Raw genomic sequence first — 56,255 nt, 5'->3', positions numbered from 1 at the left:
CAGCGAGCAGGTCTGTACCCTCGGCAACCTGGAGCGGGATCCCCGCGGCTGGTCCACCACCCTCGTCTATCTCTGTCTGGCGGATCCCGATGGGGGGGCGGTGCGCGGTCGCTGGCATCCTCTGGACGATCTGCCCGGCCTGCAACTCGCCTTCGATCACGGCAAGCTGGTCGCCATGGGGCTGGAGCGGCTGCGCATCAAGAGCCGTTACAGCACCCTGCCGCTGCATCTGCTGGGGGCAGAATTCACCCTCTCCGAGGTGCAACGGGCGTTCGAGATCGTCCTGCAGACCCCCATGAACACGGCCGCCTTTCGCAAGCGGCTCCACCGTGCCGACATCCTGGTGGACACAGGGCGCAAGCGCACCGGCAAGCAACGTCCCGCCATCCTCTATCGGCTGGAGACCCCCTGCTGCGTCATGTTCGATCAGGTGATGCACGGTGCGGAAGCATAAGCCGATGTCTGCGAAAGCCGGATTGTTGCCCCATAGCGGGTCTGGTGCACTGGCACCTCACACAGGAAGTGAAAACATGGGAGAGACGGGAATGCACAAGGTGCTGGTGAGTGCCTGTCTGCTGGGGCAGCCAGTGCGTTACGACGGCCAGAGCAAGGGGATTGTCAGCGACTGGCTGCAGGCGCTGGGAGCCGAGGGGCGGGTACTGGCCTTCTGCCCCGAGGTGGCGGGTGGCCTGCCGACGCCACGCCCCCCTGCCGAGCGCCAGGGGGAGCGGGTGGTCACCGAAAGCGGGCTGGATGTGACGGAGGAGTTCGATCGGGGCGCTGCCCTTGCGCTGGCCCTCTGTCAGCAGCAGGACATTCGCTTCGCCCTTCTGAAGGAGGGGAGCCCCTCCTGCGGCAGCGGCCGCATCTACAATGGCCGCTTCGAAGGGGTTTCACTGGCGGGAGAGGGCAAGACCACGGCTTTGCTGCGCCGCCATGGCATCGCGGTGTTCAGCGAGGATCAGCTGCCCGAGCTGGCCTCGGCGCTCGCCTTGGCTGCCTGCGGATCGGTCTGAGCCGCCGCATCGGCCGCCTGCCACTGCGCCAGCACCTCGTCTTTTTCCTTCCAGCGTGCATTCAGCCACTCCTGGAAACCGCGTTTGAACTGCTTGTCGTTGAAGTAGTCCCCCACCAGTTGCTCGTCCACCGGCAGCTCCTCGATCCGCACCCGGATGCGCTTCATCTTCCCCATCAGGAAATCCTTGAAGGGGGTGTCGGGGTTGTCCGGGTAGCTGATGGTGACGTTGATCAGGCTGTCGAACTGATCCCCCATGGCTGCCAGGGTGAAGGCGAGTCCTGCCGCCTTGGGGGGCATGAGATGGCGATAGCGGGAGCGGGCGGCCTCGCGCTTCTGATCGGTGAAGCGGGTCCCCTCCACGAAGTTGATGACGGTGGTGGGTATGTGGCGAAACTTCTCGCAGGCGTTGCGGGTGGTCTCGATATCCTTGCCCCGCAGATGCGGATTTCTTAACAGAAACTCTCTCGAATAGCGGCGCATAAATGGCATGTCCAGCCCCCAGCAGGCGAGCCCCAGCAGCGGGATGTAAATGAGCTCGTGCTTCATGAAGAACTTGGGCACCGGCAGCCGATTGCGAAACAGGTGGCCGAGCACCACGATATCGGTCCAGCTCATGTGGTTGCTGATGATGAGATACCAGCCATCCTTGCGCAGCCGGGTATTGTCCTCAATCTGCCAGTCGATGCGGGTAGTGAGGCGGATCACCAGGGCGTTGCAACCGAGCCACAGGCCCATGAAGCGATTGTTGAGCCGGCTGCAGGCGCGACCAAAGGCCGGCACGGGCAGCAGCAGTTTGGCCAGAGAAACCAGCAGGATCAGGCTGGCACACAGGGCGGTAAACAGTATGGTCAGGCCGGCGCTGATGAACAGCACCAGGGGGCCCGGGAGCAGGTTTGGCATGAGTGTCTTACTGCGTCTTGTCCGCCAGCAGCTTATCCAGAGTCTGGTCCTTCTCGTGCCAGATCCCGTTCAACCACTGTTGAAACTCTTGTTGGAACTCGGGGTCATTGAAGTAATCCCCCACCAGATTGCGTTCGATCGGCAGAAAGCGGACCCGAACCTTGATCTCCTTGACCCGACCGCACATGAAGTCCCAGTAGCTGGGGACGCCGCCGGGATAGGCGATGGTCACATCCACCAGCTTGTGCAGTTGATCCCCCATGGCCGCCAGGGTGAAGGCGATGCCCCCTGCTCTCGGGTGCAGCAGATGACGATAGGGTGCCCCTTGCTTGTCGTGCTTGCCGACGGTGAAGCGGGTCCCTTCCACGAAGTTCATCACACTCACCGGCATATGGCGGAACTTGGCACAGGCCTGGCGCGTGGTCTCTATGTCTTTTCCCTTCAGATGCGGCTTCTTTTCCAGCAACTTGCGCGAATATCGCCGCATGAAGGGGAAATCCAGCGCCCACCAGGCCAGGCCGAGAAAAGGTACCCAAATCAGTTCTTTCTTGAGGAAAAACTTCAGGAAGGGGATTTTTTGATTAAAAATCCGCTGCAGTACCAGTATGTCGACCCAGGATTGATGGTTGGCAATCACCATATACCACTCATTCCGGCGCCCTTTGTCCACTCCGACCACATCGAAAGGGGTGTTGATGATGGTTTTCTGGATCAGATTGTTAAAACCTATCCAGTGGGTGGCACAGCCGTCCAGGAGGGTGTTGCAGAGACGTCGCGCCCCCTGGAAGGGCAGCAGCAGCTTGATGAGGCCAAGCAGCAGGACGGGGACAAACCAGAACAGGGTGTTGATGAAATAGAGCAGGGTCGAGAGGCTGCCGCGCAGTCGCTCTATCAGCTTGTTGAGCATGGTGGAATCCGTCTTCGTATCGGTGGATGGCAACCAAGTGGTCAGATCTGTTGCCATAATATCAGCCGGCCCACGACTAGACCATGGTGGCGCCCTTTCCGGGTCGGGAGGTGGCTGCTGCCGTTCCCCCGCTCACTGGCCCCCGCGCAGCCGTGACAACAGCCTGTCCATGGCACGATAGCCCAGGGCTTCGATCAGATGCGCTCTCTCGATGGTGGCGTGTCCCGCCAGATCGGCGATGGTGCGCGATACCCGCAGGATGCGGTGCCAGGCCCGGATGCTGAGCCCCAGCTTCTGGATTGCACCCTCCAGAAACTCGGCATCCTGTGGCGATAATCTGCAAACATCTTCGATTTCACGACTATCCAGCAGATTGTTGAGTTTTCCGCTGCGACTCAGCATGCGCTCTCGCGCCCCCAGCACCCGTTCGCGTATCTGCTGGCTCGATTCCCCCCGCTCCGCCTTGCCGGTCAGGCTCCCCCTGGGCAAGAGCGGGACCTCTACCGTCAGATCGAACCGATCGAGAAAGGGGCCGGAGAGCTTGCCCAGATAGCGCAGGATCTGATCCGGGCTGGAGCGGGTCTGGCCGTCGCCATAATGGCCGCAGGGGCTGGGATTCATGGCTCCCACCAGCTGGAAGCGGGCGGGAAAATCCACTTGGCGGGCGGCACGACTGATGGTGATGTGCCCGGTCTCCAGCGGCTCGCGAAGGGAGTCGAGCACCTTGCGCTCGAACTCCGGCAGTTCATCCAGAAACAGTACCCCGTTGTGGGCGAGGGAAATTTCGCCAGGCCTGGGATGGGTACCCCCGCCCACCAGCGCCACCGCCGAGGCGCTATGATGGGGCGTGCGATACGGCCTGTGGTGCCAGTGGCCGGCGCGGGGGGTGAGGCCGCCGATGGAGTGGATGGCGGCGGTCTGCTGCGCCTCCTGTTCGCTGAGCGGCGGCAGAATGCCGGGCAGACGGCTGGCCAACATGCTCTTGCCGGTGCCGGGGGGGCCGATGAACAGCAGGTTGTGGCTGCCGGCTGCGGCGATCTCCAGCGCCCGCTTCGCCTGGGACTGACCGATCACGTCCTGTAGATCCGGCACGTCGGGCAGGGTCTCCGCGCTCTGGGGTTCCGGCAGCGGTAGTTCGTACTGGCCCGCCAGCCAGGCGGTGACCGCCAGCAGCTGGTGGGCGGTGCGCACCTCGGCATCCTGTATGAGGGAAGCCTCCGGACCGTTCTCCCGTGGGACCAGCAGGGTGCGCCCCGCGTCGCGGCAGGCGAGCACCGAGGGGAGCACCCCAAGCACGGGGCGGATCTCGCCGGTCAGGGCCAATTCCCCTAAAAATTCGTGATCGAGTAGGTATTTTGCAGGTATCTGCTTGGATGCGGCGAGAATGCCGATGGCGATGGCCAGGTCGAAACGGCCCCCCTCCTTGGGCAGATCCGCAGGTGCCAGGTTGACGGTGATGTGCTTGGCCGGAAATTCGAAATTGCCGTTGAGCAGGGCGCTGCGCACCCGATCCCGCGACTCCTTCACCGAGGTTTCCGGCAACCCCACCATGTTGAAGGCGGGCAGGCCGTTGGAAAGGTGCACCTCCACCGTGACTTGTGGCGCCGCTATCCCCAGGCTGGCACGGCTATAAACAACAGCTAATGACATAAATACCGTCCTTGGTTTGATGTATATGCTGGTTAACCGTTTTTTATTGGTTTTTTGTTCCAGTTGTCAGGTTTCAGAGCAGTAAAAATCAGAGTCTTGTCAGGTAAAAAGTGCTTGCCCAATAAAAATCACCGTGCTAGTTCTAATAGCCATTCGCGGCAAGCTCCGCTCCCATTTCACAGGATTTCCGGTTGTAACTATGAACATGGCCTCCCGTTTCGTCAGCATTATTGTGGTCCTAGTGGTGATTATTATCTCACCGCTCGGGGCTCGTTTGGCTGCACGGAACAAGGGATAGACCCACCACCGGACAGAACGAAACAAGCGACCCCCGAGCCTCACGGCCCGGGGGTTTTTTTTCGACCAAAGGACAGGATTTTCCACATGAACGGCGCGCAGTTTTTGGTACAGGCTCTCAAGAAACAGGGTGTGACCCAGGTGTTTGGTTACCCGGGCGGGGCCATCATGCCGGTCTACGACGCCCTGTATGACGGTGGCCTGGCCCATCAGCTCTGCCGCCACGAGCAGGGTGCCGCCATGGCTGCGGTGGGTTATGCCCGCGCTTCCGGTCAAGTGGGGGTCTGCATCGCCACCTCTGGCCCCGGCGCCACCAACCTGGTCACCGGCCTCGCGGAGGCACTGCTCGACTCTGTACCGCTGGTGGCCATCAGCGGCCAGGTGCCCTGCGCCGCCGTCGGTACCGATGCCTTTCAGGAAGTGGACGTGCTCGGCATGTCCCTCTCCTGCACCAAGCACTCCTTCATGGTGACGGACCCGGCGGATCTGGGACGGGTCATTGCCGAAGCCTTCGCCATCGCCACCGAAGGGCGTCCGGGCCCCGTGCTCATCGACCTGCCCAAGGATGTGCAACTGGCCGCCGTTCCCTCTCAAAGCCCGCTGTTTGCCGTGGAGGAACCCGACCCCCTGAATCCGGCCGAACTGACGGTCGCCCGTACCCTGCTGGCCGGAGCTGAGCGTCCGGTACTCTACGTCGGCGGCGGGGTGGGCATGGCCAATGCCGAGCAGCAGCTGCGCGACTTTGCCGCCACCACGGGGATGCCGGCGGTCACCACCCTCAAGGGGATAGGTGCCCTCGACCCCGACAGCCCCGTTTATCTGGGCATGCTCGGCATGCACGGTACCAAGGCCGCCAACCTGGCGGTACAGCAGTGCGATCTGCTGGTGGTGGTAGGCGCCCGTTTCGATGATCGGGTGACCGGCAAGCTGGAGGAATTTGCCCCCGAGGCGAAGGTGATCCACCTGGATGTGGACGCCGCCGAGTTCGGCAAGCGCCGCGCCGCCGATGTGGGGATCACCACGGATCTCAAGCGTGTGCTGCCCGCCCTGGCGATGACGCTGACCCTCGACCCCTGGCGCGAGCACTGCGCCACCATGGCTCGGGAATACGCCTTCCGCTACGACCATCCGGGTCAGGCCATCTACGCCCCGGCCCTGCTCAAAGAGCTTTCAAGCCAGCTGCCTGACACCAGCGTGGTGGCCTGCGACGTGGGTCAGCACCAGATGTGGGTGGCCCAGCACATGCGTTTCACCAGCCCGCGCAACCACCTCTCCAGTGCCGGCCTCGGCACCATGGGCTTCGGCCTGCCCGCCGCCATCGGCGCCAAGATGTCGCGCCCCGATGACGAGGTGGTACTGGTGAGCGGGGACGGCTCCTTCATGATGAACGTGCAGGAGCTCGGCACCATCCGCCGGGCCCGGCTTAAGGTGAAGATGGTGCTGCTGGACAACCAGCGCCTCGGCATGGTGCGCCAATGGCAGGAGCTGTTCTTCGACGGTCGCTACAGCGAGACCAATCTGTCCGACAACCCCGATTTCGTCGCCCTGGCTGCCGCCTTCGGCATTCCCGGCGAGACCATCACATGCAAGGAAGAGATAGGTCCGGCACTGGATCGCCTGCTGGCGAGCGAGAGTGCCTATCTGCTGCATGTGGCTATTTCAGAGGAAGAAAATGTCTGGCCCCTGGTTCCGCCAGGAGTCGCCAACCACAAGATGATGGAGCAACGCCCATGAACCAGCTCAATACCAGCACCCTGGAAATCCATGCCCAACCCAGACCCGAAGTGATGGAACGGGTGCTGCGGGTGGTCCGTCACCGCGGTTTCAATCTCTGCGCCCTCAACATGGAGCAGGATTGCCAACAGCTGCGGATCACGGTTACTGTCGAATCGGTACGTCCCATCCAGCAGTTGTGGAGCCAGCTGGTCAAGCTGGTGGATGTCTCCCGGGTCGATGCACTGGAACAGCAACCCCGGATCAGAGCTTAAGGAGCCAAGCCAATGTCACAGCCTTCCCAATCCGCCGCCCACCCCCAATACATCTGGTTCAACGGCAAGCTGGTCCCCTGGCAGGATGCCCAGGTGCATGTCATGAGCCATGCCCTGCACTACGGCTCCTCGGTGTTCGAGGGGGTGCGGGCCTATGACACTCCCAAGGGGACCTGCATCTTCCGCCTGCAGGAGCACACCCGCCGCCTGTTCGACTCCGCCAAGATCTACTGGATGGACGTCCCCTACAGCGAGACCGAAGTGAATGAAGCCTGCCGCACCGTGGTGCGCGAGAACGGCCTGAAGAGCGGCTACCTGCGCCCGCTGGCCTTTGTCGGCAACGTGGGGCTGGGGCTGCATCCGCCGCTGGATGCCAAGGCCGACCTCATGGTCGCGGCCCTGCCCTGGGGCGCCTACCTCGGAGAAGAGGGGCTGAAAAACGGGGTGGATGTGTGCGTCACCTCCTGGAACCGGCTCGCTCCCAACACCATCCCGACCGGTGCCAAGGCGGGGGGCAACTATCTCTCTTCCCAGCTCATCAGCCGCGAGGCCAAGCGCAACGGCTTCGCCGAGGGGCTGGCGCTGGATGTGAACGGCTATCTGAGCGAAGGGGCGGGGGAGAACCTGTTTCTGGTGAAGAACGGCGTGCTGTTCACCCCGCCCGCCACCGCCGCCATCCTGCCCGGCATCACCCGCGACACCATCATGACGCTGGCGCGCGACTTGGGTTACGAGGTACGCGAGCAGGCGCTGCCCCGTGAAGCGCTGTACGTCGCAGACGAAATCTTCATGACCGGCACGGCGGCCGAGGTGACCCCGGTACGCTCGGTGGATCGGATGAAGGTGGGAGCCGGTTGCCGTGGCCCGGTGACCGAGCAGTTGCAGAACGCCTTCTTCGGCCTGTTCAACGGCAAGACCGAAGACAAGTGGGGCTGGCTGACGCCGGTCAACGACTGATGATAGCGGGGAGGCGTCACGCCTCCCCGAGTCGCTTCCGGTGAAGGCTCCCCGAGGTGCCTTCACCAGGATCGATTCCCGATCCGCGAATCACACATTCATGTTGAAAGACAATGCGCCCCAGGGGCATTCAGGGAGTAGAGACAATGCCGAAGTTGAGATCCGCCACCACCACCCACGGACGTAACATGGCCGGGGCCCGCGCCCTCTGGCGTGCCACCGGCATGACAGATCAGGATTTCGGCAAGCCCATCATCGCCGTGGTCAACTCCTTCACCCAGTTCGTGCCCGGTCACGTGCACCTCAAGGATCTCGGCCAGCTGGTGGCCCGGGAGATCGAGGCCGCCGGCGGCGTCGCCAAGGAGTTCAACACCATCGCCGTGGATGACGGCATCGCCATGGGCCACGGCGGCATGCTCTATTCCCTGCCGTCCCGGGAGCTCATCGCCGATTCCGTGGAGTACATGGTCAACGCCCACTGCGCCGACGCCATGGTCTGCATCTCCAACTGCGACAAGATCACCCCGGGGATGCTGATGGCTGCCCTGCGCATCAACATCCCGGTGATCTTCGTCTCCGGCGGCCCCATGGAAGCGGGCAAGACCAAGCTTTCCGACCAGATCATCAAGCTGGATCTGGTGGACGCCATGATCCAGGGAGCCGACCCCAAGGTCTCCGATGCACAGAGCGATCAGATCGAGCGCAGCGCCTGCCCCACCTGCGGCTCCTGCTCCGGCATGTTCACCGCCAACTCCATGAACTGCCTGACCGAGGCACTGGGTCTCTCCCAGCCGGGCAACGGCTCCCTGCTGGCGACCCACGCCGATCGCGAGCAGCTGTTCAAGCTGGCGGGCCAGCGCATCGTCACTCTGGCCAAGCGCTGGTATGAGCAGGAAGATGCCTCGGCACTGCCGCGCAACATCGCCACCAAGGCGGCGTTCGAGAACGCCATGGCGCTCGACATCGCCATGGGCGGCTCCACCAATACCGTGCTGCACCTGCTGGCGGCAGCCCAGGAGGCGGGTGTCGACTTCACCATGGCCGACATCGACCGCATGTCCCGCAAGGTGCCCCAGCTGTGCAAGGTGGCGCCCTCCACCCAGAAGTACCACATGGAAGACGTGCACCGCGCCGGCGGCGTGGTCGCCATCCTGGGTCAGCTGGAAAAAGCGGGCCTGGTGCACGGGGATACCCGCAACGTGCTGGGCACCTCCCTGGTGGAGCTGCTGGCCGAATATGACGTCAGCCGCAGCAATGACAAGGGGGTTCACGACTTCTACCGTGCAGGTCCTGCCGGGATCCGCACCACCAAGGCGTTCAGTCAGGATTGCCGCTGGCCCGAGCTGGATCTGGACCGCGCCGAGGGGTGCATCCGCTCCTTCGATCACGCATACAGCCAGGAAGGTGGCCTGGCGGTCCTCGCTGGCAACCTCGCCCTCAACGGGGCCATCGTCAAGACCGCCGGGGTGGACGAGGAGAACCTCACCTTCCGCGGCCCGGCCCGGGTATTCGAGAGCCAGGAGAGCGCGGTGAGCGGCATTCTGGACGGCACGGTGAAAGCCGGTGAAGTGGTGGTGATCCGCTACGAAGGCCCGAAAGGGGGCCCCGGCATGCAGGAGATGCTCTACCCCACCACCTATCTCAAGTCGATGGGATTGGGCAAGGCGTGTGCCCTCATCACCGACGGTCGCTTCTCCGGCGGCACCTCGGGTCTCTCCATCGGTCATGTCTCCCCGGAGGCGGCCTCCGGTGGCACTATCGGTCTGGTGGAGGATGGCGACATCATCAACATCGACATCCCGGCCCGCAGCATGGTGCTGGAGGTGGCAGACAGCGTGCTGGCCACTCGCCGCGCCGCCGTCTCTGCCCGTGGCTGGAAGCCGGTCGATCGTCAGCGCGAGGTCTCCTTTGCCCTGCGCGCCTACGCCATGTTCGCCACCAGTGCCGACAAGGGCGCGGTGCGCGATCGCACCCTGCTGGGGGAGTGAGAGAATGAACTGTCATGATATGGGCGCATTGCGCGCCCTTCGCCACGAGACGGGGGTATAAACCATGGTCTCTGCGGCGGATTATCTACGCAAGGTACTGCTCTCCCCCGTCTACGAGGCGGCGAGGGTCACCCCTTTGCAAACCCTGAAGAAACTCTCCGAGCGGCTCGGCAATCACGTCAGCCTGAAGCGGGAGGATTTGCAACCGGTTCACTCCTTCAAGCTGCGCGGCGCCTACCACAAGATCGCCACCCTGACCCAGGAGCAGAAAGAACGCGGCGTCATCGCCGCCTCTGCCGGCAACCACGCCCAGGGGGTTGCCCTGTCGGCCGCCAAGCTCGGCATCAAGGCGATCATCGTGATGCCCAAGACCACGCCGGACATCAAGATCGACGCGGTGCGCCGTCAGGGCGGCAACGTCATGCTGTTTGGCAACAGCTTCGATGAGGCCTACGGCGAGAGCCGCCGACTCGCCGAGTTGGAGGGCTACACCCTGATCCCGCCGTTCGACGACGTCGAGGTGATCGCGGGCCAGGGCACCATCGGCAAGGAGCTGCTGGAGCAGGATACCCACCTCACCCACGTCTTCGTGCCGGTGGGCGGCGGCGGCCTGGCCGCCGGGGTGGCGGTCTACATCAAGCAACTGCTGCCGGATGTGAAGGTGATCGGGGTGGAGGCGGAGGGGTCTGCCTGCCTCAAGGCCGCGCTGGCGGCCGGCGAGCCGGTCAACCTGGAACGGGTCTCCCTGTTTGCGGACGGGGTGGCGGTCAAGCGTATCGGCACCGAGACCTTCCGCCTCTGCAACCAGTATCTGGACGAGGTGGTGACCGTCTCCAACGACCAGATTTGCGCCGCGCTCAAAGACATCTTCGACGACTGCCGCGCCATCGCCGAGCCGTCCGGAGCCTTGTCGCTGGCCGGTCTCAAGGCCTACAGCGAGCGGGAGCAGGTGAAAGGGGGTCGGATGGCGGCCATCTTGTCCGGCGCCAACGTCAACTTCCACAGCCTGCGTTACGTGTCAGAGCGCTGCGAGATCGGCGAGAAGCGCGAGGGCATGCTGGCGGTGACCATACCCGAGCGCAAGGGGGCCTTCCTCGACTTCTGTCGCCAGCTGGGGCCGCGCATGGTGACCGAGTTCAACTACCGCTATGCGGATGCCGAGCAGGCGTCGCTGTTCGTTTCGGTGCGCCTCACCGGCGGTGACGAGGAGCTGGGCCAGATCATCGATCAGCTCGGCGGCAACGGCTATCCGGTGGTCAACATGACCGAGAGCGAGCTGGCCAAGAACCACGTGCGCTACATGATTGGCGGCCGCCCGGCCCGGCCCCTCGGTGAGCGTCTTTACAGCTTCAAGTTCCCGGAGCAGCCGGGGGCCCTGATGCGCTTCCTGGAGACCCTGGGCTGTCGCTGGAACATCAGCCTGTTCCACTACCGCAACCACGGCGCCGACTACGGACGGGTGCTCTGCGCCTTCGAGCTGCCGGACGAGGACGTGGCGGCTTTCCACGACTACCTGCACGAGATTGGCTACGGCTGGAAAGAGGTGAGCGAGGATCCCGCCTACCGCCTGTTCCTAGCGAGCCAGGGCAGTCAGTGAGCGGTGAGCCATCCCCTTGCCAGATGAAAAACGAAGAGCCCGGCTCTTCGTTTTTTTTTATGGGCAACGCGTCGGCCCCCATGATTGGGGGCACGGTGGCTGATAATGTCGCCAATATCACACTCCTGAGTCCCTGGTCGTTTGAGGCTGGTTGCAGATGGGATAATCTGAATGCGGGGCTTGGGTTCAGGGCCCCGTCAGGGAAGAGAGACGCAGCAGCGTCATAACAATTCATTGCAGGGGCTCATCCATGAACAGATCTATGCTCGCCGTCCTGATCGGCGCTTTGATGGCAACAGGGACGGTGCAGGCTGCCGCCCAGGACAACACCTGGTATGTCGGCGGCAAGGCCGGCTGGTCAAATTATTACGGGGTGGATTACAACGCTCAGGTCGAAGAGCTGTTCGATGCGACCAAGGTGAACGAGAACAGCGATGATCTCGGTCTGGGGCTGTTTGCCGGTTATCAGGTGAACAGAAACGTGGCGGTTGAGCTCGGCTATGACTGGCTCGGCAAGTATCAGGTGGACAAGCACTACTCGGGCAACGGGGTTGATTTCGCACTCGATGGCGAGGCCAAGGCCCAGATGGTGCAGGCCACCATGAAGATCATCCTGCCTGCAACCTCGGCACTGGATATCTACGGCCGTCTCGGGGGGGCCTATGCCTGGACCGAGAGCTCACTCAACGTCCGGGCCAGCGATGGCACCAGCAGCCTCTCCGAATCCCATGAGGGCAACAAATATCATGGTGCCGCCTTTGTCGGGGCGCTGGGGGTCGAATACGCCATCGACAAGGATTGGGCCGCCCGCCTCGAATACCAGTACACCACACCCCTTGGCAAGACTTCCCTCGACGAGTCAGGCATCGAGATGGACAACGGCCTGCTGTCGGTCGGCATGCTCTATCGCTTCGGCCAGATCGGCGACGAGCCGGTGGCACCAACGCCTGCGCCCGAACCTGCGCCCGCCCCGGCCCCCGTGCTGGTGGAGAAGCAGTTCAGCCTGGATTCCGATGTGCTGTTCCAGTTCAACAAGGCGACCCTGAAGCCGGCCGCCAGTCAGGCCCTCGACAACCTGTTTGCCCAGATCCTGGCGGCCAATCCGAAAGACGGGGTGGCGACGGTGATCGGTCATACCGACCGCATCGGCTCGGAGGCCTACAACCAGTCCCTCTCCGAACAGCGTGCCCGCACGGTGGCGGATTATCTCATCGCCAAGGGATTGTTTGCCGACAAGGTGCGTGCCGAAGGGCGGGGAGAGTCTTCGCCCGTGACCGGGGGCAGCTGCCCGGATGGCGCCAAGGCGCAGATGATCGCCTGCCTGGCCCCGGATCGCCGGGTCGAGGTGCGCCTGACCGGGGTCTCCCAGATCGCCGAATAAGCCATCTTTGCCTTGCTATTAAACAACGAGGGGGTCTTGGCCCCCTCGTTGTTTATGTGGGTGTGAGCCGTGACGTTTGCAGCCGCCTGGCGCAATGGCTCACCATGATCAGCAGCAAGGCGCCGGGCAGCACTGTTTGCCAGAGGAAAGGCCAGGACTGGGTGGTGAGCAGGATCAACAGTGGATTGGCTCCGGCAGGGGGGTGGATCAGCCCCAGTCCCTGCATGAGTGCAATGGACAGGCCCACACCCAGCGCCAGCTTGAGCTCCATCGGTAGCGGGAGCAATTGCACCACCAACCCCACGGTGGCCGATAACAGGTGGCCTCCAAGCACGTTCAGCGGACGGGCCAGCGGACTGTCCGGCAGTGAGAAGAGCAGCACACAGCTTGCCCCGAACGGTGCCATCAACAGGGTCGACTGCCAGCTCATGTCCAGCCAGCCGAGCAACATTATGGCCAGGCAGGCACCGAGCCCTGCCAGCCAGGCACTTCGCCATCGTCTTGTTTCCATCTCCTGTCTCCTTGTCTGTGCCGGATCACTTGATCCAGCCTGCGACATTAGGTAGACAGATCGGTGTACTTCAAGAGGAAAGTCACCATGAGCGACAAACGGCAACAGCTGATGACGACAGCCTATCGGCTGTTCAATCGTCACGGCTTTCACGCCACCGGCATCGATCGCATCTGGGCCGAGGCGGGCAGTACCAAACGTACCCTCTATCGCCACTTCCCCACCAAGGATGCCTTGATCGAAGCGGTGCTGATGGCGCGGGATGCGGAGTTCTTTGCCCTGCTCGATGCCAGGATGGATGGGGTATCGGGGCGGGAGGCCAGGTTGCTCGCGCTGCTCGATGGCTTTGCGGACTGGTTTGGCCGCAGCGACTTCTACGGCTGCAACTTCATCAACGCGAGCGCCGAGTTCTCCGATCCTCGCCACCCGGTACGCAAGCTGGTGGTGGCCCACAAGCGGGCGTTGCTGAACTGGGTCAGGGAGGCCCTCGAATGCACCGAGGTGCAGGCCACCGGATTATGCCTGCTGTTGGAAGGGGCCGTGGTGATGGCCCACAGCTATCAGCAGCCCCTGGCTCTGGAACAGGCCAGGGTGTTGGCGGAGGCCGTGCTGGCAGAGCCGCGCTAGTTCAGTTCCGTGGGGTCGATATCCAGACTCCAGCGCACCCGCTTGGTCTCGGGCCACCCCTCCAGCTCCGTCACCGCCCAGTCGAGCAGCTGGGCCAGCGGTGCCCGGCTGGGCCCCTGCACCAGCAGCTGCATGCGAAACTTGCCCGCCTTGCGCTCCATGAAGCCGCTGATGGGCCCCAGTACCTGCACCTGGGGATAGCGGGCGCTGCGCAGGGTATCGGCGAGACGGCTGAGGAACAGCTGCACCTCGTCGCGACCGTTGGCCTCGGCCCGGAACAGTCCCTGATGGCTGAACGGTGGCAGCCCCAGCAGGCGGCGCTCTTTCAGCGCCGTGTCGGCGAAGTGGCCATAGCCGTTCTGGGTCAGATCCTGCAGCAGGGCATGCTCGGGATGGTGGCTCTGCAGCACAACCAGCCCCGGTTTGCTGGCGCGACCAGCCCGGCCCGCCACCTGGGTGTAGAGCTGGGCCAGCTTCTCGGCGGCGCGAAAATCGGCGCTGAACAGGGCGCCATCCACGTCCAGCAGGCCCACTAGCGTCACGTCCGGGAAGTGGTGGCCCTTGGCCAGCATCTGGGTGCCGATCAGGATCTTGTACTTGCCCGCCTTGATGTCGCCGAGGTGCGTCTCCAGCTCCCCCTTGCGGCGGGTGTTGTCCCGGTCGATGCGCACCACCGGATATTGCGGGAACACGGTGCCAAGCAGTTGCTCCAGCTGCTCTGTGCCGATCCCGGAGCCGATCAGCTCGTTGCTGCCACACTCGGGACAGTGGTGGGGCAGCGGGCGCACGCTGTCGCAGTGGTGGCAGTGCAGCCGCCGCCCGGCCTGGTGCCAGGTGTACCAGGCGTCACAGCGCTCGCAGGCGGCACTCCAGCCGCACTGGTGGCAGATAAGAGCCGGGGCATAGCCACGACGGTTGAGAAACAGCATCACCTGGTTGCCCGCCGCCAGGTGCTCGGCCATCAGCTGTTCCAGCTGGGGGGAGAGCCCCGCCTGCAGCCGCACGTTCTTGATGTCGAGGATCACCTGGCGAGCGGTCTGGGCGTTGCCGGCGCGGCGAGTGAGAGTGAGGTGGTGATACTTGCCGCTGCGGGCGTTGTGCAGCGTCTCCAGCGACGGGGTGGCAGATCCAAGCAGGATGGGAATGCCGGCGCGATGGGCCCGCATCACCGCCAGATCCCGCGCGTGGTAGCGAAAGCCGTCCTGTTGCTTGAAGGAGCCGTCGTGCTCCTCGTCGATGATGATGATGCCGAGGTCCTTGAACGGCGTGAACACCGCGGATCGGGTGCCGATCAGAATGGCGGCACCACCGTCGCGGCAGGCGAGCCAGGCGTCGAGCCGTTCCCTGTCGTTCATGGCGGAGTTCATTGCCACCACGGGCACGTTGAAGCGGCGGCGAAAGCGGTTGATGGTCTGGGGGGTGAGGCCGATTTCCGGCACCATCACCAGCGCCTGCTTGCCCGCCTTGAGCAGGGGCTCGAGGATGCTGAGGTAAACCTCGGTCTTGCCGGAGCCCGTGATGCCGTCCAGCAGGAAGGCACCGAACTTGTTGCTCTGGCTGGTGACGGCGGCCACCGCCAGCGCCTGCTCGCCGTTGAGGCGCAGCCCCTCACCCGGCTCGAAGCGGGTGGCCCAGTCGCCATCATGGCTCGGCTCCAGCGAGCGCTTCTCCAGCAGTCCCTTCTTCTCCAGCGCGGTGAGGGCTGCGCTCTGGATCTCCTCCTGTTTGAGGGCGGAGGGGGTCTGCGGCCCCTTGCGCAGCAAGGCGAGGGCCTGCTGCTGCTTGGCCGCCCGCTTGAGCTCGTTGAGGTCGATGGCCATGCCCGCATCGGTGGCAAACCAGAACTCCAGCTCCCGATAGGCGGCGGGCTCCCCCTTGCGCACCAGCACAGGCAGGGCGTGGGGCAGTACCTCCCCCAGCGGGTGCTGGTAGTAACCGGCGCTCCAGGCCATCAGCGCCAGAATGTCGGGCCCCAGCACGGGGGCGCTGTCGAGCACCCTCTTCAAGGGCTTTAATTTGTTGCGGGGGACCAGGCTCTCGGTCGGGTGATCCACCACCAGACCGACCAGGGTCTGCGGGCCGAACGGGATCTCGACCCGGCAACCGGGGGCAGGCAAGGGCAGGGGAGAGAGATAGTCGAAATGACGGCGTAACGGCACCGGCACAGCCACACGAACCAGATCCAGCGTTTGGGAAGAATTCACCAGGGGTTGCCTATTTTTTCTGCGAAGCCACTTGCCTGATCTCAGGCGTTTCCTATATTATTCGCAGCCTTTGAAACTGTGTTCAACAATCGTGTGGTGTCCGACAAGAGATCGGATGGCGACACGGCCTGATAATTGAGGTTGTCCATGAAAGCTGGTATCCATCCTGACTACGTAGCCATCACCGCCAAGTGCTCTTGCGGTAACGTCATCAACACCTTCTCTACCATCGGTAAAGATCTGAACCTGGACGTGTGCTCCGAGTGCCACCCGTTCTACACCGGCAAGCAGAAAGAAGTTTCTAGCGGCGGCCGCGTAGACAAGTTCAACAAGCGTTTCGGTGGCTTGACCTCCAAGAAGTAATCTTGCTTCTGAAGAATTCTGAAAAAGGCGCCCATCGGGTGCCTTTTTTATTGGCCGCCATTCTGTAATTCACCGCTTTGCCCTATGGTGTTGGCTCAACCAAGGGAGAAGAGCCGATGCGCACATGTCTGGTGATGGGAGCTGCCGGGTACATAGGATCCTACCTGGTGCCTCATTTGCAGGGTCTGGGGTACAGGGTCATCGCCGGGGCCCGTCGGCCCTGCCGTCTGCCGGAGGGGGTGGCGTTTCGCCTCGCCGACAGCCTCAAGCCTGCCACCCTGCCCCCTGCGCTGGCGGGGGTCGACACCGTCTTCTATCTGGTACACGCCATGGGGGCGGGGGCCGGTTTTCACCGGCTGGAGCAGCAGGGAGTGAAGAACTTCGCCGCTGCCGCCCGTGCCGCCGGGGTGCGCCGCATCGTCTATCTCGGGGCCATCCAGCCCGAGCCCTGCAACAGTCGCCACCTCAACTCCCGGCGCTACTGTGGGGAGCTGTTTCGCAGCGCAGGGGTGCCCACGGTAGAGCTGCGTGCCGGCATCATCATAGGCCCCGGCTCGGCGGCGTTCGAGGTGATGCGGGATCTGGTGTACAACCTGCCCATGATGGTGACGCCCAAGTGGGTGCGTTCCCGCACGCCCCCCATCGCCCTCTCCAACCTCTTGCACTATCTGGGCGGGCTGGTGGAAGCCGACGGGGTGGATGGCCAGATCTTCAATGCGGCCGGCCCCGAGCTGCTCAGCTACCAGCAGCAGCTCCAGAAGTTCGCCGCCCACATCGGCAAACGCTGCCCCATCATTCCGATACCTTTTTTGAGCCCCCGGCTCTCCGCCTGGTGGCTGCAGTTCGCCACCTCGGTTCCCCAACCCATCGCCAAGGCGCTGGTGGGGGGGCTCAAGCACGACATCCCGGCGGATGACGGCCCCTTGCGCGCCCTGCTGCCCCAGCATCTGCTCAGCTTCGATGAGGCGCTGGCGGAGAGCCTGGCGCTGGAGCAGAGGCTCGGTGCCGAGCAGCACGGGGAGGAGACGCCCCTGGGTCTGCGCTGGCGTCATCCCGAGTATGGCTTCTACGACCGTACCGCCAGCGGGGAGGCGGATTGCCTCGCCGCCCCCGAGGTGGTGTGGCAGGTGTTGCAGCAACTGGGGGGTGAGCAGCGCTACTTCTACATGAACGAGCTGTGGGTGGTGCGCGAATGGATGGATCACCTGATCGGCGGCCCGGCCCGGACCCGGGGACGCACCAACCCGGATCGCTTCGTGAAGGGGGACATGCTGGACTCCTGGCAGATCCTCGGGGTGGATGAAGGACGCAGGCTGGATCTGCTGTTCAACATGAAGGCCCCCGGCGTCGGTCGGCTGGAGTTCAACATCCAGCCCCTGGAGTCCGGCCTGACCCGGCTGCGGGTGACGGCCCACTGGCATCCGCAGGGGGCCTGGGGGCTGGCCTACTGGCTTGCCATGCTGCCGTTTCACCTCTTCATCTTCCAGGGGATGACGGAGGCCATCGCCCGGCAGGCAGAGGCAAAAGCCGGCATTCCAGTCATGGATTGAAATCGAATCTATAACTAATTGGGTAGTTTTGGATGGCATGACATGCTACTGACTAGCGTGTCATTGCTATCCAGCGATATTTTATGCTGTGAAAGGGCGGGGGATTTCTTTATGATCCTCAGCCCTCGCCCGCTGGCGAGCCAACGCATCACTCATTCATTTCCGTATCGGGGTCCCCCATGTCCGATCAGCAGCACGATCTCCGCCAACAGGCACTCGACTACCACGCCCAACCCGTTCCGGGCAAAATCGCCATCGCCCTCACCAAGCCCGCCGAGACCGCTCGCGATCTGGCGCTGGCCTACAGCCCGGGCGTTGCCGAACCGGTACGCGAGATCGCCGCCAATCCGGCCGATGCCTACCGTTACACCGGCAAGGGCAACCTGGTGGCCGTCATCTCCAACGGCACCGCCATCCTGGGGCTGGGCAATCTGGGCCCGCTGGCCTCCAAGCCGGTGATGGAGGGCAAGGCCCTGCTGTTCAAGCGCTTTGCCGGCATCGACGCCATCGACATCGAGGTGAAGCACGAGACCAGCGCCCAGTTCATCGATACGGTGGCCGCCATCGCCGACACCTTCGGCGGCATCAACCTGGAAGACATCAAGGCCCCCGAGTGCTTCGAAATTGAAGAGGCGCTGATCGCTCGCTGCGACATCCCGGTGTTCCACGATGACCAGCACGGTACCGCCATCGTCACCGCCGCCGGGCTGCTCAACGCGCTGGAAGTGCAGGGCAAGGAGATTGGGACCAGCCGCATCGTCTGCATGGGCGCCGGCGCCGCCGCCACCGCCTGCATGGATCTGCTGATCAAGTGCGGGGCTGCGCCGCACAACATCTTCATGCTGGACCGCCAGGGTGTGATCCACAGCGGCCGCACCGATCTCAACCAGTACAAGCAGCGTTTCGCCAACGACACCCCCCTGCGCACCCTGATGGAGGTGATCGACGGGGCTGACGTCTTCGTCGGCGTCTCCGGCCCGGACGTACTGCCCGCCGAGGCGGTGGCCCTGATGGCCCCCAACCCGGTGATCTTCGCCTGCTCCAACCCGGACCCCGAGATCAAGCCTGCCCTGGCTCACGGAGTGCGCGGTGACCTCATCATGGGAACCGGCCGCTCGGACTACCCGAACCAGATCAACAACGTGCTCTGCTTCCCCTTCATCTTCCGCGGCGCCCTCGACGCCCGTGCCAGCCGCATCAACGATGCCATGAAGATCGCGGCAGTGGAGGCGATCCGTGCTCTGGCCAAGGAGCCGGTGCCCGCCGAGGTGCTGACCGCCGCTGGCGTGAGTGAACTCGCCTTCGGCAAGGATTACGTCATTCCCAAGCCCATGGATGCCCGCCTGCTGCCGCGGGTTGCCCGTGCCGTGGCACTGGCGGCGGTTGCCTCCGGGGTGGCCCGCATCGAACTGCCGGCGGATTACATGCTGGGTTGAGTCACGGCAAGCACGCAAAAAACAGAAGGGGCCCCTGTCGGGGGCCCCTTTTTCATGGTGGAAGCGGGCAGCTTACTTGGTCTTGGGGGCAACCTTGACGGCCGGCGCCTTGGCGTGGGCAGCCTTGTGATGCTTTTTCACGACCTTGGTCTGGGTGGCGTGGGGAGCGGCGGCCTTGGTCGGGGTGGCGGCCATGGTGAAGCCGGAGGTCAGGGCGAAGACAGCGGCCAGAGTCAGGGGGATCAGCTTGTTCATATTCCAGTTCCTCGTTCGGTTTGATGACATGGAGCGTCTCTCCATGACTTCATCCTAGGGCTGTTCGACCTGCGGTTCAGTGAGCGACTGGTGACGGTTTGTATCCAAATGTACGGGCAGGGTCAGGCAGAAACGGGCACCGCTGCGGCTTGGCAGCAGTTGCACCTCGCCGCCGTGGTGGTGGGCGATGCTGCGCACGATGGCCAACCCCAGCCCGGCGCCGCCGGTGCGTCTGTCCCGGCTCTGATCCAGGCGCACGAAGGGTTCGAAGATTTGCGGGGCCAGGGCGGGATCGATGCCGGGGCCATCGTCGGCCACCTCCAGCTGATAGTCGTCCCCCTGTCGCGCTATGCAGAGGCTTGCCTGGCTGGTGGCATGGCGCAGGGCGTTGCCGATGAGGTTTTCCAGCGCCCGGTCCAGCAATCGGGTGTCGCCGCGCCAGGGCAGAGCCATGGCCGGGCGCACGAAGTCGAGCCGCTTGTCCGGTCGCAGGGCCTGCCAGTCGGCCAGGCGGCTGCCGGCCCAGCTGCCGAGCTCCAGATCGCTGCATTGCAGCGGCAGTTCGGGGCGATCGAGCCTGGCATAGGTGAGCATCTCCTCGATGAGGGCATCGAGGGCGCCGAGGTCCCGCTCCAGTCCCTGCTGCTCCTCGGGTGAGGGAGGCTCGGCCAGCATGGCGAGGCGATAGCGCAGCCGCACCAGGGGGGAGCGCAGCTCATGGGCGATGGCGTCGGTCAACTGCTTGCGACTGGCCAGCATGGCCTGCAACTGCTCCGCCATCTGGTCGAAGGTGCGGCCGACCCGGCCCAGGCTGCTGCCGGGCGGCAAACCGGTGCGACAGGAGAGATCCCCGTCGCCGACCCGGCGGGCGGTCTGTTCGAGCTGTTGCAGGCCGCGCCAGTGTGGGCGAAGCCAGAGCAGGATGGGCAGGCCGAGGGAAAGGCCGATGAGCAGCAGCAGCCCCACGTCCACCCAGTGCAGCTCGTGCAGGTAGGAGAGGTAGGGGACGGGGCCGACGATCAGCACTTTGTCGGTGTTCGGGATGCGCTGCAGGAAGGTGTCATCCTCCTCGACGATGACGATGTTGCCCGCCTCGAGGAAGGCCTGATCCTCGCTGGCCAGGGGCTGGTTGGCGAGGACGCCGATCTGCAGCGGCAGATTGAGCTGGCGGCTCTGCTCGCCGGTGCGGGTGGCCCAGTGTTCCGGCGGCAGCCGGGCCAGCTCGCCAGTGAGCAGGCCGAGGGAGCCTTGCATCATCCGCTCCAGATAACGGTCCCCCGCCCGCTCTGCACTGACCTGATAGACCAGCCCGATGAGCAGAATGGCGAGGGTGAAGCAGCCTATCAGCAACAGATAGAACTGGATAAACAGGCGTCGCATCGGGGCTCTCCTCTTGCCTGGATTGCGTCTGGACATTGCCTTGTTGCCCCTCATCCCAAACCCTTCTCCCGCAAGGGGAGAAGGCTGAGTGCATCAAGGTCATTCGGCGGGGCTTATTCCCAGGCCTGGGGCACCAGCAGGTAACCTTTCTGGCGCACCGTCTTGATCCAGATCGAGTTGTTGCTGTCATTCCCAGGCCTGGGGTACGAGTAGATAACCCTTTTGGCGCACCGTCTTGATGCGGGTCGGGTTGTTGCTGTCATCCCCGAGCCGGCGGCGCAGACGGGAGATGGCCACGTCCATGCTGCGATCCTGGCCGTCGTAGTCGCGCCCCCGCAGGCTGCGAAACAGCGCCTCCCGCCCCAGGATCTGGCCCGCGTGGCAGGCCAGCTCCCACAGGAGGTCGAAATCGGCGGTGGAGAGGGGAATGCTCTCCCCATCGAGGCGCACGTCCCGACCCGGGCCGTCTATCTGGAGGCGGCCGAACTGCAGGCGCTGGGGCGGGGCGGCGGGGACCACGGCCTGCTGGCTCTGCCCCTGCTGGCGAAACTGGACTCGTAGCCGGGCCAGCAGCACCGGGGGGGGGCGTGGTCTTGAGGATGTAGTCGTTGGCCCCCAGCTCCAGGCTCAGGATCTGGTTCATGTCGCTGTCGAGCGAAGTGAGCATGACGATGGGGCCGGCAAAGCGCGGGCGCAGATCCCGGCACAGGGAGAGGCCATCCTGCCCCGGCAGCATGATGTCGAGCAGCACCAGATCCGGCTGCTCGGCCAGGGCCCTGTCGAGTGCCCGGTCACCCCGGGTCTCCAGCAGCACCTCGATGTCGTGGCGACCGAGCCAGCTGCTGATGAGCTGGCCTATCTCGGGATCGTCTTCAACAAACAGAACGCGTGGCATGGTGGCGTGGTTCCCCGGTCATGGCGTGAGTGGGTGTGTCGCCAGCATAACGGCTGCGTCCGCGCTCTGCACCGGGATAACTAATCAATGCGGGGGTTTTTGCCCCTTCTCCCGGGGGGATGGGGGGGCAGGATGAAGCGGTTGGCATCGGGCCGCCCCACTTGTCCCGTGGCGGGTCGGTCCGATGAGGCAGGATCCGCGCCCTTCAGTGGCCAAAGCGGCCCCGGCTGCCATGGGGCAGCCGGGGAACCGCCCGGATCAGCCGCCCTTGCGCTTCAGGTACACCCCGGCTTCCATGTGGTGGGTCCAGGGGAACTGGTCGAACAGGGCGAAGCGGGCGATCTCGTGGGTTTCACCGAGCACGGCCATGTTGGCCTGCAGGGTCTCGGGGTTGCAGGAGATGTAGAGGATGTTGTCGTAATCCTGCACCAGCTTGACGGTGGCGTCGTCCAGACCGGCCCGGGGCGGGTCGACGAAGATGGTGTTGCACTGGTAGGCGCCGAGATCGACCCCCTTGAGGCGGTTGAACTCCCGCTCGCCGCGCATCGCCATGGTGAACTCCTCCGCCGACATGCGCAGGATGATCAGGTTGTCGACACCGTTGGCGGCGATGTTGAACTGGGCGGAGTCCACGCTCGGCTTGGCGATCTCGGTGGCCAGCACCTTGCGAAAGTTCTGCGCCAGAGCGATGGAGAAGTTGCCGTTGCCGCAGTAGAGCTCCAGCAGGTCCCCCTCGCTCCCCTTGGTCACGTCCAGGGCCCAGCCCAGCATCTGTTCGTTGATGGCGGCGTTGGGCTGGGTGAAGCTGTTTTCCACTTGCTTGTAGACCAGCTCGCGCCCCTGCACGGTCAACCGCTCGATGACGAAGTCATCCCCGAGACAGATCTTCTGCTTGTGGGCGCGGCCAATCAGTTGCAGTTCGAACCCCTTGGCCCGCAGGTCGGCCTGCAGCGCCTCGGCGGCCTGCTGCCACTCGTTCTCCAGCTTGCGGTGGTAGAGCAGGCTGACGCAGATCTGGCCGGACTGGGTAGAGAGGTAGTCGATCTGGAACAGCTTCTTGCGCAGCACGGGGTGCGGGCGCAGCCCGGCCAGCAGCACCGGCATCAGCCGGTTGATGAGCAGGCTGGCGGTGGGGAAGCTGTCGACCCGGATGATCTCCTTGGTGGCCGGTGCATACATGCAGTGGAAGAGGTCGTCCCCCTCGTGCCAGATGCGGAACTCGGCGCGCATCCGGTAGTGCTCGGCGGGAGAGGCGTGCAGCTCCAGCTCGGGCGGATTGAAGGGGGCGAACAGCTGGGTGAGGCGATCGCGCTTCTCGTCGAGCTGGGCCTGGTAGTCGGCAGGAGTCCGTCTGCCCTGGGCGTCGGCGGAAGATGGCTGGGATTGAGTCATGGATACCTCGCATGCACCGGGCTGAGCCGGGGAAAGACCGGGGGAAGGCCGCAGCCAACCAAAGGGTGGGGATTTTAAAAGGCCGTTGCGGATTGTCCAAGTTTTTTGTGGTCAAGAAGTGGCCAGTCGGGCCGATAACCGATCCACCACTATAGGCGGGAGAGTAATGATGCAAATTGATGGCATGGGCACAGCCCAACCCAAGGGAGTGGGCATTGCTCCCAAATCGCCTCAACAGACGGAGTCGAAAACGGCGGACAAGGGGGATGAGGTCTCCCTGAACAAGCCCCCGAAATGGGCCCAGGTGCTGATCCAGCAGGCGCTGCAATTTGCGCTGGAGATCAACGGCCAGGGCTACAAGGCACCCAAGGTGCAGGAACCTCAGGAGGTCACTCCGGAGACCCTGTTCGATTTCCAGTCGGTGGCGGACAACGTGTTGCAGTTCGTCACCGGGCGGATAGGCGCGGCCCGTGCGGACGGCAAGTCCGACGACGACCTGACCAAGATGATGGAGCAGGCCCGCAAGGGGGTGGACAAGGGCTTCGGTGACGCCAGGAAGCAGCTCGGTGACTGGGCGGACAACGAGGACATCAAGACCGGCATGGATCAGAGCTACAAGCTGATCCAGAAGGGGCTCGACGAGTTCGAGAAGGAGTTCTTCGGCAAGGTGTCGACCACGGATCTGGGGGATGCCAGGATGGCCAGCCGCCAGCAGGCCCTCCTCGAGATCGAGACCCGGGACGGGGACAAGGTGATGCTGCGCTTCAGCGACAGCTGGCAGTTCAAGTCCCAGAGCGATGGGGGCGGCAGCCAGTTCAGCCTCAAGTCGAGCCAGAGCTTCGACTTCTCCCTGGAGGGGGATCTCGACAGTGCCGAGATGGATGCCATCGGCACCCTGGTCAAGGGGCTGGACGAGCTGGCCGGGCAGTTCTTCAAGGGGGGCGACGGCAAGACTCTGGCTGACGGGCTGAACGGGCTGCAACTGGATGACAGCCAGCTGGTCTCCTACTCCCTCAAGCTCAAGCAATCGGCCAAGTTGAGTCAGACCTACCAGGGGGCCAGTTCCCTGCAGGAGAGCCTCAAGCCCCTGGCGGACTACCTGCCGAGGCTCAGCCGGTTGCAGCAGCAGGCCGACGCCCTGCTGCCCCCTTCCCAGCAGGAGGCGCTGACGCCCACCGTGCTGGCGGCGCGGGGTCAGGACGGGGCGACCCAGGGGGCAGGCTTCATGGGCTTCAACCAGCGGATGCTGGAGGCCATGCGGCTGCTTGGCCAGCAGATGGCGACCGGCTAGTCTGGCGACGCCCCCGTGATGCTGGCGGGGGCGGGGTGTTTGCCAGCCCGTCCCCGGGCTGGCACACTGCCCTTTTCCCCAGCCCGGCGATGCCATGAACCCCAAGAAGCCAAGAGACAAGCGCGAGCTCTGCTACCCCTTCATCTTCGAAACCCAGTTCCAGTGCGACTACGAGATCGCCACCGACGAGCTCTGCTGCCAGGTGGGGGCCGTGCTCTCTCATCTGATGCCGGATGAGGATACCCGGCCCGTGATGGCGGATCTGGCGACCCTGCAGCGGCTCATCTACAACCTCAACGGCTCGGTGCGGGGACGGCTCGGCATCTTCGAAGAGGATCTGGACTGGTTGAAGGGACGGTACGATCACTACAACGAAGCGAGTCGCGGCCGGGTGACCGGCTTCGTGCTGCCCCAGGGGCCCCAGCCCATTCCCACCCTGCACCTGTGCCGCTGTGGCAGCAAGAAGGTGGTGCGTCTGCTGGTACGCCTGGAAGAGAGCGGCGTGCGCTTCGATCCCATCCTCTATCGCTTCGCCAATCTGCTGGCCAACTTCTTCTTCGTGCTCACCGTCTACCTCAAGCAGGCGTGGGATGTGACCGAAGTCCCCTATGTCAGCATCAACTACTGATGAAGAGATGATGTTTGATGTATTCGTCGCATGACACATGGTGACGTAGGGCTATAGGATCGAAAAACAGCGATGAGGCAGCATCCGCCACTTCGGGGGATGCAGGCATAAAAAAACCGGCGCCCCGAGCGCCGGTTTTCTATTGCCGCTATCCCTAGCTCGACAGCAGTACCCTGGCGGAGTTGGCCGGGATCGTGAGCTGCACCTCCCCATGCACCACCTCGAACTTGTCGCCGTTGAAGGCGTCGGTGAAGCGGCTGGCGGGGCTGGCGGTCTGCCACAGGGGCAGGCTGATGGTGCGCGGCTCCGTGGGGTGGCGGTTGCAGGCGACCACCACCTGATCGCTTTGCAGGGTACGGGCGAACACATAGCTGTGGGGGCCGGCGTAGAGGGTCTGGATGTCTCCCCGACGCAGGGCCGGGCGCTGGCGGCGCAGCTGGATCAGGCGGCGATAGTGGTCGTGCAGCACGTGATCCCAGTCGGTGGTATCCCAGGGGAAGCAGCGGCGGCAGTCCGGGTCGTTGCCGCCGGAGAGCCCCACCTCGTCGCCGTAGTAGATGGAGGGCACGCCGATGTAGGTGATGAGCAGGGTGGCGGCGAGTCGCATCCGCTGCTTGTCTTCCCCCAGCAGGTGCAGGAAGCGGGCGGTGTCGTGGCTGTCCAGCAGGTTGAACTGGGCCAGCTGGTTCTTGAACGGAATATGGGCCCGCGCCAGCTTGAGCCAGTGATCCAGCTCGGTGGCGCTGATCTTGATGGGGTGATAGGCGATGTCCTGCCCCGCCAGGAAGGCGCGGATGGGGTGGGCGAAGCCGTAGTAGTTCATGGCGCCGTCCTCCTGATCCCCCTGCAGCCACTGGCTCGCCTCGAAGAAGTGCTCGCCGAGCACGTAGGCGTCCGGATTCTCCTGCTTCACCGCACCGCGAATGGCGCGCACGTGGCCGCGATTGCCCTCGGCAGTGCCTCGCTCCCCCAGCATGTGGATGACGTCAAAGCGCCAGCCATCGATCTGGTAGGGGGCGCGCATCCAGTAGCGCAGAATGGCGTTGTCTGCCCGATAAACGGCGTCCTGCACCTGTTCACTTGAGAAATCCAGCTTGGGCAGGCTGCGGATCCCTTTCCAGCTAACATAATCCCCTTCCTGATCGAAGGTGTAGAAGCTGCGCCAGGGGGAATCCGGGTTGCTCTGGGCGCCCAGCGGCGGGCAGAACCAGGGGTGCTCGGTGGAGGTGTGGTTGACCACCGCATCCAGGATGATCCTCATGCCGCGCTGGTGCAGGTTGCGGGTCAGCTCGGCAAACTGGGCATTGGTACCGAGGTGCGCATCCACCTTGAAGTAGTCCTGGGTGTCGTACTTGTGGTTGCTCGGCGAATCGAAGATGGGGTTGAGGTAGAGCGCCGTCACACCCAGGGATTGCAGGTAGTGCAGCTTGGCGTCGATGCCCGCCAGATCCCCGCCGTAGAATTCACAGGCGCCGTGCCCCTCTTCGTGGCGGCTGACCGGCTCGCCCCAGGCCTTGCTGATGACCGCCTTGCCCCTGTACTCGTACTCGTGATGCTTGACGCTCAGCGACGGGTCGCCGTTGCAGAAGCGGTCGGGGAAGATCTGGTAGAACACCTGATCCTGCACCCAGGCCGGGGGCTGGTGATGGCTGTTGAAGCGGAAATGCTGCTCCCGCGGCGGCATGGCGGCGCTGACGCCTGCCCCGTGCAGCCACCACTGCTCCTCGTCGGTGAGGCACTTGAAGCAGTAGAGGTGGATCTCCTGCCCCCTGGCCAGCGGCAGTTCGACCTGCCAGACCTGAAGCCTGTCCCGGGTGGCGATCGGCGTCATGGCGACCAGATACTCCTCGTTGTCCGGCTCGTGGCGCAGCCACACCTCGCGGATGGGGGCGTCCAGCTCGCTGAACAGGGTGAGCTGCAGGGTGTCGGCACTCTCTTTGAACCAGGGTGCCGCCTGGGGGTGAAACAGGAAGGGATGGGTCATGGTATCTACTGTGTCAGAGAGGCTCAGGAGTGGGGGATGGGCGCAGGCCATCTTATCCCGTCCATGGGCGTGTGTATGTGACGACCGGCCAGAATGAGACGGTGCTTCCGGCTTGGCTGGGCGGTCTGCCGTGACGCTATTGGGTCAGCAAATCGGCAAGGGCGTTGCCCTGTTCGTGCAGCTGCTCCAGCTGATCCGCCAGAATGAGACGGGGATCCGGCTCCTGCTGATCGGCCGTTGTACATCTACTGGGTCAGCAAATCGGCCAGGGCGTTGCCCTGCTCGTGGAGCTGCTCCAGCTGATCCGCCAGGCTGGCGGGATCCAGCCCCAGCTGGTCAGCCAGGGTTCTGGGGAAACGGGCGATGATGGCCTGTGCCGGTACACCGGCCTGCCAGGCGAAGGAGACGAAGACGGCGAGCCGGATGAGCACGGCCTCCTTGCTGACCGGATCGTGGGAGAGGGGGTCGAGCTGCTGGGCGATGGCATCCACGAAGGCGGGCGACAGGTTCCAGCGCCGCGCCAGCTCTGCGCCGAGCTGGGCATAGTCGTAACCCAGCATCTCCCGCTGGGCATCGACCCGGCTGCTGCCTTTCTCGATGGCCAGATTGATGAGCCCCGCCTCTTCCGGCAGGGTGCTCTGGATCAGCAGCTCGCCAATGTTGTGAATGAGGGCGCAGGTGAAGGCGGTCTCGGGATCCACCGAGGTGGTCTGCTGTGCCAGGGTGCGGGCAATGGTGGCGACCTGGAAGGTCTGGGTCCAGAAGTGGAGCTTGTCAAAGCCGGGAGGGGCCTTGAAGCTGCTGATGATGCCGGAGGCGACCACCACGGAGCGCAGGCGGTTGAAACCGAGGCGGATCACCGCCTGTTCGATGGAGGTGATTTCATTGCCACGGCGCAGGGCAGCGGAGTTGGCCATCCGCAGTACCTTGACGCTGATCACCTGGTCCATGGCGATCTTGGCCGCGATCTCGTCGATGCGGGCATTCTCGTCGTTGAAACTCTGCATCAGCTCGTGCAGCAGTTTCGGAATTGTGGGCAGTTGCTTGATCTTGCCAAACAGGCGATCCATCGACATGGCTGAGGCAGCCTCCATTGCTAACAATGCCTCATATTGTGCCACAGCCTGGCCAGTTGTTCCTGCTGGCGAGCGGTTTTGTGAGCCCTAGTACACCCAGTCTTGCAGTCTGTATTCCAAACGGTGCCGTTTTCCCTGGAGGATCAGGGTCTGGGTGGAACCGCTCAGTGTGGCCCCCTCCGTCAGGGTGGCGAGCACGGCCTGCTCTATCAGATCGAGTTCGGGGGGACAGGCCATGGCGGTGCTGCCGAGGCTGGTGACCCAGAGCTTGTTCCCCTTGAGGTGACCCTGGCCGAAGTAGCGGTTGCAACCGGCGATGCCGTTGACGGTGAAGTGCTCACCGATCTCGATGTCGGGGGGATTGCTGCGGCGGCTGGCGATGGCCTGGCCATCCAGCCGATCGAGCACCCAGTGATGGTGTTGCAGGTCTTGCGAGGCAAAGCGGGGAGCACTGCTGCAGGCGCTGAGCAGAAGCAGGGCGAGCAACAGTAGCAGGTATCTGGGCATTGAAGGGGCTCCGGTGGTGGGTATGACAAGCATACCTGTCCCCGGGCCCAGGCGGCAGGGCGAGGGGGGAGGAGCCCGACCGCTTCTGTCGCCCCGGGGGAAGAGGGGGTGTCGGCAAATGGCAACACCCGCCCCGAGCGAACCTGTCTACCGGTTGCCCATGGCTCCCCTGGCCGTCTCAGTCCGCAAACAGGCGCTCGGCATAGCGGGCGAGGCCCGAGGCCACCGAACCGAAGTCATCACCCCCCTCCAGCGGTACCTTGGGCAGTTTCTGCTGGATGAAGGCCTTGATGAGGGGGGAGCGGGCACTGCCGCCGGTGACGAAGACCCGGTCAGGCTGCACGCCTGCCGCCAGGATAGCCTCGTCCATCAGCTCGCCAATCTTCTCCAGCAAGGGGGCGGAAGCACTGGCCAGCTGGGGGCGGGTGAGTGCCGCCTCCAGCCCTTTTTCCAGCTCGTTCAGGGTCTGGTGATTGTACTCGTGGTCGGAGAGGGCGATCTTGCCCTGCTCGGCGCGCCACACCAGTTGATGGCTCAGCTTGTGGGCCCGCAGGCTGGCGAGGCGCGGGAGCTTGCTGCCTGGCTGGCTGTCGAGCTGGAGATCCTGCAACTGACGGGCGGTATCCAGGTTGTAGAAACGGCTCTGGGCACTGACGTCATTGATGGCGGCGGCGTCCCAGAACAGGGGATGGGGCAGTGGCTTGCCGGTCTTGAGGGTCTCGTGCATGCCGAGCAGCGGCATCATGCCCTCCACGGTCAGGCGGATGTCGAAGTCGTTGCCCCCGATGCGCTGGCCGCTGTGACCGAGCAGGTCGCCGCTGCGATCCAGCTGGTCACGGTGGCTCGGGCCCATGCGCAGCACGGAGCAGTCGGTGGTCCCGCCCCCGATGTCCACCACCAGCACCACCGCATCCTCGGTGAGGCGCGCCTCGAACTCGAAGCCGGCGGCCACCGGCTCATAGAGGAACTCCACCCGCTCGAACCCGGCGAGGCGGGCCGCCTCGCTCAGGATGGCGATGGCCTGGCGGTTGCTCTCTTCCCCCGCCAGTCCCTGGAAGTTGACCGGTCGGCCGATCACCGCCTGGCGGATGGTGCTGCCCGTCTGCTGCTCCGCCTCCCGGCGCACGTGCAGCATCATGGCGCAGACGATGTCCTCGAACAGGGCGATCTGGGGAGCCTTGAGGCCATAGGCCCCGAGAAAGGATTTGGGGGACTTGATGTAGTAGCCCTCGTCCGGCTCTTCGAGATAGCGCGCCAGCGCCGCACCGCCGAAGCTCAGCTCGTCGATGAGTCCCTCTTCGCGCATCTGGCGGCGCACCGCCTGGGCACGGGTCACCACGGGACCGCGCAGCTTGAGGTATTCGCTCTGCTGGACGGGGGCCAGCCCTTCGGCCAGGAGGCCGGCGATGGCGTCCCGGTGGGGGGCGTGCAGGGTGGAGGGAAGGTAATGGGAACCGGAGAGGGTCAGCAGCCTGGGGCTGCCCTGTTCCATCACGGCGACGGCACAGTTGGAGGTACCGTAATCAAATCCGATGAACATGCTGGCCAGACTCCTGTACAAAAAAGGGCTGGTAGCCTACCCGATGCCGCCGGGTCTCACAACCCGGCGGCGGGATCAATGGCGTGGCGACAACGCCTCAGGGATCACTCCACTTCGTTGTCAGATCGGCCCTGGCTCTCGATGGCCTGGATGTTGCTGAGGGTGGTGTCGGCGATGGCGTGCAGCGCCTCCCGGGTCAGGAAGGCCTGGTGACCGGTGAACAGCACGTTGTGACAGGCAGACAGGCGGCGGAAGACGTCGTCGGTGATCACCTCGTTGGACTTGTCCTCGAAGAAGAGGTCTTCCTCCTCCTCGTAGACGTCCAGCCCCAGAGCGCCGATGCGGGAGGTCTTGAGGGCCTCGATGGCGGCGTTGGAGTCGAGCAGGCCGCCCCGGCTGGTGTTGATGATCATCACCCCGTCCTTCATCTTGGCGAAGGCCTCCTTGTTCAGCAGGTGATAGTTCTCCTTGAACAGGGGGCAGTGCAGGCTGATGACATCGGACTGACGGAATAGGGTGTCGAGATCCACGTACTCGGCGCCCAGATCGATGGCCGCCTGGTTCGGATAGGGATCGCTCACCAGCAGGCGCATGCCGAACCCCTTGAGGATGCGCAAGGTGGCGATGCCGATCTTGCCGGTGCCTATGATGCCGGCGGTGCGGCCATGCATGTTGAAGCCGACCAGCCCCTCCAGGGAGAAGTTGGCGTCCCGGGTGCGCTGATACGCCTTATGGATGCGGCGGTTGAGGGTCATCATCAGGCCCACCGCATGTTCGGCAACGGCCTCGGGGGAGTAGGCAGGCACCCGCACCACCTTGAGTCCCAGCTCCTTGGCGGCGGCCAGATCCACGTTGTTGTAACCGGCGCAGCGCAGGGCGATGACCCTGGTGCCGTACTGCGCCAGCTCGGTCAGCACTTCGCGGTCGGCATCATCGTTGACGAACAGGCAGACCACGGGGAAGCCGTGGGCGAGACGGGCCGTCTTGGCCTCCAGCCGCACGTCGAAGAACTCCAGATCGAAACCGTACTGGCCGTTGGCCTGGTGGAAATGTTCCTTGTCGTAGCTCTTGGTACTGAAAACGGCGACTCTCATGGTGCGCTCTCCGTAGATAATGATGTGGTTAAATTACAACAAATAGTGACCGTCATCACGGGATAAGTGGTGCTGTTTCAACCCCAGGGCATGATGGGGACGGCACTCACTGCACTCTTGTACGAACCATCCACCAACTTGGTGCTGTAAGTCAGATAGACAAGGGCATTGCGCTTCTCGTCGTAAAAACGCACCACCTTCTGCTCCTTGAACACCAGCGAGGTGCTGACGTCGAACACCTCTTCCCCCGCCTTCAGCCTGGCGGGCAGGGTGATGGGGCCGATCTGGTGGCACGAGAGGGAGGCGTGGGAGGGATCTTCCGCCAGCCCAAGGCCACCCTTGACGCCGCCGGTCTTGGGGCGGGCCAGATAGCAGGCGACACCGGCGATTTTAGGGTCGTCGAACGCCTCCACCAGGATCTTGTGGTTGGGTCCGAGCAGCTTGAAAGCGGTGCTCACCTCGCCGACGGGATCTGCCTTGTCGGCCAGCACCGGGCCGGCCATCACTGCCCCCAGCAGCAGGGGCAGGGTGCGAGCAAGGGTCTGAAGATGTCTCATGGTCTCTCCTGTTGGCCTCCCTCAGAAAGGGATGCCCAAACGACGATAGAGGCTGGCCAGCACCCAGGCGGGGCCTACCAGCAGAAATTGCAGGTCGGTGAGAAAGGAGGGGCGTTTCCCCTCGATATGGTGACCGACGAACTGGGCTATCCAGAACAGCACGAACCCGATGAGGGCAGGCCACAGCAGCGGCCCCTGCCAGACGTGGCAGAAGGCCAGTCCCAGGGCGGTCAGGGCCGTCATCCCCGTAAAGATCGTCAACGACAGCCGCAGGTAGAAGACCAGCACCGGGATGGCCACCAGCCCCGCCCAGTTGAAGGACGCTGGCAGGGGACCAGCGGGCAGGCACCAGAGCAGTGCCAGGATGCAGAGGTAGATGCCTGGCACCGCCACCTTGTGGATGGCCACATTGACGGGGTGTTGATGGCTCTGGCCGTAGTCGCGAAACCAGTCATCCAGTCGTTTCATGGCACCTCCCTGGTGCGCGTATTGAGGCCGGGCGACCTCGCGTTCCTGTGCGTCTGCGGCGGGCTGCGCCCACCGGATGGGATGACCCGCGGCTGATCACGCTCCCGGCGGCGGATATTCCCAATGCCGGGATACCGTGTCCGTTTATGCTCGCAGCGGTGGATATTCTCAACGCCGGATATCGTGTCCGTTTACTCCTGCGACGGTGGATATTCCCAATATTGGGCCGGAATGCTTTTGAGCAAGGGGGTCATGTCGGGATTGGGCAGGGCGATGGTGACTCTCTGCTCCAGATTGGCGCTGGCCAGGGCCTCGCGGATCTTGGGGTTCTCCCGAAAGAACGCCATGAAGCTGCCGTCGGCATAGGCACGCTCGAGGCCGGTCTGGATCGCCTTGGCCAGCTTCGGCGACTCCGGGCTGACGAAGAAGAACTCGGCGAAGGGGTAGCGGATCAGCAGGTGCTGATCGATCACCAGGTTGGGATATTGTGCCGCCAGCTCGCTGCGTTCGGCGAAGATTTCCACCAGACCACGGGGGAAGAAGTCCAGCTTGTCGCCGTCATTCATCAGGCGAAACAGGTTGCTGTAGCGCCCGGCATAGGTGGGAATGCCTGCCAGTTCCAGGATCTTGTTGTCGGCCCAGCCCACCCCCTGGGCGGCTTTCAGTTTCTTGAGGTCTGCCAGGGTGTTGATCTGGTTGAACCGCTCCTGGGCATCGGCGTGGATGAAGGAGAGGCGCAGCCCTTCCAGGCCACGAAACAGCGGGATTGGCACTGCGGTGAGGGAGGATTCCAGCGCGCTGGAGGTACCCATCCAGAACACATTGATGACCTTGCCCTTGGCAAGCGCCTGCTGGAGGCTGTACTGGTTGAGATTGAGGTCGACCCGCTCCAGCTTGTAGGGCTGCCCGGCGTGGTTGAGCGCCAGTTCCAGCAGCTTGAGCTGGTATTCGTTGTCGAGATCGTTGATCGGTCGGCTGGGGACCTTGACGGTGAGCGTCTGTGCTTGTGCCAGCAATGGCAGGCACAAGCACAGCCTGATGAGCCATTTCACGCTTTGATCTCCTGTAGGATCCGGGACTTGCCCGGAGTCTAACAGAAGTTGTCACGCTCTTGCTGTGAAAGGGGCCGGGGATCACCCGGCCGCGTCATCTTCGGGCATGGCCTGCCCTGTGCCCGGCTCGTACCGAGGCCGGGCTTGTTCGCCGCATCAGGCGACGCGACGGAACACGTGAGTGTCGTTGAATTCCTTGGTGCTCTGGCATTCAACACAGAAGCGGGACTCGGGACGGGCCTGCAGCCGCTTGAGAGAGATCTCGTCGCCACAGGATTCGCAATAGCCAAAATCCCCTTCATTGATCCGCTTCAACGCCCCTTTCAGCTTGCGCAGGTGCAACTTGTCGTGCTCGATGCGGTTCAGCTCCAGGCGACGGGCCTCCTCGACACTGGCACGGTCAATTTCATCCGCCATCTCGTTGGTATCGGTGGCGATAGCCTGGCTGGCCTGGGAGTTGAGACGTTCTTCGAGCTCAAGGATTTGTCGCTCGATCTGGCCTTTGTAGAAGGTCAGTTGGTCTTCTGTCATGAAATCACACATACGGTTTGCTACCAGTCAGTTTCCCAATGTTACCCATTGATGGGGGCTGTCTGTCGTCAGACCAAGCCCTTGTATCCCGTTTTGCACCAAATCCATGCAGGAGAGTGCAAATCAGGGCGGGCCTTGTACCAAAAAAATGCAGACATGCAAAGGAAATTGGATAAGGAGTGTGCGCCCTTGCAAAGAAATGGGCCTTCTCCGACAGGGTCTGACTGAGTATCGAACGAGATCCCGCCGCCGTTGGCATCGAGCTTGCAGTGGGCTGATCGTGACACAAAGTGTTTAGTATTTGGTGCCGTGCTGGTCATTATACAGGCCGTTGTTTATAGTTTTTTAAACACCGCTGCTTGACAAAGGCCTTTATCACGGGCTTTTATGGTGTGGTCGATTACATTTTCTTAACAAGGGTGTTCCTTATATTAGACACCCTTGACAATGGCAACCGTAAAGTCGGGGTTTAACATGGACAGTATCAAGGGCTGGATGGAGAGCAATCGCATCACGGAAGTGGAGTGCCTGTTTCCGGATTTCACCGGCAATGCCCGAGGCAAGATCATTCCAGCCAACAAGTTTCTGCGCGAAGGGGGCATGCGGCTGCCCGAGGTCATCTTCACCCAGACGGTGACCGGCGAGTACCCGGATGACGACAGCATGATAGACCCGCTGGAGCGGGACATGCAGCTCTATCCCGATCCCAACACCATTCGTTTCGTACCCTGGGCGCTGGAGCCCACCGCCCAGGTGATCCACGACTGCTTTGACGTCAACGGCAAGCTGATCGACATCGCTCCCCGCTCCGTGCTGCGCCGGGTTCTGTCATTCTACGAGAAGCAGGGCTGGAAGCCGGTGGTGGCGCCGGAGCTGGAGTTCTACCTGGTGACCCGCAACGAAGATCCCGACTATCCGCTGGTGCCGCCGGTGGGCCGCAACGGCCGCCCGGAAACGGCCCGCCAGTCGTTCAGCATCGATGCGGTGAACGAATTCGACCCCATCTTCGAGGACATGTACGACTACTGCGAGGCCCAGGAGCTGGAGGTGGACACCCTGATCCATGAATCCGGCGCCGCCCAGATGGAGATCAACTTCCTGCACGGGGATGCCATCGATCTCGCCGACCAGGTGTTTCTGTTCAAGCGCACCATGCGCGAGGCCGCCCATCGCCACGGCATCTATGCCACCTTCATGGCCAAGCCCATGAGCAACGAACCGGGTTCTGCCATGCACATCCACCAGAGCCTGGAAGACATGGATGGCAACAACCTGTTTGGTACCAGCGAAGGGGGCAACTCCGATCTGTTCATGCATTTCATCGCCGGCCTGCAGAAATACACCCCGGCAGTGACCGCTCTGCTGGCGCCGAACGTCAACTCCTACCGCCGCCTCACCTTTGGCGAGAGTGCGCCGCGCAACGTGCAGTGGGGGGTGGAAAACCGCACCTGCGGCCTGCGGGTCCCCTTCTCCGAACCGAGCGCACGCCGGGTCGAGAACCGCTTCGCCGGGGCCGATGCCAACCCGTATCTGGCCCTGGCCGCCACCCTGGCCTGCGGCTACCTCGGCATGCTGGAGAAGCTCGAACCCATGCAGGAGATGAAGGCGAGCGCCTATGACCTGCCCTACAGCCTGCCCCGCTCGCTGGAGGAATCGCTGAGCCACCTGGAGCAGTGTGAACCCATCAAGGACATGCTGGGGGAGCGCTTCATCCGCGCCTTTGTGGCCGTCAAACGCAAGGAGTACGAGACCTATTTCGGCGTGATCAGCCGCTGGGAACGGGAATTCCTGCTGCTGAACGTCTGATCTGTCCCCGGGGGAGGCGAGGCCTCTCCCCGTCATATCGCAAGCAAGGGGCCGAAGGCCCGTCTGGCGGGGGCGCCCGCGACCCGGAAGGCACCGAGTAAAGGTGAGGCCCGCTCTCGCAATGGAGAGGGGGGTCACCTGCAATCAACTGGCGACGATGTTCGCCCCATGGAAAGGCATCGAGCAGGCAAGAGAGTGCCAGCCCCGTGAATGGCAGTGACCGGGCAGGCCACCCGTGCCCTCATGAATGGCGACAAGATTCGCCGAATCGAAGGAACCGAGGAGCAAGCAATGCAGCACACCACCCGTGAGTGGCAGCAACTGGAAGCCAGCCATCATCTGCATCCGTTTACCGATTTTCAGGCCCTGAACAAGAAGGGCAGTCGCATCATCACCAAGGCCGAAGGCGTCTATCTGGAAGACTCCGAAGGCAAGCGCATTCTGGACGGGATGGCAGGTCTGTGGTGCGTCAACATGGGCTACGGCCGTCAGGAGCTGGTAGATGCCGCCACTCGCCAGATGCAGCAGCTGCCCTACTACAACCTCTTCTTCCAGACCAGCCACCCTCCTGCTGCCGAGCTGGCAACCCTGCTGGCCGAGATCACGCCTTCCCACCTCAACCACGTCTTCTTCACCGGCTCGGGCTCGGAGTGCAACGACACCGTGCTGCGTATGGTGCGCCACTACTGGGCCAGCAAGGGACAACCTGACAAGCAGGTGATAATCAGCCGCCACAATGCCTATCACGGCTCCACCGTGGCGGGGGCCAGTCTGGGGGGCATGAAGGGGATGCACGCCCAGGGCGGCTTGCCCATTCCCGGCATAGTACACATCGACCAGCCCTATCACTTCGGTGAGGGAGAGGGCATGAGCGCCCACAAGTTCGGTCTGGCCCGTGCCCGCCAGCTGGAAGAGAAGATCCTGGCACTGGGGGTGGACAAGGTAGCCGCCTTCATCGGCGAGCCTATCCAGGGTGCGGGGGGGGTCATCATTCCGCCCGAGAGCTACTGGCCCGAGATCCAGCGCATCTGCGACCAGTACGGCATCCTGCTTATCGCCGACGAGGTGATCTGCGGCTTTGGCCGCACCGGCCACTGGTTTGCCAGTGAAGGTTTTGGCATCAAACCCGACCTCATGTGCCTGGCCAAGGGCATTACCTCCGGCTATCTGCCGATGGGCGCCGTGATGGTGGGGGACAGGGTCGCCAGGGTGCTGGTGGAAGAGGGGGGCGAGTTCAACCATGGCTTCACCTATTCCGGCCATCCGGTCGCCTGCGCCGTGGCCATTGCCAACATCCAGCTTATGCAAAGGGAGAGCATAGTTAAGCGAGTTCATGATAGTATCGGCCCCTATTTGCAGCGCCGCTGGGCTGAGCTGGCGGACCATCCGCTGGTGGGGGAAACCCGTGGAAAAGGCCTGGTCGCCGCGCTGGAAATAGTGCAGGACAAGCAGACGAAACGTCGCTTCCCGGCCGAGCTCCATGCCGGGATGACCTGTCGGGAGTTCTGTTTTAACAATGGCTTGGTGATGAGGGCTGTCGGCGATACCATGATCATATCGCCCCCCTTGGTGATCACCGAGGAACAGGTGGATGAATTGGTCAAACTGGCCAGGCTCAGTCTGGACCTGACGGCTGCAAAGCTGCGGGAATAGGCGGGAACCGGGCAGGTTGGCTTACGCATACAATTTGCTTAGGAGACAAGGACTATGTCTTTTAAAAAGGGAATGATGGCTGCTTCCGTGGCGCTGGTCATGATGAGTACCGGGGCGATGGCCGACGAGAAGGTGCTGCACGTCTACAACTGGAGCGACTACATCGCGCCGGATACGCTGGAAAACTTCCAGAAGGAGACGGGCATCAAGGTGGTCTACGACGTGTTCGACAGCAACGAAGTGCTGGAAGCCAAGTTGCTGGCAGGCAAGTCGGGCTATGACATCGTCGTACCGTCCAACCCCTTCTTGGCCAAGCAGATCAAGGCAGGTGTCTTCCAGAAGCTGGACAAGTCCAAACTCTCCAACTGGCAGAACCTGGACGTCGACCTGCTCAAGGCGCTCGAACCGAGCGATCCGGGCAACCAATACTCCATCCCTTACCTGTGGGGCACCATCGGCTATGCCTACAACGCCGAGAAGGTGAAGGCCGTGCTGGGGGCCGATGCCCCGGTGGACTCCTGGGATCTGGTGTTCAAGCCGGAGAACATGGCCAAGCTGAAGGAGTGCGGTGTCTCCTTCCTCGACTCGCCGACCGAAATGCTGCCGGCCGCCCTGCAATACCTGGGCTTCAAGCCGGACAGCCAGAAGCCGGATGAGCTGAAGAAGGCAGAGGAGCTGTTCCTCTCCATCCGTCCCTATACCGCCTATTTCCACTCCTCCAAGTACATTTCGGATCTGGCCAACGGCAACCTGTGCGTGGCGGTCGGTTACTCCGGTGACCTGCAGCAGTCCAAGGCGCGTGCCGCCGAGGCCAAGAACGGTGTCAGCCTGACTTACACCATTCCGAAAGAGGGGGCAGGCAGCTTCTTCGACATGATCGCCATCCCGGCGGATGCCAAGAACGTCGAGGCGGCCCACACCTTCATCAATTACCTGATGAAGCCGGACGTGATCGCGAACATCACCAACGTGGTGCAGTTCCCGAACGGCAACAAGGCGGCCACGCCGCTGGTGGACGAGGCGATCCGTACCGACCCGGGTATCTACCCGACGCCGGATACCCTCAAGAAGATCTACACCTTCCCGGATCTGCCGGCCAAGGTGCAGCGTCTGATGACCCGCAGCTGGACCAAGATCAAGTCAGGCAAGTAAGAGTGACGAGTACCCCTCCCGGTCCGCAGTTCGGCCGGGAGGGTGGTGACCACCCGACAGGTTGGACGGCGCGTATGGATGCGCGACTGGCAAAATCACACAAATGAGGACTGATAAGTGCAGATGACCAAGATGGCAACGCTGGCCCTGACCCTGGGGTTTGCAAATCTGACCCAGGCAGCCCCTGTGGTTCATTTTTACAACTGGTCCGATTATATCGGCGAGACCACCCTCAGTGACTTTCAGCAGAAGACCGGGATCAAGACCGTCTACGACGTGTTTGACTCCAACGAGACGCTGGAAGGCAAGCTGCTGACCGGACGCACCGGCTACGATCTGGTCGTGCCCTCCAACAATTTCCTGGCCAAGCAGATCAAGGCGGGGGCCTTCCAGAAGCTGGACCTCACCCTGCTGCCAAACCTGAGCAACCTGGACCCCATGCTGCTCAAGCAGCTCGAGAAGGTGGATCCGGGCCATCAGTACGCCGTGCCCTACCTCTGGGGTACCAACGGCATCGGTTACAACGTCGACAAGATCAAGGAAGTGCTGGGTGTCGACAAGATTGACTCCTGGGCGACCATCTTCGAGCCGGAAAACATGAAGAAGCTCTCCCAGTGCGGCGTGGCCTTCCTCGATTCGGCGGACGAGATGATCCCGGCTGCCCTCAACTACCTGGGGCTCAACCCCAACAGCCATGAGCCGGCGGACATCAAGCGGGCCGAAGAGCAGCTGCTCAAGGTGCGCCCCTATGTGGCCTACTTCCACTCCTCCAAGTACATAGGTGACCTCGCCAACGGCAACATCTGCGTGGCGGCGGGTTTCTCCGGCGACATCCTGCAGGCGGCGTCCCGGGCCGAGGAGGCGGGCAAGGGGATCAATATTGCCTACAGCATCCCCAAGGAGGGTGGCAATCTCTGGTTCGACATGATGGCGATCCCGGCCGATGCCACCAACGTGAAAGAGGCTCACGCCCTGATCAACTACATTCTCGAACCGCAGGTCATCGCCAAGGTGAGCGACTATGTGGGTTACGCGAACCCGAACATCAAGGCGGGAGAGTTCATGGACAAGGCCGTTCGCGAGGACGAGTCAGTCTATCCCCCCCAGGCGGTGCTTGAGCGTCTGTATGTGCAGGAAGCACATCCCCGTTCGGTGCAGCGCCTGATCACCCGGAGTTGGACCAAGATCAAATCCGGAACCTAACCTTGGCGCCCATCCCGGGGCGCCAGATTGTATTGATGGATCGGCCCAGGCCGGAATCACCTTTGGGAGTTTGGTAATGGCGATAGCCTCCAGTGCCTACAAGAAAGCCCTCGAGGGCAGCCAGCAGCGTAAAGAAGTGCTGGTCAAAATAGACAGGGTAAGCAAGCAGTTCGACGAAACGCTGGCGGTCGACAACGTGTCTCTCAACATCCACAAGGGCGAGATCTTCGCCCTGCTGGGTGGGTCCGGCTCCGGCAAGTCCACCTTGCTGCGGATGCTGGCCGGGTTCGAGCGACCCACGGAAGGACGGCTGTTCCTCGACGGCGTCGACATTACCGACATGCCGCCGTACGAGCGCCCCATCAACATGATGTTCCAGTCCTATGCCCTGTTCCCCCACATGACGGTGGCCCAGAACATCGCCTTCGGCCTCAAGCAGGATGGCCTGCCCAAGGCGGAGATCGATGCCCGGGTGGAAGAGATGCTCAAGCTGGTGCAGATGACCCAGTACGCCCGCCGCAAGCCGCACCAGCTCTCCGGTGGTCAGCGTCAGCGGGTGGCCCTGGCTCGTTCCCTGGCCAAGCGTCCCAAGCTGCTGCTGCTGGACGAGCCCATGGGGGCGCTGGACAAGAAGCTGCGCTCCACCATGCAGCTCGAGCTGGTCGAGATCATCGAGCGGGTCGGCGTGACCTGCGTCATGGTGACCCACGATCAGGAAGAAGCCATGACCATGGCCGAGCGGATCGCCATCATGCACCTCGGTTGCATCGAGCAGATCGGCAGCCCGATGGACATCTACGAAACCCCGGCCAGCCGGCTGGTGTGCGAGTTCATCGGCAACGTCAACCTGTTTGACGGCCTGCTGGTGGAGGATGAGCAGGACCACGCCATCATCGCCTGTGCGGATCTGGAGCAGCCCATCTATGTGGGTCACGGCATCAGCTCCCGGGCGGAGAACAAGAAGGTCACCTATGCCCTGCGTCCGGAAAAACTGCTGATGAGCCTGCAAAAGCCGGAAGAGATCGAGCATCCGGACTTCAACTGGACCAAGGGCGAGGTTTATGACATCGCCTATCTGGGCGGCCATTCCGTGTATCACATCCAGTTGCCCTCGGGCAAAATCGTTCAGGCTTTCATCGCCAATGCCGAACGCCACGGCAAACGGCCGACCTGGGATGACCAGGTGTTCCTCTACTGGGAAGATGACAGCGGCGTGGTGCTGCAATCATGAAGGCATTGAGACGACTCAAACAGGTGGGAGGGCGGCAGCTGGTGATCGGCATCCCCTTCTTCTGGCTGTTCCTCTTCTTCCTGCTGCCCTTCATCATCGTCGTGAAGATCAGCTTCGCCGAAGCGGACGTGGCCATCCCGCCCTACACGGACGTGGTGAGCTGGGCAGACAATCAGCTCACCATACTGCTCAACCTGGGCAACTACCTGCTGCTGCAGGAGGATGAGCTCTACATCGCGGCTTATCTGGGGTCCCTCAAGATAGCCCTGGTCAGCACCCTGCTCTGCCTGTTGATCGGTTATCCCATGGCTTACGCCATTTCGCGGGCCAACAAGGAGACCCAGACCGTTCTGCTGCTGCTCATCATGATGCCGACCTGGACGGCGATCCTGATCCGGGTCTACGCCTGGATGGGGATCCTCAGCAACAACGGCCTGCTCAACAGCGTCCTGCTGGGCATCGGGGTGATCGACGAACCGCTGCAGATCCTCAATACCAACCTGGCGGTCTATATCGGCATCGTTTACTCCTACCTGCCGTTCATGGTGCTGCCGCTCTACGCCAACCTGGTCAAGCACGACCAGAGCCTGCTGGAGGCGGCCTCCGATCTGGGTGCCCGCAACCTGACCCGGTTCTGGCAGATCACGGTGCCACTCTCCAAGAACGGCATCATCGCCGGTTGCATGCTGGTCTTCATCCCGGTGGTGGGCGAGTTCGTCATCCCCGAGATGCTGGGTGGCCCGGAGACCCTGATGATCGGCAAGGTGTTGTGGCAGGAGTTCTTCAACAACCGTGACTGGCCGGTGGCCTCCGCCCTGGCGGTGGTGATGCTGGCAGTGCTGATCATTCCCATCATCCTGTTCAACCGCAACCAGGCCAAAGAGCTGGAGGGCAAGGCATGAGACGTTTCGGTTTTGCCAAGCTGATGCTGTGGCTGGGGCTGCTGTTCATCTACCTGCCCATGATCATCATGGTCATCTACTCCTTCAACGCCTCCAAGCTGGTGACGGTGTGGGGGGGCTGGTCGCTCAAGTGGTACTTCGGCCTGCTCGACAACAAACAGTTGATCGGGTCCGTGTTCCGCTCCCTGGAGATCGCCTTCTACACCGCCATCGCGGCGGTGGCGCTGGGGACGGTGGCGGCCTTCGTGCTGACCCGGATCCCTCACTTCCGTGGCCGGACCCTGTTCGGCGGCATGGTGACGGCGCCGCTGGTGATGCCCGAGGTGATCACCGGTCTCTCCCTGCTGCTGCTGTTCGTGGCCATGGCCCAGCTGGTGGGTTGGCCCGCGGAGCGGGGCATGCTGACCATCTGGATAGCGCATACCACCTTCTGTACCGCCTATGTGGCGATCGTGGTGTCGGCGCGGCTGCGGGAGCTGGATCTCTCCATCGAGGAGGCGGCCATGGACCTGGGTGCCAAGCCGTGGAAGGTGTTCTTCCTGATCACCATTCCGATGATCGCCCCGTCGCTGGCGGCGGGTGGCATGATGTCGTTCGCCCTGTCGCTGGATGATCTGGTGCTGGCGAGCTTCGTCTCCGGCCCGGGTTCGACTACCTTGCCAATGGAAGTGTTCTCGGCGGTGCGTCTCGGCGTGAAGCCCGAGATCAACGCCATCGCGAGTCTGATCCTGCTGTCGGTATCCTTGTTCACCTTCGGTAGCTGGTATCTGATGGCCCGGGCGGAGAAACGCCGCCGTGCCGAAATCGCCATGACCACCCAGATGCAGGCAGTTGCCTGACCTGCCCCGTGATAAGATCCGCATTCCCCCATCCGTCAGGAGAATGGAATGCGGATCTCCCTCTTCATCGGCCAGAGCGCCGAACTGAACCCAGAGCAGACCCCCGGCCTCATCAGTGCCATCCACAAGCAGCCTGCCAACGCCCCTCTGTGGTGCGATTTCCTCGGCCTTCGCGGGGATGAGCAGAGCGACAGACGCCATCATGGCGGCCCGGATCGGGCCCTGCACCATTACCCTGCGGAGCACTACGCCTGGTGGAAAACCTGGCAAACCGCGCTGGGACTGCCTGTACCACGCACACCCTGGCAGCCTGCCGCCTTTGGCGAGAATCTCTCTGGTTCGGGGCTGACGGAGGCGCAGGCCTGCATCGGCGATGTTTATCGACTTGGAGAGGCGCTGATCCAGATAAGCCAGCCCAGATCCCCCTGTTTCAAGCTCAACCAGCGCTTTGGCTATGGCCAGCTCTCCCAGGTGATGCAGCTGAGTGGTCGCTGTGGCTGGCTGCTGCGGGTGCTGGAAGAGGGAAGGGTGGATCCGCAGGGGGAGCTGACACTGGTGGACAGACCCTACCCTGAGCTGACGGTGAAGCGCACCGCCGACATCCTGTTCAACCAGGCCCGCAATGAGGAAGATCTGCAACTGCTGCTGGAGAACCCGGCGCTCTCTCCCAACTGGCGCCAGCATGCGGCCCATTGGCTTGAACATGGTGTGGTGGCGGATTGGAGCCGGCGTTTGCTGGGGCCGACCGAGTTCAGGTTGCCTCGACAGGACTGAAGGCAGGCGGAAAGATACCTTGTGGCGATTTTTGCTGCGACTCGCTGAATTATTGAGCGTAAAGCCATTTTTTTAGAGTGAATGCAAAAAAAGGCTTGTGTCGGGTCGGGGCTTTCGGTAAATTCTCGCCCCGCAGACATCGGTGTGTAGCGCAGCTTGGTAGCGCACTTCGTTCGGGACGAAGGGGTCGGAGGTTCGAATCCTCTCACACCGACCACATTTGAAAAGGCCGCTCAATGAGCGGCCTTTTCGCATTTGGTTTGTTGAAGCAAAGCTGACATTTCCATTGTCGATTGCTTCTACTGCTCCGATCTCCCTCATCTGCCCAACTAAAAGGGCCACCGCTCGGTGGCCCCACTGGTGGAGTCTGATCCTGACTCCGGCACTCTAGATTGTGACAATCTCGTTATGGGTCTTGTCGATGGTGCCCTCCTTGCGCCCCAGGCGCTCATTCAGATATGCCAGTGTTGATGCCGCAATGCCTTGAAACCGTGTTGGGTTTGCAGGGCCGCATGCTTGGGGTACTCACTAATGAAATGTGCTATTCCCTCCATCAGTTGTGAACGCAGCGAAGACACGGGCTCATGCCAGGCTTGCAGGCAGAGATGACCAGGGATCAGCTGCTCTCGATACGCTTCCAGCAGCGATTCCGGCCAGGGCTCGATGTGGGAATCGTGACGCAGTAAATAGTGGGCGGCGGGTTCACGGGCATAGATGAACTGAACTTGGGCCAGGTCGCGTTGGCTTAGCGTTTGGCTGCCGATATGGCAAGTCAGATATTTTCCCGTCTTCAGATTCAGGAAGTGACCGCGTTGCCGACAGGCAATGATGCGATACCAGGGCAGGGGTGAACAGAGAGAATACCCCTCCAGCTCCTGTTCCAACCAGTGACGGCACTCTGGGGTCTGCACTTCTTCGCGCATGGCCTCAAGTCGTGTCAGCAAGGCTCTGGATGGTTGGGTAGCCAGTATCGCGCTCATCGTCTGCAATCCTCCCTCTGCACAGAATCCCGACTTTCAGTATGGACCCTGAGCGGAAGAGGGGGTAAGAATTCTAATGATTAAAATCAGCTTAGAAGCGCACTTTTTATGCAATAAAAACCATTAGCCGACGAGGTAGGTCCCCGTGCCGAAGGCGATGTGAGTGCCCTCTTCGTTGTGCAGCTCCATGCGGGCGACCGCCACCTTGCTGCCTGCCCGGATGATGTGGGCGGTGGCGATGAACTCGTTGCCGCGACCGGGACGAAGATAGTCCACCCGCAGATCGATGGTGCCAAGCCGCGAGAAGCGCTCCTTGAGATAGCTGGGGGAGAAGTCCTCCAGCTCGTCGATGCAGGACGCTGCGACTATCATGCCGCCCGCCACGTCGAGCAGGCTGGCGGTGACACCGCCGTGCAAAATGTTGTGGAAGGGGTTGCCGATCAGCTTCTCGTCCATCCTGATGCGCAGCTCCACCTTGCCGAAGTCGTAGTGGGTCACCTGCATGCCGATCAGCTTGTTGAACGGCATCTTCTCGGCAAACAGGTTGGCAATGCCACTGAGCGCCATCTTCTTGAGCATCTGTTTCATTCCTTGAGTCCAATCCCTGTCGGCATAGCCGAGTAAAAACTCCAGCCAGTCTGCAACACTTCCTTAACAGTCGCAATGGCAGGTTTATTGTGGGCGGCGGCTGCTTTAGAATGGCGACCCCAAAGGAGAGCCCATGACTGCGATTGCCGAAACCCTGCCTGACCCTCAGCCAGAGACACCGCTAGCCTTGCTGCAGGCGGTCTTCGGCTATCAGCAATTTCGGCCGGGCCAGCTCGAGATTATCGAGCAGATAGTGGCGGGGCGCGATGCCCTGGTGCTCAAACCCACCGGCGGCGGCAAGTCGCTCTGCTACCAGATCCCGGCGTTGTTGCGACCGGGGCTCGGGGTGGTGGTCTCTCCCCTCATCTCGCTGATGAAGGATCAGGTCGACACCCTGCGTGCCAACGGTGTGGCGGCGGCCTACATCAACTCGGCCCTGAGCCGGGAGGAGATGATCCAGAACTTTGCCGCCATGCGCCGCGGCGAGATCAAACTGGTTTATGTTTCCCCCGAGCGTCTGCTGCAGCATGAGTTCATGGACCGGCTGGCCGAGCTGCCGCTCGGTCTGTTCGCCATCGACGAGGCGCACTGTGTTTCCCAGTGGGGGCACGATTTTCGGCCGGAATATGCGGCGCTGGGCCGGCTCAAGCAGTGGTTCCCCCAGGTGCCCGTGGTGGCGCTCACCGCCACCGCCGACGAGGCGACCCGCAGCGACATGCTGCACCGGTTGGAGCTCAACGATCCCTTTATCCACACCGCCAGCTTCGACCGGCCCAACATCCGCTACAGCCTGGTGGAAAAGTTCAAGGCGGCCGAGCAGCTGCTGCGCTATGTGCAGAGTCAAAAGGGCAACTGCGGCATCGTCTACTGCTCCAGCCGCAACCGGGTGGAGGAGGTGGCCGAGCGGCTCTCCCGTCACGGCTGCAAGGCGGCTCCCTATCATGCCGGCCTGCCGCTCGAGCAGCGTCAGCAGGCCCAGGAAGCCTTCCTCAAGGATGACATCGAAATAGTGGTGGCGACGGTGGCATTCGGCATGGGGATCGACAAGCCCAACGTGCGTTTCGTGGTGCACTACGACATCCCCAAGAACATCGAATCCTACTATCAGGAGACCGGTCGCGCCGGCCGCGATGGCACCCCCGCCGAGGCGCTGCTGCTCTACGATCCCGCCGACATCGGCCGGGTGCGCCGCCTGCTCGACAACATCGAGAATCCCCAGCAGCTGCAGGTGGAGCAGTACAAGCTCAACGTGATGGCGGCCTTTGCCGAGGCGCAGACCTGCCGGCGCCAGGTGCTGCTCAACTACTTCGGTGAGTACAACGACAAGCCGTGCGGCAACTGCGACATCTGCCTCGATCCGCCCAAGAGCTATGACGGCACCGAAGACGCCCAGAAGGCACTCTCCTGCGTCTGGCGGGTGGGCCAGAACTTCGGAGTAGGCTATGTGGTGGAGGTGCTGCGCGGCTCGCTCAATCAGCGCATCAAGGATCACGGCCACGACAAGCTCTCGACCTACGGCATCGGCAAGGATCAGAGCCACGAGTACTGGATGAGCGTGATCCGCCAGCTGATCCACAAAGGCCTGCTGACCCAGAACATCACCCGCAACCTGGTGTTGCAGCTGACCGAGGCGGCCCGCCCCGTGCTGCGCGGCGAGGTGAAGCTGGAACTGGCGGTACCCCGCCTGCAGCCCATCTCCAGTCGCAAGGAGAAGCGCAACGGCCTGCTCGACAACGCCAACTACGACAAGCGGCTGTTCAAGGAGCTGCGCGCCCTGCGCAAACAGATCGCCGAGGATGAAGAGGTGCCGCCCTACGTGGTGTTCAACGATGCGACCCTGGTGGAGATGGCACAGCTCATGCCGATGACGGAAGACGAAATGCTGGCGATCAACGGCGTTGGCCACCGCAAGCTGGAACGCTTCGGTGAAGCCTTTATGGACCTGATAATCGACTACTGCCGGCGCTAGGGTTGATTAGCGAGCATCATCGACTGCGGCAGACTCAGGCCGGGAGGGGGGCACATCAGGGGGAAGGCGCCCATTATCCGGACGCCGTGAATTATTTCAGGCTGGCGTAATAGGCCGCCAGGTTTTCCATGTCCGCCTCGCTGAGCGGGGCCATGAAGGGCACCATCAAAGGCTCCTTGCGACTGCCATCCTTGAAGGCTTTCAGCTGTTTCAACAGATAGGCCTCCTGTTGGCCCGCCAGGTGAGGATAAACCGGCACGCTCGCCTTGCCTACGACGCCGTGGCAGGCGGCGCACACCGCAGCCTTGGCCTTGCCAGCCTCGATATCCGCCGCCCTGGCGTTGTGTCCCCAGGCCAGAGCCAGCAAAGGCAGGGCATACACCCATTTCTGCATCTTCTTCTCCTTGATCTGAAATACGCGATCGCCTGTTAGCCGGAAATGGCCGGGGGCGGTATAAAGAGTGACACGAGCATACGCAGGGACAACCTCCATCACCATGAAGTTGATCAACACTTTTGCCACCGAACTCCCTTGGGCTTGCGAGCCCGTTGCCCCGCAGCCGCTGCATGGCCCCAGATTGCTGCATCTGAACCGTGCGCTGCTTGGTGAGCTGGGGCTCGGGGAGGTGAGCGAGGCGCAGTGGCTCGCTTGTTGCGGCCAGGGGCAGCCCCTGCCGGGCATGCAGCCGGTGGCCCAGGTCTATGCGGGCCACCAGTTCGGTGGTTACAGCCCGCGCCTCGGGGATGGCCGCGCTCTGCTGCTGGGGGAGCAGCTGGCGCCTGATGCCAGCCGCTGGGACCTGCACCTCAAAGGGGCGGGCAAGACGCCATTCTCCCGCTTCGGCGACGGCCGTGCCGTGCTGCGATCCAGCATTCGCGAGTACCTGGCTTCCGAGGCGCTGCATGCCCTCGGCATTCCCACCACCCGGGCTCTGGTGCTGCTGGGCAGTGACGAGCCTGTCTACCGGGAGCTGGTGGAGAGCGGAGCGACCGTGCTGCGCACCGCGCCGAGCCATCTGCGCTTCGGTCATTTCGAGTATTTCGCCTGGAGCGGGCAGGGGGAGAAGATCCCCGCCCTCATCGACTATGCGCGGCGTTACCACTGCCCCGAGCTGGCCGATGGCGCCGAGCTGTTTGCCGAAGTAGTGCGCCGCACCGCGCGGCTCATCGCCAAGTGGCAGGCGGCGGGGTTCTGTCACGGGGTGATGAACACCGACAACATGTCCCTGCTCGGGTTGACCCTGGATTACGGCCCCTACGGTTTCATCGACGCTTATGTGCCGGACTTCGTCTGCAACCACTCGGATCCGGATGGTCGCTATGCGCTGGATCAGCAGCCTGCGGTCGGATACTGGAACCTGCAGAAGCTGGCACAGGCGCTGGCCGGCCATGTGGATGGCGACGCGCTCGCGTCGGCCCTGGCCCAGTACGAGCACCAGCTGATGTTGCACTACTCCGAGCTGATGCGCGCCAAGCTGGGGCTGGCGGTGTGGGAAGAGGAGGATCCGGCGCTGTTCCGCGAGTTGTTCCGGCTGCTGGCGGCGCACAAGGTGGATTACCACCTCTTCCTGCGACGTCTCGGTGAGGTGACGCGAGAGGGAGCGTGGCCCGCCAGCCTGCTGGCGCTGCTGCTGGAGCCTGCCGCTTGGCAAGGGTGGCTTGAGGCCTATCGGGCGCGCCTCGCCCGGGAAGGGAGCGAGGATGGCGTGCGCAAGGGGCAGATGGATGCAGTCAATCCCAAGTATGTGCTGCGCAACGCGCTGGCCCAGCAGGTGATCGAGGCGGCAGAGCAGGGCGACATGGCGCCGTTCGAGCGGCTGTTTGCGGCCCTGCAGCATCCCTATGATGAGCAACCGGCATACGAGGATCTCGCCACTCCGCATCCGGGCTGGTATTGCGGGGGCGAGCTCTCGTGCAGCAGTTGAGGAACCACAGATGAACTGGCGTATCACGCAGACAGACAGGGAAGCCGGGGTGGTGATGCTGACCTGCCCGGGCCTTGACTGGGACAGCTTCCCGACCTTGGCCGAGGCCCTGTTGCAGGAGTGGGAGCTGGCAGCCCTCGAGCGGGAGTGGGGGGCGGATCGCCACAGCTGGCTGCTGGAGTTTGAAGGCAGCCGCTTTCGGCTCGAGTACGAGCATTACAGCGGCTGCTGGCTGGCGGCGGTGCAGCCGGACGACGCGGAGGCGCTGCTCTGGCTGGCTCGGCAGTCCCGGGAGTGAGCTTTGCGTGCGATGCGAGTCAATCCCTTGAGATAACCGCATAAAGATTGAACTATCAATTTTGGGGCGTATAATCTCGCCCCTTGATTATCGCCATGGTGGCGATATGGGTTCCCTAACCCCATTAACCAAAAAGGTCACAATATGAACCTGACTCCGGCTCAGTACCAGACGGCACTGATGCGTCTCTCGTTGTTCCACATCCTGATCATTGCCAGCAGCAACTACCTGGTGCAGCTGCCGATCACCATCTTTGGCTTCCACACCACCTGGGGTGCCTTCAGCTTCCCGTTCATTTTCCTGGCCACCGATCTGACGGTGCGGATCTTCGGCGCCGGCCTGGCGCGCAAGATCATCCAGACCGTGATGCTGCCGGCATTGACCGTGTCCTACGTGCTCTCGGTGCTCTTCTTCGAAGGGAGCTTCCAGGGGGTGGGCAATCTGGCAGAGTTCAATCTCTTTGTTGCCCGGATCGCGTTAGCCAGCTTTATGGCCTATCTGGTGGGCCAGTTCATGGATGTGGTGGTGTTCAACCGCCTGCGCCTGCTGAAAGCCTGGTGGGTGGCACCGGCGGCCTCCACCCTGTTCGGCAATCTGGTGGATACCATCGCCTTCTTCAGCATCGCCTTCTGGCGCAGCGCGGATCCCTTCATGGCCGAGCACTGGGTCGAGATCGCGACCGTGGATTACGTATTCAAGTTACTGATAAGTATGGGGTTGTTTGTGCCGCTTTACGGTGTGCTGCTGCGCTATCTCAGCCGCAAGCTGGTGGGGGAGGCCGGATTGGCTGGCCTGCAAGCTGCTACGCGACAAGCCTGATGAGATTGACTACCCCCATGGGTGGTCAATTTTTTTGCGATCTTCGCAAATAAGGCTTGCACAGTTAAATGAGAATGATTATTGTTAACTTGTTTTCCGGGAAAGACTTCATTTGTTCCAACGTGATGGACTTCTTGTGAAGGCACGACATTGCTCACATTGCTTCCAGTTAAGGGGCCAGTAGTTTACTGGCCCTCTTTTTTTGCGTCTTTTCCGCCATCAGCGGGCATAAAAAATGGGAGCCAGGGCACCCATTTTCACTCAGCGCTGTTTACTCGATGTCGAGGGCATCGGGGGAGAGGATCACCCCTGTGGTATCGGCATAGAGGTGGTCATCCGGCAGGAAGGTGACGCCGCCGAAGTTGACCGGCAGATCGGTTTCCCCGATATCCTTGCTGTCGGCGCCCACCGGAATGGCCGCCAGGGCCTGAATGCCGATGTCGAGATCTTCCAGGATATCGACCTCACGGACGCAACCGTAGCAGACGATCCCTTCCCATTCATTTTCCGCCGCCGTGGTGGCGATCTCGCTGTCGATCAGGGCACGACGCATGGAGCCGCCACCGTCGATCAACAGCACGCGACCAACGCCGTTCTCCTTGACCAGTTCACGGATAAGACCGTTCGATTCGAAGCATTTGACTGTGGTGATGACGCCGCCGAAAGAGGCGCGGCCGCCGAAGGAGCAGAGCATGGGTTCGAGTACATCCACCATGTCCTGATAGATGTCGCACAGTTCTGAAGTGTTGTATTCCATTGTGTCAGATCCACCGCTGGAAACAGGTGGATCCAGTATAAGGAGTGGGGTTGGCATTTCAACGACTATTCCTTGCCCAGTGGCGTGAAATGCCGTTTTTGCGCGAAAGCGGCCCCGTGTCATGGCAGGAGCCGCAGACGGTCAGCCTCGGGCCCTAGAGCAGGAACAGGGTCGCCAGCCCCAGGAAGATGAAGAAGCCGCCGGTGTCGGTGATGGCGGTGATCATCACGCTGGCCCCCACCGCCGGGTCGCGCCCCAGCCGACTCATGGTCATGGGGATGATGACCCCCATCAGGGCCGCCACCAGCAGGTTGAGGATCATGGCGAGCGTCATCACGCCTCCCAGCGCCGCATCCTGATAGAGCAGGAAGGTGGCGATGCCCATGATGCCGCCCCACACCAGACCGTTGATCAGCGCCACCCCCAGCTCGCGCCACAGCAGGAAGGAGACGTTGCCTGTCTGGATATGCTGCAGCGCCAGTGCCCGCACTATCATGGTGATGGTCTGGTTGCCGGTGTTGCCGCCGATCCCGGCGACGATGGGCATCAGGGCCGCCAGCGCCACCAGCTGGGAGATGGTGTGCTCGAACAGGCCGATCACCCGCGATGCCACGAAGGCGGTGCAGAGGTTGATGGCGAGCCAGGCCCAGCGGGTCTTGACCGCCTTGGAGACGGGGGCGAACACGTCTTCTTCCTCGCTGATCCCCCCCATGCGGCGCAGGTCGGTGTCACTCTCCTCATAGACCAGGTCCACCACCTCGGCGACGGTGAGCCGGCCCATCAGCTTGCCCCTGGCATCCACCACGGCGGCGGAGACCAGGTCGTCCCGCTCGAAGGTGCGGGCGGCGGCCTCGTCGTTGTCTTCCGGATCGAAGGTGACCGGATCCTTCTCCATCGCGTCGCTCACCAGGGTTTCGGGCTTGTGCAGCAGCACGGCGGTGAGGGGCAGCTCCCCCTGCAGCCGGTTGCGCCGATCGGTGACGAACAGCTTGTCGGTGTTCTCGGGGATCTGGCCGCGCAGGCGCAGATAGCGCTGGACGGTGGCCAGGGTCACGTCGGGCCGCACCGTGATGAGCTCGAAGTCCATCATGGCGCCGACCGTGTGCTTGCCGTAGCGGATCACCTCCCGCACCTTGTCCCTGTCCACCGGCGCCATGGAGGTGAGCAGCCGCCCCATCAGGTTGCGGGGCAGGTGCTGGCCCAGGTAGATCTGGTCGTCGATGTCGAGGGTGCTCAGGGCGTGCAGCAGCTCCTTGTCGCTCATGCCGCTGATGAGGCTGTCCCACACCGTCTCCGACGCTTCCACCAGAATCTGGCCGTGCTTGTCTGCATCCACCTGCTGCCACAGCACGTGGCGCTCGTCCGGCGGCAGGGATTCCAACGCATCGGCGATATCGGCGGCGGGCAGGCTGTTGACCAGCCGGGTCAGCTCGCTGGTCTGGTCCCGAAGCTCTGCGTCCTGCTCCCCTTGCGGGTCGAGCAGGCTCTCGGTGAGGGCATCATCAGCCAGCAGCAGCGTGAGGATGCGGGCTCTGTCGTGTTCACGCTGTTTGGCGCTGTTCTTGGGGGGGAGGGACATGAAGCAGAATTCCTGAATTCGGTGATCCGGCGGACAGTCCCCATAGGATACCAGACTCAAAACAAGAGGTTATGACAGTAAATGCAGAAAAAGAAACGCCACCCGAGGGTGGCGTTGGAATGGATGCAGCGATCAGGCCGAGGCCAGGGCCGCGTCTGCGGCGCCTCCTTGCCCGAACCAGGCAAGCTGGTCGGCCAGGGTCACCACCGAACCCACCATGATGAGGGCCGGGCTCTCGACCCCCACCGCCAGCTCGGGCAACTGATCGAGGGTACCGCGAATGACCCGCTGGCTTGGCTGGGTGCCACGCTCAATCAGCGCCACCGGGGTGTCGCCCCCCTTGCCGTGGGTCAGCAACTGTTCGCGGATGGTGGCACAGGAGGAGAGCCCCATATAGAAGACCAGCGTTTGCCGATCTTTGGCCAGCAGCGGCCAGTCGAGATCCCGGGCGCCACCCTTGCCGTGGGCGGTGACGAAACGCACGCTCTGGGCGTGATCGCGGTGAGTCAGCGGAATACCGGCGTAGGCCGCGCAGCCGCTGGCCGCGGTGATCCCCGGCACCACCTGAAAACCGATGCCGCTGCCGACCAGCGTCTCCAGCTCCTCGCCGCCACGGCCGAAGATAAAGGGGTCACCCCCCTTCAGCCGCACCACCCGCTGCCCCTTCTTCGCCTCCTCCAGCAAGAGCTGGTTGATCCCCTCCTGCGGCACGCAGTGGTTGCCCGCCTGCTTGCCGACGAAGATGCGTTTGGCGTCGCGGCGCACCAGGGCCATCACCTCGTCCGAGACCAGCCGGTCATAGACCACCACGTCGGCCTGCTGCATCTGGCGCAGGGCGTGCAGGGTGAGCAGACCTGGATCGCCGGGGCCGGCTCCCACCAGTACTACCTCGCCAGCGCTCTGGCTTTCGTCGGCAAACAGGCTGTCGGCCAGCTGATGGGCTGAGGCGCTATCACCCCGTGCCAGTGCCTGCCCGAGCCGGTCGGCTCCGAGCAGCCGTTCCCAGAAGCGGCGCCGCTCGCCCATGGTGGCGAAGCGGGCCTTGACCCGCTCCCGCAGGCTGCCGGCGAAGGCCGCCACGGCCCCCAGATGTTGCGGCAGCAGGGCCTCGAGTTTTTCCCGCAGCAGCCGGGCCAGCACCGGCGCCTTGCCACCGGAGGAGATGGCCACCATCAGCGGCGAGCGATCGATGATCGACGGCATGATGAAGCTGGAGCGTTTCGGGTCATCCACCACGTTGGCAAAGATCCGCGCCTGATTGGCGCTCTGGTAGACCAGGGCGTTCACCTCGCGCCGATCGGTGGCGGCCACCACCAGCCACTTGCCCGCCAGTTGTTCCGATGCGAATTCACCGGCCAGCCACTCGATGCTGCCGTTGGCAGCCAGTTCCGCCAGCTCGGGGTCGAGTTCGGGCGCGACCACGGTGAGCTGGGCACCGGCATCCAGCAGCAGGCGCGCCTTGCGCTGTGCTACCTCGCCGCCGCCGACCAGCAGCACGGGTTTGTTGTCGAGTCGGCAAAAGATGGGCAAGTAGTCCATGGGGCCTCCTGATCAGGCGGTTTGGGTCTGGCTGGCAGTGGTGGTGGTCTCGCTCACCGCGACCGGGCGCTCAGCCTTGGGGGTGGCATACCAATAGCCGAGGCCCATGAAGAGGGCGCCGGAGACGGTGTTGCCCAGGGTCACCCACAGCAGGTTGTGGCCGATGCCGCTCAGGGTGTAGGCCTCGGAGTGGGCGCCAAACCAGGAGAGGGCGAACAGGGTCATGTTGGCGATGGAGTGCTCGTAGCCTGAGGCGATAAAGGCCAGCAGACACCACCAGATGGCGATGAACTTGGCGGCCCCTTCGGTGCGCAGCGCCATCCAGATGGCGAGGCAGACCAGCCAGTTGCACAGCACGCCCTTCATGAACAGGGTCAAGGCAGGTGCCTGGGTCTTGGCCAGCGCCACCTTGTGGGCCAGACTGCCTGCGTCCGGCAGCAGGCTGCCGCCGTAGGAGTAGATGAGCGCCACCACGATGGAGCCAATCAGATTGCCCGCCCAGGTCTGCGGCAGGATGCGCAGCAGGTCGGCCATGGTGATCTTGCCCGTCTTCACCCCGAAGGTGAGGAACATGGTGTGGCCGGTGAACAGCTCGGAGCCAGCGATGATGACGAGCGTCAGGGCGATGCCGAAGGTGGCCCCCATCACCAGCGGCCGGATGGCGGGATCCACCAGATTGCCGAGGGTGAAGATGAGGATGATGCCGAGGCCCACATAGGCCCCCGCCATGGCGGAGCTGAGCCAGAAGCCGAGCTTGTCGCTGCGCTCGAAGCGGTTGATGCGGGCCGCGTTGGCGGCGCACTTGTTGATGGTTTCGGTATACATCTTTGTTTCCTTCAAGAGGGCCGCCCACGGGCAGCCCTGACTGTTTCTTCAACCCCCTCCCAGCCTCCCCCTTGTCAAGGGGGAGGAGCTTTTTGCTCCCTCACCTGTGAAGGGGAGGGCCGGGGTGGGGTCTGGTGTTAGACGGCAACCCAGACCTGCTGGTCGCGCACTTCAACGGGGTAGCTCTGCACCGACATGGCGGGGTTGTCGAAACAGTGGCCATCGCTCAGGCGAAAGCGCTGCTTCTTGAGCGGGCTGGCGACCCAGAGCTCGCCGTCGTGTTCGCAGATCAGGCCCCGCGACAGCACGTTGGCGGCGAAGAAGGGATCCCGATTGTCGATGGCGAACACTTCGGCGGCCGCGCTCGGGCGGAACAGGGCGATCTGGCGACCTTCGATCAGAGCGCAGACGCCGGTTCCCGGCAGGATGTCGTTGAGTTGGCAGGCAAGTTTCATCGCTTAATCTCCACCTCGAGTTGGATGGACTGGCTATCGAGCAGGGCGCAAACGTCCATGCAGCCCATCAGGATGCCGTTGAGTTGGCAGGCTAATTTCATCATTTGGTCTCCACCTCGATCTGGTAGACGGGGATGCGCTCGGCCGGAGTGGCGGGTCTGTGCTGGTCGCGTTCGCTGACGAACTGAACGTCCGGGTCGCGCTTGTCGCTGTTGATGAAGTGGCTGAAGCGCTTGAGCGCCTCCTCTTCGTTGAGGGTGCGCGACCATTCGCACTCGTAGCTGTCGATAAGGGTCTGGATATCACGCTCCAGCGTCTCGGCCAGCCCCAGCTTGTCGTCGACGATCACCTCGCGCAGGTAGTCGACGCCCCCTTCCAGGTTGCCGAGCCAGACCGAGGTGCGCTGCAGTTTGTCGGCGCTGGTGACGTAGAACATCATAAAGCGGTCGATCAGCTTGATGAGGGTCTCGCGGTCGAGGTCAGACGCCAGCAGGTCGGCGTGGCGCGGCTTCATGCCGCCGTTGCCGCCCACATAGAGGTTCCAGCCAGCATCGGTGGCGATGATGCCGACGTCTTTGCCCTGGGCCTCCGCACATTCGCGGGTACAGCCGGAGACGCCGAACTTCATCTTGTGCGGGGTGCGAATCCCCTTGTAGCGGTTCTCGAGGAAGACCCCGAGGCCAACGCTGTCCTGCACGCCGAAGCGGCACCAGGTGCTGCCGACGCAGGTTTTGGCCATGCGCAGTGCCTTGGCGTAGGCCTGTCCGGTCTCGAAACCCGCCGACAGCAGCTTGCGCCAGATGGCGGGCAGATCATCCTTCTGGGCCCCGAACAGGCCGATGCGCTGGGCGCCGGTGATCTTGGTGTAGAGCTTGTAGTCGCGGGCCACTTCGGCCACCGCCAGCAGCCCTTCCGGGGTTACCTCGCCACCGGCCAT

Annotated in this window: 52 protein-coding genes, 1 tRNA gene and 1 pseudogene (2 of these 54 only partly in view); 27 read left to right on the top strand and 27 right to left on the bottom strand. The window is 63.0% G+C overall.

Annotated elements, in window-relative coordinates; translation table 11 throughout:
• A protein-coding gene (locus tag C2U30_RS13395; RefSeq protein ID WP_049636082.1) for an NUDIX hydrolase crosses the window boundary here: on the top strand, window positions 1–454 show its 3' portion. 197 nt of this gene lie to the left of the window's left edge; the window shows 454 of its 651 coding nt (coding positions 198–651); its start codon lies off the left edge, out of view; it ends in the stop codon at window positions 452–454.
• 76 nt (window positions 455–530) lie between these two features.
• A complete protein-coding gene (locus tag C2U30_RS13390; protein ID WP_049636081.1) occupies window positions 531–1,016 on the top strand; it encodes a DUF523 domain-containing protein in 486 nt (161 codons plus the stop codon).
• Here C2U30_RS13390 and C2U30_RS13385 read toward each other — a convergent pair.
• The 3 genes from C2U30_RS13385 to C2U30_RS13375 all read right to left on the bottom strand — a co-directional run bounded on the left by C2U30_RS13385 (window position 962) and on the right by C2U30_RS13375 (window position 4,475).
• Entirely contained in the window at window positions 962–1,918 is a 957-nt protein-coding gene (locus C2U30_RS13385) for an acyltransferase (protein ID WP_039039684.1), read from the bottom strand. The genes C2U30_RS13390 and C2U30_RS13385 overlap by 55 nt on opposite strands.
• Window positions 1,919–1,925: 7 nt before the next feature.
• A complete protein-coding gene (locus C2U30_RS13380; RefSeq protein ID WP_103243921.1) occupies window positions 1,926–2,825 on the bottom strand; it encodes an acyltransferase in 900 nt (299 codons plus the stop codon).
• Window positions 2,826–2,957: 132 nt separating this feature from the next.
• Window positions 2,958–4,475 (bottom strand): YifB family Mg chelatase-like AAA ATPase, encoded by a 1,518-nt coding sequence (locus tag C2U30_RS13375; RefSeq protein WP_052815775.1) that lies wholly within the window; start codon window positions 4,473–4,475, stop codon window positions 2,958–2,960.
• Window positions 4,476–4,859: 384 nt separating this feature from the next.
• Here C2U30_RS13375 and ilvG point away from each other — a divergent pair, with 384 nt between their 5' ends.
• The 6 genes from ilvG to ompA all read left to right on the top strand — a co-directional run bounded on the left by ilvG (window position 4,860) and on the right by ompA (window position 12,683).
• Window positions 4,860–6,506, top strand: a complete 1,647-nt coding sequence (gene ilvG, locus C2U30_RS13365) for an acetolactate synthase 2 catalytic subunit (RefSeq protein ID WP_041211990.1) — start codon at window positions 4,860–4,862, stop codon at window positions 6,504–6,506.
• Window positions 6,503–6,760 (top strand): acetolactate synthase 2 small subunit, encoded by a 258-nt coding sequence (ilvM, locus tag C2U30_RS13360; RefSeq protein ID WP_010676086.1) that lies wholly within the window; start codon window positions 6,503–6,505, stop codon window positions 6,758–6,760. The genes ilvG and ilvM overlap by 4 nt, the downstream gene beginning before the upstream one ends.
• Window positions 6,761–6,772: 12 nt before the next feature.
• Complete coding sequence (locus C2U30_RS13355; protein WP_052815778.1) at window positions 6,773–7,717, top strand: branched-chain amino acid transaminase; 945 nt, start codon at window positions 6,773–6,775, stop codon at window positions 7,715–7,717.
• A gap of 146 nt (window positions 7,718–7,863) precedes the next feature.
• On the top strand, window positions 7,864–9,705 hold the full coding sequence (gene ilvD, locus C2U30_RS13350; RefSeq protein WP_103243920.1) for a dihydroxy-acid dehydratase: 1,842 nt from the start codon (window positions 7,864–7,866) through the stop codon (window positions 9,703–9,705).
• Window positions 9,706–9,769: 64 nt separating this feature from the next.
• Window positions 9,770–11,302 carry a threonine ammonia-lyase, biosynthetic gene (gene ilvA / locus C2U30_RS13345; RefSeq protein ID WP_069652401.1) on the top strand — a complete coding sequence of 511 codons (1,533 nt, stop codon included), beginning with the start codon at window positions 9,770–9,772 and terminating at the stop codon, window positions 11,300–11,302.
• Window positions 11,303–11,552: 250 nt separating this feature from the next.
• Window positions 11,553–12,683: a porin OmpA gene (ompA, locus tag C2U30_RS13340; protein ID WP_103243919.1), complete on the top strand. Its 1,131-nt coding sequence runs from the start codon at window positions 11,553–11,555 to the stop codon at window positions 12,681–12,683.
• A gap of 52 nt (window positions 12,684–12,735) precedes the next feature.
• Here ompA and C2U30_RS13335 read toward each other — a convergent pair whose 3' ends face one another.
• Window positions 12,736–13,131: an HPP family protein gene (locus C2U30_RS13335; protein WP_043153481.1), complete on the bottom strand. Its 396-nt coding sequence runs from the start codon at window positions 13,129–13,131 to the stop codon at window positions 12,736–12,738.
• A 150-nt stretch (window positions 13,132–13,281) separates the two neighbouring features.
• Here C2U30_RS13335 and C2U30_RS13330 point away from each other — a divergent pair, with 150 nt between their 5' ends.
• Entirely contained in the window at window positions 13,282–13,821 is a 540-nt protein-coding gene (locus C2U30_RS13330) for a TetR/AcrR family transcriptional regulator (RefSeq protein ID WP_039039676.1), read from the top strand.
• Here the strand turns inward: C2U30_RS13330 and priA are convergent.
• Window positions 13,818–16,025, bottom strand: coding sequence for a primosomal protein N' (gene priA, locus C2U30_RS13325; protein WP_103243918.1), 2,208 nt, complete (start codon window positions 16,023–16,025; stop codon window positions 13,818–13,820). The genes C2U30_RS13330 and priA overlap by 4 nt on opposite strands.
• A 147-nt stretch (window positions 16,026–16,172) precedes the next feature.
• Between priA and rpmE the strand changes: the two genes are divergently transcribed.
• The 3 genes from rpmE to C2U30_RS13310 all read left to right on the top strand — a co-directional run bounded on the left by rpmE (window position 16,173) and on the right by C2U30_RS13310 (window position 19,374).
• Window positions 16,173–16,388, top strand: a complete 216-nt coding sequence (rpmE, locus tag C2U30_RS13320; RefSeq protein ID WP_010676078.1) for a 50S ribosomal protein L31 — start codon at window positions 16,173–16,175, stop codon at window positions 16,386–16,388.
• Between the two features lie 116 nt (window positions 16,389–16,504).
• Window positions 16,505–17,938 carry a DUF2867 domain-containing protein gene (locus tag C2U30_RS13315; RefSeq protein ID WP_010676077.1) on the top strand — a complete coding sequence of 478 codons (1,434 nt, stop codon included), beginning with the start codon at window positions 16,505–16,507 and terminating at the stop codon, window positions 17,936–17,938.
• A gap of 179 nt (window positions 17,939–18,117) precedes the next feature.
• On the top strand, window positions 18,118–19,374 hold the full coding sequence (locus C2U30_RS13310; RefSeq protein ID WP_103243917.1) for a malic enzyme-like NAD(P)-binding protein: 1,257 nt from the start codon (window positions 18,118–18,120) through the stop codon (window positions 19,372–19,374).
• A 72-nt stretch (window positions 19,375–19,446) separates the two neighbouring features.
• Here C2U30_RS13310 and C2U30_RS13305 read toward each other — a convergent pair whose 3' ends face one another.
• From C2U30_RS13305 to trmA, 4 genes and pseudogenes are all read right to left on the bottom strand, one after another.
• A complete protein-coding gene (locus C2U30_RS13305) occupies window positions 19,447–19,629 on the bottom strand; it encodes a hypothetical protein (RefSeq protein WP_010676075.1) in 183 nt (60 codons plus the stop codon).
• 54 nt (window positions 19,630–19,683) lie between these two features.
• A complete protein-coding gene (rstB, locus tag C2U30_RS13300; protein WP_103243915.1) occupies window positions 19,684–21,009 on the bottom strand; it encodes a two-component system sensor histidine kinase RstB in 1,326 nt (441 codons plus the stop codon).
• A 186-nt stretch (window positions 21,010–21,195) separates the two neighbouring features.
• Window positions 21,196–21,904, bottom strand: a pseudogene (rstA, locus tag C2U30_RS13295) (two-component system response regulator RstA).
• A gap of 258 nt (window positions 21,905–22,162) precedes the next feature.
• A complete protein-coding gene (gene trmA / locus C2U30_RS13290) occupies window positions 22,163–23,296 on the bottom strand; it encodes a tRNA (uridine(54)-C5)-methyltransferase TrmA (RefSeq protein WP_103243914.1) in 1,134 nt (377 codons plus the stop codon).
• A 169-nt stretch (window positions 23,297–23,465) separates the two neighbouring features.
• Here trmA and C2U30_RS13285 point away from each other — a divergent pair, with 169 nt between their 5' ends.
• Together C2U30_RS13285 and C2U30_RS13280 are read left to right on the top strand one after the other, a co-directional pair.
• Window positions 23,466–24,587 (top strand): DUF5610 domain-containing protein, encoded by a 1,122-nt coding sequence (locus tag C2U30_RS13285; protein WP_103243913.1) that lies wholly within the window; start codon window positions 23,466–23,468, stop codon window positions 24,585–24,587.
• Between the two features lie 94 nt (window positions 24,588–24,681).
• Complete coding sequence (locus C2U30_RS13280; protein ID WP_042016441.1) at window positions 24,682–25,215, top strand: ATP--cob(I)alamin adenosyltransferase; 534 nt, start codon at window positions 24,682–24,684, stop codon at window positions 25,213–25,215.
• Between the two features lie 154 nt (window positions 25,216–25,369).
• Here C2U30_RS13280 and malZ read toward each other — a convergent pair whose 3' ends face one another.
• From malZ to C2U30_RS13235, 9 genes are all read right to left on the bottom strand, one after another.
• Complete coding sequence (gene malZ / locus C2U30_RS13275; RefSeq protein WP_103244704.1) at window positions 25,370–27,199, bottom strand: maltodextrin glucosidase; 1,830 nt, start codon at window positions 27,197–27,199, stop codon at window positions 25,370–25,372.
• A gap of 245 nt (window positions 27,200–27,444) precedes the next feature.
• Window positions 27,445–28,293: an HDOD domain-containing protein gene (locus C2U30_RS13270; RefSeq protein WP_039039670.1), complete on the bottom strand. Its 849-nt coding sequence runs from the start codon at window positions 28,291–28,293 to the stop codon at window positions 27,445–27,447.
• Window positions 28,294–28,362: 69 nt separating this feature from the next.
• The gene (locus C2U30_RS13265; protein WP_010676067.1) at window positions 28,363–28,782 is read right to left on the bottom strand and encodes an META domain-containing protein; all 420 of its coding nucleotides are present in this window, start codon (window positions 28,780–28,782) and stop codon (window positions 28,363–28,365) included.
• A gap of 178 nt (window positions 28,783–28,960) precedes the next feature.
• Complete coding sequence (gene yegD / locus C2U30_RS13260; RefSeq protein ID WP_103243912.1) at window positions 28,961–30,322, bottom strand: molecular chaperone; 1,362 nt, start codon at window positions 30,320–30,322, stop codon at window positions 28,961–28,963.
• 104 nt (window positions 30,323–30,426) lie between these two features.
• Window positions 30,427–31,416 (bottom strand): 2-hydroxyacid dehydrogenase, encoded by a 990-nt coding sequence (locus tag C2U30_RS13255; protein WP_039039668.1) that lies wholly within the window; start codon window positions 31,414–31,416, stop codon window positions 30,427–30,429.
• Between the two features lie 77 nt (window positions 31,417–31,493).
• On the bottom strand, window positions 31,494–31,973 hold the full coding sequence (locus C2U30_RS13250; protein ID WP_103243911.1) for a CreA family protein: 480 nt from the start codon (window positions 31,971–31,973) through the stop codon (window positions 31,494–31,496).
• Window positions 31,974–31,994: 21 nt separating this feature from the next.
• Window positions 31,995–32,441 carry an Mpo1 family 2-hydroxy fatty acid dioxygenase gene (locus C2U30_RS13245; RefSeq protein ID WP_041214237.1) on the bottom strand — a complete coding sequence of 149 codons (447 nt, stop codon included), beginning with the start codon at window positions 32,439–32,441 and terminating at the stop codon, window positions 31,995–31,997.
• A 191-nt stretch (window positions 32,442–32,632) separates the two neighbouring features.
• Window positions 32,633–33,493 carry a hypothetical protein gene (locus C2U30_RS13240; RefSeq protein WP_010676062.1) on the bottom strand — a complete coding sequence of 287 codons (861 nt, stop codon included), beginning with the start codon at window positions 33,491–33,493 and terminating at the stop codon, window positions 32,633–32,635.
• A gap of 156 nt (window positions 33,494–33,649) precedes the next feature.
• The gene (locus tag C2U30_RS13235) at window positions 33,650–34,036 is read right to left on the bottom strand and encodes a TraR/DksA family transcriptional regulator (protein WP_010676061.1); all 387 of its coding nucleotides are present in this window, start codon (window positions 34,034–34,036) and stop codon (window positions 33,650–33,652) included.
• Window positions 34,037–34,498: 462 nt separating this feature from the next.
• Between C2U30_RS13235 and C2U30_RS13230 the strand changes: the two genes are divergently transcribed.
• From C2U30_RS13230 to C2U30_RS13190, 9 genes are all read left to right on the top strand, one after another.
• Window positions 34,499–35,830 (top strand): glutamine synthetase family protein, encoded by a 1,332-nt coding sequence (locus tag C2U30_RS13230; RefSeq protein WP_010676060.1) that lies wholly within the window; start codon window positions 34,499–34,501, stop codon window positions 35,828–35,830.
• Window positions 35,831–36,121: 291 nt separating this feature from the next.
• Window positions 36,122–37,483, top strand: a complete 1,362-nt coding sequence (locus C2U30_RS13225) for an aspartate aminotransferase family protein (RefSeq protein ID WP_103244703.1) — start codon at window positions 36,122–36,124, stop codon at window positions 37,481–37,483.
• A gap of 54 nt (window positions 37,484–37,537) precedes the next feature.
• Entirely contained in the window at window positions 37,538–38,635 is a 1,098-nt protein-coding gene (locus C2U30_RS13220; protein WP_039039663.1) for a polyamine ABC transporter substrate-binding protein, read from the top strand.
• Window positions 38,636–38,758: 123 nt separating this feature from the next.
• A complete protein-coding gene (locus C2U30_RS13215) occupies window positions 38,759–39,838 on the top strand; it encodes a polyamine ABC transporter substrate-binding protein (RefSeq protein ID WP_045522886.1) in 1,080 nt (359 codons plus the stop codon).
• A gap of 76 nt (window positions 39,839–39,914) precedes the next feature.
• On the top strand, window positions 39,915–41,069 hold the full coding sequence (potA, locus tag C2U30_RS13210) for a polyamine ABC transporter ATP-binding protein (protein ID WP_010676056.1): 1,155 nt from the start codon (window positions 39,915–39,917) through the stop codon (window positions 41,067–41,069).
• On the top strand, window positions 41,066–41,971 hold the full coding sequence (locus tag C2U30_RS13205) for an ABC transporter permease subunit (protein ID WP_010676055.1): 906 nt from the start codon (window positions 41,066–41,068) through the stop codon (window positions 41,969–41,971). Before potA ends, C2U30_RS13205 begins: the two co-directional genes overlap by 4 nt.
• Window positions 41,968–42,810 carry an ABC transporter permease subunit gene (locus C2U30_RS13200; RefSeq protein ID WP_010676054.1) on the top strand — a complete coding sequence of 281 codons (843 nt, stop codon included), beginning with the start codon at window positions 41,968–41,970 and terminating at the stop codon, window positions 42,808–42,810. The genes C2U30_RS13205 and C2U30_RS13200 overlap by 4 nt, the downstream gene beginning before the upstream one ends.
• A gap of 48 nt (window positions 42,811–42,858) precedes the next feature.
• Window positions 42,859–43,584, top strand: a complete 726-nt coding sequence (locus tag C2U30_RS13195; RefSeq protein ID WP_103243909.1) for an MOSC domain-containing protein — start codon at window positions 42,859–42,861, stop codon at window positions 43,582–43,584.
• Between the two features lie 140 nt (window positions 43,585–43,724).
• Window positions 43,725–43,801: transfer RNA gene (locus C2U30_RS13190), tRNA-Pro, on the top strand.
• A 235-nt stretch (window positions 43,802–44,036) separates the two neighbouring features.
• Here C2U30_RS13190 and C2U30_RS13185 read toward each other — a convergent pair.
• A complete protein-coding gene (locus C2U30_RS13185; RefSeq protein ID WP_010676052.1) occupies window positions 44,037–44,564 on the bottom strand; it encodes an AbiTii domain-containing protein in 528 nt (175 codons plus the stop codon).
• 123 nt (window positions 44,565–44,687) lie between these two features.
• Window positions 44,688–45,152 (bottom strand): thioesterase family protein, encoded by a 465-nt coding sequence (locus tag C2U30_RS13180; RefSeq protein ID WP_199767277.1) that lies wholly within the window; start codon window positions 45,150–45,152, stop codon window positions 44,688–44,690.
• 133 nt (window positions 45,153–45,285) lie between these two features.
• Here C2U30_RS13180 and recQ point away from each other — a divergent pair, with 133 nt between their 5' ends.
• Window positions 45,286–47,121, top strand: a complete 1,836-nt coding sequence (recQ, locus tag C2U30_RS13175; protein WP_103243907.1) for an ATP-dependent DNA helicase RecQ — start codon at window positions 45,286–45,288, stop codon at window positions 47,119–47,121.
• Between the two features lie 91 nt (window positions 47,122–47,212).
• Here recQ and C2U30_RS13170 read toward each other — a convergent pair whose 3' ends face one another.
• The gene (locus C2U30_RS13170; protein WP_103243906.1) at window positions 47,213–47,515 is read right to left on the bottom strand and encodes a c-type cytochrome; all 303 of its coding nucleotides are present in this window, start codon (window positions 47,513–47,515) and stop codon (window positions 47,213–47,215) included.
• A gap of 103 nt (window positions 47,516–47,618) precedes the next feature.
• Between C2U30_RS13170 and C2U30_RS13165 the strand changes: the two genes are divergently transcribed.
• The 3 genes from C2U30_RS13165 to C2U30_RS13155 all read left to right on the top strand — a co-directional run bounded on the left by C2U30_RS13165 (window position 47,619) and on the right by C2U30_RS13155 (window position 50,163).
• Complete coding sequence (locus C2U30_RS13165) at window positions 47,619–49,046, top strand: protein adenylyltransferase SelO (RefSeq protein ID WP_103243905.1); 1,428 nt, start codon at window positions 47,619–47,621, stop codon at window positions 49,044–49,046.
• 10 nt (window positions 49,047–49,056) lie between these two features.
• A complete protein-coding gene (locus C2U30_RS13160) occupies window positions 49,057–49,344 on the top strand; it encodes a DUF3630 family protein (RefSeq protein ID WP_041211964.1) in 288 nt (95 codons plus the stop codon).
• Window positions 49,345–49,488: 144 nt separating this feature from the next.
• Window positions 49,489–50,163, top strand: a complete 675-nt coding sequence (locus C2U30_RS13155) for a 7-cyano-7-deazaguanine/7-aminomethyl-7-deazaguanine transporter (protein WP_103243904.1) — start codon at window positions 49,489–49,491, stop codon at window positions 50,161–50,163.
• 271 nt (window positions 50,164–50,434) lie between these two features.
• Here C2U30_RS13155 and rraA read toward each other — a convergent pair whose 3' ends face one another.
• From rraA to nirB, 6 genes are all read right to left on the bottom strand, one after another.
• Window positions 50,435–50,920, bottom strand: coding sequence for a ribonuclease E activity regulator RraA (rraA, locus tag C2U30_RS13150; RefSeq protein WP_010676045.1), 486 nt, complete (start codon window positions 50,918–50,920; stop codon window positions 50,435–50,437).
• A gap of 154 nt (window positions 50,921–51,074) precedes the next feature.
• On the bottom strand, window positions 51,075–52,499 hold the full coding sequence (gene mgtE, locus C2U30_RS13145; protein WP_045522860.1) for a magnesium transporter: 1,425 nt from the start codon (window positions 52,497–52,499) through the stop codon (window positions 51,075–51,077).
• Between the two features lie 132 nt (window positions 52,500–52,631).
• Window positions 52,632–54,038: a siroheme synthase CysG gene (cysG, locus tag C2U30_RS13140; protein ID WP_103243903.1), complete on the bottom strand. Its 1,407-nt coding sequence runs from the start codon at window positions 54,036–54,038 to the stop codon at window positions 52,632–52,634.
• 12 nt (window positions 54,039–54,050) lie between these two features.
• Window positions 54,051–54,863: a nitrite transporter NirC gene (gene nirC / locus C2U30_RS13135; RefSeq protein ID WP_103243902.1), complete on the bottom strand. Its 813-nt coding sequence runs from the start codon at window positions 54,861–54,863 to the stop codon at window positions 54,051–54,053.
• A 137-nt stretch (window positions 54,864–55,000) separates the two neighbouring features.
• Window positions 55,001–55,318: a nitrite reductase small subunit NirD gene (nirD, locus tag C2U30_RS13130; RefSeq protein ID WP_041202829.1), complete on the bottom strand. Its 318-nt coding sequence runs from the start codon at window positions 55,316–55,318 to the stop codon at window positions 55,001–55,003.
• A 100-nt stretch (window positions 55,319–55,418) separates the two neighbouring features.
• Window positions 55,419–56,255, bottom strand: partial view of a nitrite reductase large subunit NirB gene (gene nirB, locus C2U30_RS13125; RefSeq protein ID WP_199767276.1) — the 3' portion only. The gene runs 1,710 nt beyond the window's last position; only the last 837 of its 2,547 coding nucleotides appear in the window; the start codon falls outside the window, past its right edge; it ends in the stop codon at window positions 55,419–55,421.

The sequence above is a fragment of the Aeromonas sp. ASNIH5 genome (genome assembly GCF_002902865.1).
In the GTDB taxonomy this organism is placed as follows: domain Bacteria; phylum Pseudomonadota; class Gammaproteobacteria; order Enterobacterales; family Aeromonadaceae; genus Aeromonas; species Aeromonas caviae.
The sequence above is the reverse complement of the archived record's forward strand: the minus strand, read 5'-3'. Positions and strand labels throughout refer to the sequence as shown.

Excerpts from the sequence above, each read along its gene's own strand:
- C2U30_RS13235 (WP_010676061.1), bottom strand. The coding sequence starts at position 34,036 with ATGTGTGATTTCATGACAGAAGACCAACTGACCTTCTACAAAGGCCAG.
- mgtE (WP_045522860.1), bottom strand. The coding sequence starts at position 52,499 with ATGTCCCTCCCCCCCAAGAACAGCGCCAAACAGCGTGAACACGACAGA.
- C2U30_RS13265 (WP_010676067.1), bottom strand. The coding sequence starts at position 28,782 with ATGCCCAGATACCTGCTACTGTTGCTCGCCCTGCTTCTGCTCAGCGCC.
- rraA (WP_010676045.1), bottom strand. The coding sequence starts at position 50,920 with ATGGAATACAACACTTCAGAACTGTGCGACATCTATCAGGACATGGTG.
- ompA (WP_103243919.1), top strand. The coding sequence starts at position 11,553 with ATGAACAGATCTATGCTCGCCGTCCTGATCGGCGCTTTGATGGCAACA.
- C2U30_RS13315 (WP_010676077.1), top strand. The coding sequence starts at position 16,505 with ATGCGCACATGTCTGGTGATGGGAGCTGCCGGGTACATAGGATCCTAC.
- ilvG (WP_041211990.1), top strand. The coding sequence starts at position 4,860 with ATGAACGGCGCGCAGTTTTTGGTACAGGCTCTCAAGAAACAGGGTGTG.
- C2U30_RS13185 (WP_010676052.1), bottom strand. The coding sequence starts at position 44,564 with ATGAGCGCGATACTGGCTACCCAACCATCCAGAGCCTTGCTGACACGA.
- C2U30_RS13220 (WP_039039663.1), top strand. The coding sequence starts at position 37,538 with ATGTCTTTTAAAAAGGGAATGATGGCTGCTTCCGTGGCGCTGGTCATG.
- C2U30_RS13180 (WP_199767277.1), bottom strand. The coding sequence starts at position 45,152 with ATGAAACAGATGCTCAAGAAGATGGCGCTCAGTGGCATTGCCAACCTG.
- C2U30_RS13355 (WP_052815778.1), top strand. The coding sequence starts at position 6,773 with ATGTCACAGCCTTCCCAATCCGCCGCCCACCCCCAATACATCTGGTTC.
- C2U30_RS13250 (WP_103243911.1), bottom strand. The coding sequence starts at position 31,973 with ATGAGACATCTTCAGACCCTTGCTCGCACCCTGCCCCTGCTGCTGGGG.
- C2U30_RS13200 (WP_010676054.1), top strand. The coding sequence starts at position 41,968 with ATGAGACGTTTCGGTTTTGCCAAGCTGATGCTGTGGCTGGGGCTGCTG.
- nirC (WP_103243902.1), bottom strand. The coding sequence starts at position 54,863 with ATGTATACCGAAACCATCAACAAGTGCGCCGCCAACGCGGCCCGCATC.
- C2U30_RS13310 (WP_103243917.1), top strand. The coding sequence starts at position 18,118 with ATGTCCGATCAGCAGCACGATCTCCGCCAACAGGCACTCGACTACCAC.
- C2U30_RS13205 (WP_010676055.1), top strand. The coding sequence starts at position 41,066 with ATGAAGGCATTGAGACGACTCAAACAGGTGGGAGGGCGGCAGCTGGTG.
- C2U30_RS13195 (WP_103243909.1), top strand. The coding sequence starts at position 42,859 with ATGCGGATCTCCCTCTTCATCGGCCAGAGCGCCGAACTGAACCCAGAG.
- nirD (WP_041202829.1), bottom strand. The coding sequence starts at position 55,318 with ATGAAACTTGCCTGCCAACTCAACGACATCCTGCCGGGAACCGGCGTC.
- C2U30_RS13380 (WP_103243921.1), bottom strand. The coding sequence starts at position 2,825 with ATGCTCAACAAGCTGATAGAGCGACTGCGCGGCAGCCTCTCGACCCTG.
- trmA (WP_103243914.1), bottom strand. The coding sequence starts at position 23,296 with ATGACTCAATCCCAGCCATCTTCCGCCGACGCCCAGGGCAGACGGACT.
- C2U30_RS13160 (WP_041211964.1), top strand. The coding sequence starts at position 49,057 with ATGAACTGGCGTATCACGCAGACAGACAGGGAAGCCGGGGTGGTGATG.
- C2U30_RS13280 (WP_042016441.1), top strand. The coding sequence starts at position 24,682 with ATGAACCCCAAGAAGCCAAGAGACAAGCGCGAGCTCTGCTACCCCTTC.
- rstB (WP_103243915.1), bottom strand. The coding sequence starts at position 21,009 with ATGCGACGCCTGTTTATCCAGTTCTATCTGTTGCTGATAGGCTGCTTC.
- C2U30_RS13385 (WP_039039684.1), bottom strand. The coding sequence starts at position 1,918 with ATGCCAAACCTGCTCCCGGGCCCCCTGGTGCTGTTCATCAGCGCCGGC.
- ilvD (WP_103243920.1), top strand. The coding sequence starts at position 7,864 with ATGCCGAAGTTGAGATCCGCCACCACCACCCACGGACGTAACATGGCC.
- C2U30_RS13245 (WP_041214237.1), bottom strand. The coding sequence starts at position 32,441 with ATGAAACGACTGGATGACTGGTTTCGCGACTACGGCCAGAGCCATCAA.
- C2U30_RS13230 (WP_010676060.1), top strand. The coding sequence starts at position 34,499 with ATGGACAGTATCAAGGGCTGGATGGAGAGCAATCGCATCACGGAAGTG.
- yegD (WP_103243912.1), bottom strand. The coding sequence starts at position 30,322 with ATGTTCATCGGATTTGATTACGGTACCTCCAACTGTGCCGTCGCCGTG.
- C2U30_RS13155 (WP_103243904.1), top strand. The coding sequence starts at position 49,489 with ATGAACCTGACTCCGGCTCAGTACCAGACGGCACTGATGCGTCTCTCG.
- potA (WP_010676056.1), top strand. The coding sequence starts at position 39,915 with ATGGCGATAGCCTCCAGTGCCTACAAGAAAGCCCTCGAGGGCAGCCAG.
- malZ (WP_103244704.1), bottom strand. The coding sequence starts at position 27,199 with ATGACCCATCCCTTCCTGTTTCACCCCCAGGCGGCACCCTGGTTCAAA.
- rpmE (WP_010676078.1), top strand. The coding sequence starts at position 16,173 with ATGAAAGCTGGTATCCATCCTGACTACGTAGCCATCACCGCCAAGTGC.
- C2U30_RS13270 (WP_039039670.1), bottom strand. The coding sequence starts at position 28,293 with ATGGAGGCTGCCTCAGCCATGTCGATGGATCGCCTGTTTGGCAAGATC.
- cysG (WP_103243903.1), bottom strand. The coding sequence starts at position 54,038 with ATGGACTACTTGCCCATCTTTTGCCGACTCGACAACAAACCCGTGCTG.
- ilvM (WP_010676086.1), top strand. The coding sequence starts at position 6,503 with ATGAACCAGCTCAATACCAGCACCCTGGAAATCCATGCCCAACCCAGA.
- recQ (WP_103243907.1), top strand. The coding sequence starts at position 45,286 with ATGACTGCGATTGCCGAAACCCTGCCTGACCCTCAGCCAGAGACACCG.
- C2U30_RS13305 (WP_010676075.1), bottom strand. The coding sequence starts at position 19,629 with ATGAACAAGCTGATCCCCCTGACTCTGGCCGCTGTCTTCGCCCTGACC.
- C2U30_RS13390 (WP_049636081.1), top strand. The coding sequence starts at position 531 with ATGGGAGAGACGGGAATGCACAAGGTGCTGGTGAGTGCCTGTCTGCTG.
- C2U30_RS13330 (WP_039039676.1), top strand. The coding sequence starts at position 13,282 with ATGAGCGACAAACGGCAACAGCTGATGACGACAGCCTATCGGCTGTTC.
- C2U30_RS13215 (WP_045522886.1), top strand. The coding sequence starts at position 38,759 with ATGACCAAGATGGCAACGCTGGCCCTGACCCTGGGGTTTGCAAATCTG.
- C2U30_RS13225 (WP_103244703.1), top strand. The coding sequence starts at position 36,122 with ATGCAGCACACCACCCGTGAGTGGCAGCAACTGGAAGCCAGCCATCAT.
- ilvA (WP_069652401.1), top strand. The coding sequence starts at position 9,770 with ATGGTCTCTGCGGCGGATTATCTACGCAAGGTACTGCTCTCCCCCGTC.
- C2U30_RS13375 (WP_052815775.1), bottom strand. The coding sequence starts at position 4,475 with ATGTCATTAGCTGTTGTTTATAGCCGTGCCAGCCTGGGGATAGCGGCG.
- C2U30_RS13165 (WP_103243905.1), top strand. The coding sequence starts at position 47,619 with ATGAAGTTGATCAACACTTTTGCCACCGAACTCCCTTGGGCTTGCGAG.
- C2U30_RS13285 (WP_103243913.1), top strand. The coding sequence starts at position 23,466 with ATGCAAATTGATGGCATGGGCACAGCCCAACCCAAGGGAGTGGGCATT.
- C2U30_RS13170 (WP_103243906.1), bottom strand. The coding sequence starts at position 47,515 with ATGCAGAAATGGGTGTATGCCCTGCCTTTGCTGGCTCTGGCCTGGGGA.
- C2U30_RS13255 (WP_039039668.1), bottom strand. The coding sequence starts at position 31,416 with ATGAGAGTCGCCGTTTTCAGTACCAAGAGCTACGACAAGGAACATTTC.